Below are 52,606 nucleotides of genomic sequence, written 5' to 3'. Positions count from 1 at the left end.
GGTCTTGGCGGCTTGGCGGTGATCTTTTGGGGCGCCGGCGCGCGGGGTCAGGGTTTGGGCCGGAACCGCTTCGTCGCGGGGAAGCCCTTGGGGGCGAGTTTGCCGGCGCCGGCTCTCCGGCCCAGCCAGTCCTTCCAGTCCGGCCAGGCGCGGGTGCGGCCGCTGGGATCGACGGTGGTCAGGCCTTCGGGTTCGCTGAAGGCCGTGGCGTCGCGCAGGCCGCCTTCGCGGTAGCTTTGCAGCTTCACGCCCTTGCCCCGGGGCATCTCGGGCAGTTCGGCGGTGGGGAAGACCAGCAGCTTGCCGTTGTCGCCGATGACGGCGAGGTGGTCGGCGTTTCCGAGCGGGAGGCAGACGGCGGCGCCCTCTCCCTTCTTACTGGGATCGCCGGCGTTCAGCACCTGCTTGCCGGCGCGGCGGAAGGCGATGGCCTCTTCCTCCGGCAGGATGAAGCCGTAGCCCTGCTTGGAGGCCAGGATGCGCTTCGTGCCCGGCTTGTGCGGGAAGACGTCAACGAGGCCGACCTTGTCGTCGAGGTCGATCATCAGGCGCAGGGGCTCGCCGTGGCCGCGGGCGCCGGGGAGCTTGTCGCAGCCTAAGGTGAAGAAGCGGCCGTCGCTGGCGAAGATCAGCAGCTTGTCGGTGGTCTCGGCGGGGACAAGGAACTGGAGCTTGTCGCCCTCCTTGAACTTGAGCTCCGAGGGGTCCTCGACCCGGCCTTTGGCGGCGCGGATCCAGCCGCGTTCGGAGAGGATGATGGTGATCGGCTCGCGCACGATCATGGCTTCCAGGGCCGCCTCGGTGTCGATCTGGGGCGCCTCGGCGAAGGTGGAGCGGCGGGCGTTGAGGTCGGCCAGCTGGGCCTTGGTGTCCTTGAGCCCCTGCCCCACCAGCTTCCACTGGGCCTTGTCGGAGGCCAGCATGGCCTGGATGCCGTCGCGCTCCTCGGCCAGTTCGGCGTGCTCCCGGCGGATCTCCATCTCCTCCAGCCGGGCCAGCTGGCGCAGGCGGGTGTTGAGGATGGCGTCGGCCTGGATCTCGCTGAGCGAGAAGGTCTCGATCAGCTTTTCCTTGGGCTTGTCCTCGTAGCGGACGATCCGGATCACCTCGTCGAGGTTGAGGTAGGCGATCATCAGGCCGTCGAGGATGTGCAGCCGCGCCTCGATCTTGGCCAGGCGGTGGCGGGCCCGGCGGACCAGCACCTCGCGCCGGTGGTCGAGGAAGGCGGTCAGCGCCTGCTTCAGGCTCATAACGCCCGGCGTGCCGCGGGCGTCCAGGACGTTGAGGTTGACGCTGAAGCGGGTCTCGAGGTCGGAGAGCTTGAACAGGCTCTCCATCAGGACCTCGGCCTCGACATTGCGGCTCTTGGGCTCGAGGACCACGCGGACGTCCTCGGCGGACTCGTCGCGCACGTCGCCCAGCAGGGGCGCCTTCTTGGCGTCGATCAGGCCGGCGAGTTGTTCGATCAGCTCGGCCTTGCGCACCTGGTAGGGGATCTCGGTGATGACGATCTGGTAGGTCCCCTTGCCCAGGTCCTCCTTGGCCCAGCGGGCGCGGACGCGGACGCCGCCGCGGCCGGTCTCGTAGACGGTCTGCAGGGCCTGGCGCGGCTCGACGATGACGCCGCCGGTGGGGAAGTCCGGACCCTGGACGTGGGTCATCAGGGCCTCGGTGGAGGCGTCCGGCTGGTCCAGCAGGAGGAGGCAGGCGTCGATCAGCTCGCCGGCGTTGTGCGGCGGGATGGACGTGGCCATGCCCACGGCGATGCCCGTGCTGCCGTTGGCGAGCAGGTTGGGGAAGCCGGCGGGCAGGACCACCGGTTCGTCGTCGGAGCCGTCGTAGGTGGGCTTGAAGTCGACGGCGTCTTCCTCGATCCCGTCCAGCAGGAGCGTGGCGGCCACCGTCAGCTTGGCCTCGGTGTAGCGCATGGCCGCGGCGTTATCGCCGTCGATGTTGCCGAAGTTGCCCTGGCCGTCGACCTGGGGATAGCGCTGGGCGAAGGACTGGGCCATGCGGACCAGGGTGTCGTAGATCGACTGGTCGCCGTGCGGGTGATAGCCGCCCATCACCTCGCCCACCACCTTGGCGCACTTGCGGGCGGCGGCGTCCGGGTTCAGCCGCATCTCGCGCATGGCGTAGAGCACGCGGCGCTGCACGGGCTTCAGGCCGTCGCGCACGTCCGGCAGGGCCCGGTCGGTGATGACGCTGAGGGCATAGGCCAGGTAGCGGCGGCTGAGGGCCTCCGAGAGCGGCTCGTCGATGATGCGGTCGCCGTCGCCGGGACCGGGAGGGGCAGTGATGACGGTCATGGGCAGTCTGGAATCGGAGTGGTGGGATTTCACTGCGGTTCTAGCGCGGCCCGCCGGGCATTTTTACCCCAATCTCCCCTTGTCATCCCGGAAAGCGCGCAGCGTTTGTCCGGACCCCGATGTGATGCGGTAGGCGGCGGGCAACGCGGCGAAGCCAGCGAGATCATTCAGGCGCAACAGATCGGGGTCCCGGTCTTCGCCTGCGGCGAAACCGGGATGACAGGTGGGTTCAGAACGGCAGGGGTTGCAGGTCTGGCTCCACCCATCTGCGCCGCGCATCCGGCGAGAACAACCGGTCCTTCGTCCAGTGGGCCAGGAGCCAGTCGGAGCGGCCGTAGGGCGAGGCCAGGAGCTCGGCGAGGGCCGAGGCGAGGCTCGCGTGGGGCCGCGCGGCCAGCCAGGCGCGGGCGGCGCGCAGGGAGGCCAGGGTGATGGTCTCGTGGTAGCCGGACGTATCGGTGTTGGGCACGCCGGTGGCTTCGTTGTAGGCGCGGATCAGGCCCGGCATCACGGCCTCGGCCTCCACGCCGGGACGGGTGAGCAGCCAGATGGCGGCAGCGAAGTGGGCGGCGTGCGTCCACTCGGCCTTGGGCAGGGTGCGGTCGGCGACGCCCAGCCCAATGCGGGCGATGTCGGTGTCGGTCAGGACGTCGGTGTCGGTCAGTGGGGGCGACATGGGAGAGCTCCTTGGGATGGGAAGCTCGGCGGGGGCGCTGGAAGCAAAAACCCCGCCGGAGCGGGGTTTGCGGGGAACGGCTGTCGGACCGGGGCGGCTCTCAAGGACAGGCGTGCGCAAACACCGCTGCTGGGCAGCGTTGCTGGCAAATGGCCTGATTGAGTTTGGTCGCGGTCATGGCGGCGCTTGTATCAGAGACGGTTCGCGTCGCGAAGCCTGTCCAGCAGCCACAGGCGCGCGGGCGGCAGCGGGCGGTTCAGGGGGCCGAAGATGAAGGCCTCCAGGAAGTGGCCGGTGAGGCCGAGGCCCGCCCCCACGTCGCCCGCCGCGAGCCCCGCCTGGGCGCCCAGCATGAAGGGCGGCAGGATGAGCAGGCGGTCCTTGTAGGGCTCGCCGGCTCCGCGGCTGACGGCCCGGCCGGTGCGGGGGCTGACATAGATGAGGTCGTCGGTGGCGCCGGTGGCGGCGCACTTGGAGAGGTCCAGGCCGAAGCCCAGGTCCTGCAGCAGGCCCGCCTCGAAGCGGACGAACACGGCGGGCCAGATGTCCGGGATGGCGAGGGCCGAGCAGAGGGCCTCGAAGGCCAGGTAGGCGCCCGGATGCGGCTCGCGCTCCGGCAGGGCGCCGGCGGCCACGGCGGCGGCGGCGGAGAGGCCCGCCAGGGCCAGGGGATCATCGAACAGGGCGCCCGGCCCCTCGCCCACCGGCTCCAGGCTGGCCGAGCCGAGCTGGTCGGACACGCGGGCGCGGTAGCGGACCAGCACCTGGGCCCCCGGCTGCAGGAACGGGCGCATGCGCCGGGAGCCGCCCCCCGCCACGTGGGCGGCGTAGCGGCCGTGCCGGGCAGTCAAGAGCTCGACGATGGCCCCGGACTCGCCGTGGGTCCGGGCCGCCAGGACGAAGGCGTCGTCCTCGAATTCCATCAGGCGGGCGGCGCCTCAGCGGCGCCCTCGATCATCGGCCGCCAGGACGGCTCGACCGCGAGGCCGAAGGTGTCGCGCAGGACCGCCTCGATGCCGTCGGCGTCGAGGATCTGCTTGGTCGGCGTCCCGTCCAGCGGGCGGGTGGTGAAGCGGTTGAACAGGAGGCCGTAGCGCGCCGTGGGGGTGGTGCGGGCGCACAGGAGGTTGTGGCGGAAGTGGCTGGTGGGATGGGTGGAGGTGAACCAGTTGGCCATCTCATAGTCCCGCGGCACGCAGGGGCTGAGCGAGACGTCATAGGCCGGGACCCAGCCCGCCTCGCGCCGGACCTCCAGCGACAGGCCGCCGGGGATGGCCAGCAGGCGGTAGTTGTCGTGGTCGGTCACCTGGATCACGTCGGATGCGAAGCGCAGCGGCGCGGTGAGGACGCAGCCGCCGAAGCCCACGTCCGCCAGCCAGTCCTGCCCTTCGGCGGCGACCTTGAGCACGTGGTGGGTGCGCGGCTGGGCGGGCGCGTCGGGCGGGGCGTTCCAGCGCACCCGGGCGGCCAGACCTTCGACCTGGAAGCCGAGCTCGGTGAGCACGCGCGTGAAGAGGCTGTTGTGCTCGAAGCAGTAGCCGCCTCGGCCGCCGTGAATCAGCTTGGCGTCCACCGCGGCCGGCGAGATGTCGACGCCGCGGTCCAGCAGGCAGTCGATAGCTTCGAAGGGAATCGCCGCCGGATGCAGGGCATGCAGCGCCCTCAAGGTGGCGATACTGGCGTCACGGGGGCCGGCGTAGCCGATGCGGGCGAAATAGGCGTCAAGGTCGACCATGGGCCCTAGTTAGGGGCTCGCCGGCGTTTCGCGAAGCGCCGACCCGCCCGCGGCGACGTCGCTGGCAGGATGCACGTCACCGGATCGCTCGCGCCCGCCGGATTTCGGCGGGCGCGAGGCTTACCTCCGTGGGCTGCTATCGCGCCGCCGGTTCGGCGACGCCGATCGGCTGCACGCTGTCGAGGTTCTGCGGCAGGTCGAACCGGTCGGCGTTCATCACCTTGGTCCAGGCCTTGACGAAGTCGCGGACGAACTTCTCCTCATTGCCGCGCTCGGCGTAGACCTCGGCCGTCGCCCGGAGCTGGCTGTTGGAGCCGAAGATCAGGTCGGTGCGCGTGGCGCGCCACTTCTCCTGACCGCCGCCGCGGTCGTAGCCGATGAACGCCTCGTCGGCGCTGGTGTCGACCACCTTCCAGAAGGTGTCGTTGTCCAGCAGGTTGACGAAGAAGTCGTTGGTCAGCTGGCCCTTCCGCGTGGTGAAGACGCCCTCCGGCGCGTCGCGGTAGTTGGCGCCCAGGACCCGCAGGCCGCCCACCAGCACCGTCATCTCCGGAACCGAAAGACCCAGCAGGGAGGCGCGGTCGAGCAGCAGCTCTTCGGTGCGGACCGAGTGCTTGGTCTTCAGGTAGTTGCGGAACCCGTCGGCCACCGGCTCCAGCACTGCGAAGCTCGCCGCGTCGGTCTGGTCCTGGGTCGCGTCGCCGCGACCGCCGGTGAAGGGGACCTCGACGGCGAAGCCGGCGTCGCGGGCGGCCTTCTCCACCGCCGCCGTCCCGGCCAGCACGATGGCGTCGGCCATGGACAGCCCGCCGCGCAGTTCGTCGATCCTGGCGAGGATGCGGGCCAGTTCCTCCGGCTCGTTCACCTGCCAGCCCGTCTGGGGCTCCAGGCGCAGGCGGGCGCCGTTGGCGCCGCCGCGGTGGTCGCTGCGGCGATAGGTGGACGCCGAGGCCCAGGCGGTCTTCACCAGCTGGCCGATGCTGAACCCCGCGTCCAGAATCTTCGACTTGAACGCGGCGACCTCGGCATCGGACGGCGCCTGGCCCTTGGGCACCGGGTCCTGCCAGATCAGATCTTCGGCGGGGACCTCGGGGCCGAGGTAGCGGACCTTGGGGCCCATGTCCCGATGGGTCAGCTTGAACCACGCCCGCGCGAAGGCGTCCTTGAAGGCGGCGTGGTCGTTGCGGAACTTCTCGGAGATCGCGCGGAACTCCGGGTCGACCTTCAGGGCCATGTCGGCCGTGGTCATCATCGTCGGCACGCGCTTGGACGGATCGTGCGCCGCCGGGGCCATGTCCTCCGGCTTCTGGTTGATCGGCTGCCACTGCTTCGCGCCGGCGGGGCTGCGGACGAGCTCGTACTCATAGTCCAGCAGCAGGCGGAAGTAGTTCTCCGACCATTCGGTGGGCGTGTTCACCCAGGCGCCTTCGATGCCGCTCGTGATGGTGTGTTCGCCGATCCCGCTCTCGTGGGCGCTGGCCCATCCCAGCCCCTGCAAGGTGATGTCGGCCGCCTCGGGCGCGACGCCGACCAGGCTCGCATCGCCCGCCCCGTGCGCCTTGCCGAAGGTGTGCCCCCCGGCCGTCAGCGCGACGGTCTCCTCGTAGTTCATCGCCATGCGCTCGAAGGTGATCTTGATGTCGCGCGCCGACTGCAGCGGGTCCGGCACGCCGCCCGGGCCCTCCGGATTGACGTAGATCAGGCCCATCTGGATGGCGGCGAGCGGGTGCTCGAGCTCCAGCTGCTCTTCCGGCAGGATGCGGGTCTTGTTGTCCGCATGGCCGACCCACTGTTCCTCCGAACCCCAGTAGATGTCGCGCTCGGGCTCGAAGACGTCCGCGCGGCCGCCGCCGAAGCCGAAGACCGGCCCGCCCATGGACTCGATGGCCACGTTGCCGGCCAGGATGAAGAGATCCGCCCAGCTGATGTTCTTCCCGTACTTGCGCTTGATGGGCCACAGCAGGCGCCGCGCCTTGTCGAGGTTGCCGTTGTCCGGCCAGCTGTTGAGCGGTGCGAACCGCTGCTGGCCGCTATTGGCGCCGCCGCGGCCGTCGGCGGTGCGGTAGGTGCCCGCCGCGTGCCAGGCCATGCGGATCATGAACGGGCCGTAGTGGCCGTAGTCCGCCGGCCACCACGGCTGGCTGTCCGTCATCAGCGCCTTCAGGTCCGCCTTCAGGGCGTCGTAGTCCAGGGCGTTGAACGCCTCGGCGTAGTTGAAATCCGCGCCCATGGGGTCGGGCGAGAGCCCGCCCTGCTTGAGGATGTCGAGCGGCAGGGACTCCGGCCACCAGTCCTGGTTCGTGCGCCCCAGCAGCGACCGCACAGTCGTAGGCTTGCCGACGGGGCAGCCCTTCGCATGGTCGACCTTCTGATCCATCTCAGTTTCCTCGCGCTTCCGACAGCAGGGACCTGCGTGTCTTGAGGAGAGGATCAACCAGGCGGGACGCCGCGTAAAATTGATTGTAAAGAAAACTTCGATAGAGACGGTCTATACGACGTCGCCACTCCTCCTCGCCTTCGGCTGGAGTCTGGGAAGGCTAGCTGTCGAAGTCGAGGCCCACGTCGCCGTAGAACTCGCGCTTGTCGGCCCATTTCTCGTCGACGGTGACGTGCAGGAAGAGGTGGACGGGGCGGTCGAACAGCTCGATGAGCTCCTCGCGGGCCTTCTGGCCTATCCACTTCAGGGTCTGGCCGCCCTTGCCCAGGATGATCGGCCGCTGGCTCTCGCGCTCGACGTAGATGGTCTGTTCGATGCGGACGCCGCCGTCCTTGCGCTCCTGGAAGGCGGTGGTCTCGACGGCGGCCGAATAGGGCAGCTCCTCGTGGACGCGCAGGTAGAGCTTCTCGCGGGTGATCTCGGCGGCGAGCAGGCGGGCCGGCAGGTCGGCGGTCTGCTCCTCGGGGTAGAGCCAGGGGCCCTCGGGCATCAGCTCGGCCAGGCGGCGCTTGAGGTCGTCCACGCCGGAGCCGTCGGCGGCGGAGATCATGAAGACCTCGGAATAGACCCCGGTCTCGAAGAGGCGCTGCGAGAGGCCCAGGAGGGTCTCGCGCTTCATGCCGTCGATCTTGTTGAGCGCCAGGATGGCTTTCTTGCCGGAGGCCTTGAGGCCTTCGACGATGGCTTCGACGTCGGCGGCGGCGCGGCGGTCGGCGGGCTTGCCCTCCTTGGTGGGGGCGGCCAGCTCGGCCACGGAGTCGACGAGGTGGACGATGGCGTCGGCGTCCTCGGCCCCGCCCCAGGCGGCGCGGACCATGGCGCGGTCCAGCTTGCGGCGCGGCTGGAAGATGCCGGGGGTGTCCACGAGGACGATCTGGGTCTCGCCTTCGATGGCGACTCCGCGCACCGGGAAGCGGGTGGTCTGGACCTTCTGGGTCACGATGGAGACCTTGGCCCCCACCAGGCGGTTGGTGAGCGTCGACTTGCCCGCATTGGGGGCGCCAATGATGGCCGCGAAGCCTGCGTGCTGGGTCATTGGCCGGCCTCGGATTCCACGCCTTCGCGCTTCAATAGCATAACCTGGGCGGCGGCCTTTTCGGCCGCCTGGCGCGAACCGCCCTCGCCGCGCTCGGGCTCGAAGCCCTTCACGCGCACCTCGACCGTGAAAACCGGCGCGTGGGCCGGGCCCTCGCGCTGGACGACCTCGTAGGCCGGCAGCGGCAGGCCGAGGCCCTGCGCCCACTCCTGGAGCTGGGTCTTGGGATCCTTGCCGCGCGGGGTGTCGAGGTGGACGAATTCCTCGGCCCAGAACTTCTCGAAGAAGGCCTTGGCCGTCTCCAGGCCGCCGTCGATGTAGAGGGCGGCGATCAGGGCCTCGCAGGCGTCGCCCAGGACCGCGTCGGACTTGCGGGCCCCGACCTTGGTGGCGCTGGCGGAGAGGCGCAGGGCCGCCGGCAGGCCGGCGCGCTCCGCCGCCCGGGCGCAGGCGTGATAGTTCACGAGGCTGGCGAGCCGGCGCGACATCTCCCCTTCCCGGCTGTCGGGGTCCAGGGCCATCAGCCGCTCGGCGGCGCAGAGGTTCAGCACCCGATCGCCTAAGAACTCCAGCCGCTCGTTGTGGCGCACCTCGCGCGCGCCGTCGCCGACGCTGGCGTGGGTCAGCGCGCGCTCGAGGAGTTCGCGGTCGGCGAAGACGTGGCCGATGCGGCTTTCGAGGTCCTCGACCGCCGCAGCCCTAGCGTTCATCGGGGGCGGGCATTCATTTGAGGACTTTGAAGAACCGGCTGGGGCGGGCGTCCAGCACCCAGGTCCAGGGCTTGAAGATCGACGCTTCCGGCTTCCAGGACAGCAGGATGATCTGCGCCTTGCCGACCAGGTTCTCGGCCGGGACGTAGCCCACGCCGCCGATCGCCGGGTTCACCCGGCTGTCCGACGAGTTGTCGCGGTTGTCGCCCATCATGAAGTAGTGGCCTTCGGGGACGACGAAGACGTCGGTGTTGTCGAGCTCGCCGTCCGTGCCGAAGTCCTGGGTCACGAAGCGCTCGCCCGAGGCGAGGCGCTCTTCGTAGCGGGGCACGTCGCGGATGTAGCCGCCGCCCACGTCCTCGCGGATCGGCGACAGGGCCTCGCGCGGGACGAGCTTGTCGTTCACGTAGAGCAGGCCGTTCTTCATCTGGATGCGGTCGCCGGCCACGCCGATGACGCGCTTGACGTAGTCGGTGCGGTTGTCGCTGGGCAGCTTGAAGACGACGATGTCGCCGCGCTCGGCCGGCTTGTCCATGATCCGGCCCTTGAACAGCGGCGGGCTGAACGGGATCGAGTGGTGCGAGTAGCCGTAGCTGAACTTGGAGACGATGATGTAATCGCCCTCGTAGAGGTTCGGCTCCATCGACGCCGACGGGATGGTGAAGGGCTGGAAGAAGACCACGCGCAGGACCAGCGCGATCAGCAGCGCCCAGAAGATGGTCTTGAAGATCTCGACCAGCTCGTGCCACGCGCCGGATTTTTCAGGCGTCTTCACGCTCTGCACGTTCTCGCTCATTCGTCGTCCCTGGCGCCTCGGCGTCCCGAAGCGGTGTGTGCCTATCCGCTCCGTAACCCATGAGCAAGTTCCGCGCCCGTGAACAATGCGACAGGCGGCGATCGGTCGCCGGGATGGAACCTCCCTCTCCTCGCGTTGTCATCCCGGTTTCGCGGCACGCGAAGACCGGGACCCCGATGTGTTGCGATGTGAAGACCGTGGAAGCGTCGCCGCCCTAGTGCTCGTCCGAACGCAACAGATCGGGGTCCCGGTCTTTGGCTGCGCCAAAACCGGGATGACAGGGGTGGAGTGAGCGCCCGATCCGATGATCAAGGGCCAGTTCGCGCGAAATGGACCGGTGACAGCCGCGCTTGCCCGCATATGTAGAGTGCGATGACTCGCGACGCCCTGCCCCCGCTGCACCTCCTGCTGGCCCTGGTGGTCATCGCGATCTGGGGGACCAACTTCGTGGTCATCAAGTGGGGGCTGGAGGACTTTCCGCCCCTGACGTTCGCGGCCCTGCGCTTCACCTTCGCGGTGCTGCCGGCGATCTTCTTCCTGAAGCGGCCGGCCGTTCCGTGGTGGAACCTGGCCCTCTACGGGGTGCTGATCGGGGTCGGCCAGTTCGGCATGCTGTACATCGCCATGACCAACATGATCTCGCCGGGGCTGGCGAGCCTGGTGGTGCAGGTGCAGGCCTTCTTCACCGTCGGCTTCGCCATGCTGCTGGCCGGCGAGCGGGTGCGGACGTTCCAGGTGGTGGCCCTGGCGATGGCGGCCTGCGGGCTGGGCTGGCTGATGATCCACACCAACGGCGAGGTCACGCCCCTGGGTCTCGGACTGGTGCTGATCGCGGCCCTGGGCTGGGCGGGCGGGAACACGGCCGCGCGGGCGGCCGGACCGGTGAACATGTTGAGCTATGTGGTCTGGGCCAGCGTCTTCTCGGCGCCGCCGCTGTTCGCCCTGGCGCTGATGTTCGAGGGCTGGCCGGCGATCTCCGGCGCCGTGCAGCATGCCGACGCCGGGGCCTGGGCGGCGCTGCTGTGGCAGTCGGTAGGCAATACGATCTTCGGCTACACCGCCTGGGCCTGGCTGCTGGCGCGCCACCCCGCCGCCACCATCGCGCCCCTCTCCCTGCTGGTGCCGGTGTTCGGCATGGGCGCCTCGGCGATCCTGCTGGGCGAGGCGCTGACGAGCTGGAAGCTGACCGCCGCCGTGCTGGTGCTGGGCGGTCTGGCCATCAACACCCTGTGGCCGCGGCTGATGCAGCGGCGCAGCGCTCCGGCCGCCTGAGGGGGAAATCGATGCCGTCGCGCCAGACTGTGGAAGCTTTCGTCGCCCAGGTGCTGAGCGGCCAGCACGTGGAGGCGATCCGCGACTGGTACGCCGAGGACGCCGCGATGCAGGAGAACCAGGACGCCCCGCGGGTCGGCCGCGACCTGCTGATGGCCGGCGAGGCGCAGATGCTGGCCCGGCAGGCCGAGGTGGTCACCGAACTGTTGGCGCCGCCGCTGGTGGACGGGGACCGCGTGGCGATCCATTGGCGCTTCACCTTCACCTCGAAGAAGGGCCACGTGAACCGCTTCGAGGAGATCGCCTGGCAGGAATGGCGCGGCGACAGGATCTGGCGCGAGACGTTCTTCTACGACCCCGGCCAGACGCGCCGGCCGGACGGCGCGTCGGGGTCCTGAGCGCGCGACTCTATTCCGGCAGCGCCTCGATGATCACGAAGGCCTGGGCGTAGGGGTGGTCGTCGGTGAGGGTCAGGTGGATGACCGCCTTCATGCCCGGCGGCGTCATCTCCTTGAGCCGCTCGGCCGCGCCGCCGGTCAGGGCCATGGTGGGCTGGCCCGAGCGCATGTTGACCACGCCCATGTCGCGCCAGAAGACCCCCCGGCGCATGCCGGTGCCCAGGGCCTTGGCGCAGGCCTCCTTGGCGGCGAAGCGCTTGGCGTAGCTGGCGGCGGCGTCGACCTTTCGGTCGGAGCGCGTGCGCTCCAGCTCGGTGAACACCCGCTGTTTGAAGCGGTCGCCGAAGCGGTCGAGGCTCTCCTGGATGCGGCGGATGTCGGAAAGGTCGGAGCCCAGGCCCAGGATCACGCCGCCACCTGCGCCCGAGCTTCGTCCATCAGGGCCCGCATCCGCTGGATGGCGGGCCCCAGGCCGATGAAGATGGCCTCGCCGATCAGGAAATGGCCGATGTTCAATTCCATCAGCTCCGGGATCGCGGCGACGGGCTTGACCGTCTCGTAGTCGATGCCGTGGCCGGCGTGGACCTCCAGGCCCAGGCGATGCGCCTCGGCGGCGGCGCCCTTGAGGTTCGCCAGCAGGGCCTCGGCCTCTTCGCGCCGGCCGCCCCGGACGGCCTCGCAATAGGCGCCGGTGTGCAGCTCGACCACCTGGGCGCCGACCGACCGGGACGCGGCGACCTGGGCGACATCCGCATCGATGAAGCAGGAGACCCGGATGCCGGCCTGGACCAGCCGCGATACGACAGGGGCGATGGTGTTGTGGCCCTTCACGACGTTGAGGCCGCCCTCGGTGGTGACCTCCTCGCGCCGCTCCGGCACCAGGCAGGCGGCGTGCGGCAGGTGGGCGAGCGCGATAGCCTCCATCTCGGGCGTCACGGCGCACTCGAAGTTGAGCGGGCGTCCGCGCCGGCGGCAGGTGACCGCCAGGGCGTCGATGTCGGCGTCCGAGATGTGGCGGCGATCCTCCCGCAGGTGGGCGGTGATGCCGTCAGCGCCGGCGGCCAGGGCCATTTCGGCGGCGCGGACGGGATCGGGATAGCCCTCGCCCCGCGCGTTCCGCACGGTGGCGACGTGGTCGATGTTGACGCCCAGGCGCAGTCTGCTCATCCGCGGAGCCTCTTGGAGCCCGGCTCCTCCGCCGGGAGGGCGGCCAGCTCGGGAGGGATCTCATCGGCGGCGTAGGACGGAACGTCCACGGTCGCCAGGGCCACCAGGGGCCAGCCCACCTCAGCCCGGCCGCCGGAGCGGTCGACGATGCAGGCGCAGCAGACCACAACGCCGCCGGCCGCCTCGATGGGCTCCACCGCCTCGCGGAACGAGCCGCCGGTGGTGATCACGTCCTCGACCACGACCACCTTGGCGCCGGGGGCGATGCTGAAGGCGCGGCGCAGCCGGAACTTGCCGTCCTCGCGCTCGACGTAGATCGACGGCACGCCCATGGCGCGGGCCACTTCGTAGCCGGGAATGATGGCGCCGACGGCCGGGGCGACGATCACGTCCGGCTTGCCGAACTGGGCCTCGATCTTGGCGGCCAGGGCCCGGCAAAGGCGCTCGGTCCGCTCAGGATATTGGAAAACCAGGTTCTTCTGCAGGAACATCGGACTGTGGCGGCCTGACGCCAGGATGAAGTGGCCCTCTCGCAGCGCCCCGGCGGCGCGAAATTCGTCCAGGACAGCTTCAGTGTTCATCGGCGTTCGCTTCTCGGCAACATGTCGGTGCAAGGATGCAGCCAATAACTCGTGATGGTGCATACCGCCAACCAAGGCGCATTAGACGACCGATGGACGCAAGAACCACGGCCACAGAGCGGTTCATCGCCGCTTTCAGCACGGCTGCGTCGCCCGCGGGCGACGGCGCGGGCGCGCGGGCGGCCGTGGCGGATGCGCACGAGCGCCGGGCGTTCCCCGCCGAGTTCCCCGAGGGCTTGAAGCCGCGGCTGCGCCTGTTCCTCAGCGTCGACCTGGTCGGATCCACGCCCTACAAGCAGAGCCGGCAGATGTGGCGGCCGGAAATCGTCAGCTTCTACCGTAACTTCGACTATATTCTTCAGACGCAGTATCGCGAATTCGCGGGCGGCCTCGACGACGGCCTGCCGGCGCCGGAATTCTGGAAGAGCAACGGCGACGAGCTGCTCTACGTCTGCGAACTGCACAGCCTGAGCCACGCGCACGCCCTGATGCATGTGTGGCTGGCGACCCTGAACGAGTATCGGGGCAGCCGCGACGAGGCGGCCAAGCACCTGGACGTGAAGTCCACGGCCTGGATCGGCCTGTTCCCCTCGCCCAACGCCGAGATCTTCTTCCGCCGCGGCGCCTCGCAGGCGGACATCAAGGACCCGATCCTGGCCCAGGCCGAGATCCGCGAGGAGTGGTACGCCAACCCGGCCAACCCGACGATCACGCGCGAGTTCGTGGGACCGTCGATCGACACCGGCTTCCGCCTGACCTCCTGGGCCAGCCCCGACCGGATGATCGTCTCGGTGGACCTGGCCTTCCTGCTGACCGGCGCCTACACGCGCAAGGTGGGGCCACTGCGCCTGCATCTGTCGGGCAAGGACAAGCTGAAGGGGGTCATCGACAACCAGCCCTACCCCACCCTCTGGATCCCGGTGGGCCGCTCGCGCATCGACCCGGAGGACCGCCGGGCCAGCGAGGTCTCCACCGACCGCTCGACGATCCGCTCCTATTGCGAGGCGATCATCGAGCAGAACTACAAGACCATCACCCCGCTCTACCTGGCGGGCGCGCATCACGAGGACTACGACTGGGTCCCGCCCTATGTGCTGACGGACATCCTGCGCCACTGGGACCAGGAGCGCCGCTACCGCGAGGAAGTCACCGGCGTCGTCCTGATCGACGACTGAGGCGCGGGCTTCGGGTTGTCATCCCGGTTTCGCGGCGCGCGAAGACGGGACCCCGATTTGTGGACATGGGTTGTAGGCGCCGCGGCGCCGCGGCGTGAAACCGTCGCCGCAGCAGATCGCGGCCCCGGTCTTTGGCCTGCGGCCAAAACCGGGATGACAGCGTGTGCTACCCCTCGCCCTTCGTGCGCTCGACCTCTTCGACGCTGGGGTTGGCGCGGAGGGCGGCGGAGATGTGGGTGAGGTGGCGGGCGTCGTTGACGTCGACGTCGATGTCCACGTCGAAGAAATCCGACTGCCGGTGGTGCATCCGCAGGTTCACGATATTGCCGCCGGCCTCGCCGATGATGGTGCAGACCTGGCCCAGGACGCCGGGGGCGTTCCGGATGGTGGCGGTCAGGCGGGCGCGGGCGATGGCGTTGCGCTCGGCCTCGGGCGTCCACTGCAGGTCGCGCCAGAGCTCCTCGCGCTCCTCGTATTCGGCCAGCTTCTCGCAATCGATGGTGTGGACGGTGAGGCCGCGGCCGTCGGGCTCCAGGATGCCGACGATCCTATCGCCGGGCACCGGCGAGCAGCACGGGCCGAAATGCAAGGTGACGCCGGGGGTCAGGCCGCCGCCGCGGACGTAGAGCCGAGCGGTCTTGCCCTCCTGGATGTGGCGCCGCGCGGTGGCGGCCTCACGCTCGGCCGCCTTGAGGCCGGGGAACACCGCCTCCAGAACCTGGGAGGGCGTGGCGCGGCCGCGGCCGACGGCGTCGAACAGGTCGTCCTCGCTGGCGACGGCGAAGCGGTCCAGCGCCGGGCGCAGGGAGACATCCTTGCGGCTCTTGCCGGCGGACTCGAAGGCCTGGTCAACGGTGGCGCGGCCCAGGCGGACGAACTCTTCGCGCTCGGTCTGACGGATGTGGCGGCGGATGGCCGAGCGGGCGCGGCCGGTGACGGTGAGCGAGCGCCAGTCCGGCGGGACCACCGGCTTGCCGCCGCGGATCACCTCGACCACGTCGCCGTTGGAGAGCGTGGTGCGCAGGGGCTTCAGCTCGCCGTTGACCTTGGCGCCCACGGTGGTGTCGCCGATGTCGGTGTGCAGGGCGTAGGCGAAGTCCAGCGGCATGGCTCCGCGCGGCAGGCTGACCAGCTGGCCCTTGGGCGTGAAGACGAACACCTGGTCGAGGTACATCTCGAGCTTTGCGTGCTCGACCAGCTCCTCGGCGTCGCCGCCGTGTTCCAGCACCTGGACGAGGTGGCGCAGGTTGACCAGCGGGTCGCGGCCGCCGGCGGCCTTCTGCGCTTCGGCGTCGAAGCCGTAGGACTCGTTCTTGTAGCGCCAGTGGGCGGCGACCCCCTCCTCGGCCACCCGGTCCATGGCCTCGGTGCGGATCTGCATCTCGATGCGCATGCCCTTGTAGCCCACCACCGTGGTGTGGATGGACCGGTAGTTGTTGCGCTTGGGGGTGGAGATGAAGTCCTTGAACCGCTCGGGCACGCTGGGCCAGGCGCGGTGGATGACGCCGAGGGCGCGGTAGCAGTCCTCCTCGGTGTCGACGATCACCCGGAAGGCGTAGATGTCGGAGAGCTGCGAGAAGCCGATCGACTTGCGCTGGAGCTTCCGCCAGATCGAATAGGCGTGCTTCTCGCGGCCGAAGACCCGGGCGGGGATGCCGGCGACCTCCAGCCGGTTGCTGATCTCCTGGCTCACGGCCGAGACCGCCCCCCCCTGCTGTTCGCGCAGAACGGCCAGGCGGCGCAGGATGGCGTTGCGGCCCACCGGGTTCAGGTGGGCGAAGGCCAGTTCCTCCAGCTCCTCGCAGATGCGGTGCACGCCGATGGAGCGGGCCAGGGGGCCGTAGATGTCGAGGGTCTCGCGGGCGATCCGCTCGCGCTTGGCGGCCTGCTTGATGAAATGCAGGGTCCGCATGTTGTGCAGCCGGTCGGCCAGCTTCACCAGGAGGACGCGGACGTCCTTGGAGATGGCCAGGATGAACTTGCGCAGGTTCTCCGCCTGGCGAAGGTGTTCCTGCGAGAGCTCCAGCTTGGAGAGCTTGGTGACGCCCTCGACAAGCTCGGCGATCTCGGCGCCGAAGAGCTGCTCGACCTTCTCGCGGGTGGCGTCGGTGTCCTCGATGACGTCGTGCAGCAGCGCCGTGACGATGGTCTCGGTGTCGAGGCGGTAGTCGGTGAGGATGCCCGCCACCTCGATGGGATGGGCGAAGTAGGGGTCGCCGGACGCCCGCTTCTGCGAACCGTGCTGGCGCATGGCGTAGACGTAGGCGCGGTTCAGGAGCGCCTCGTCGGCCGAGGGGTCGTACGAGCGGACCTTCTCGATCAGCTCGAACTGGCGAAGCATCTTGGGCCGGGTGGTCCCGGTGACCAGCGGCGCCTGCATGGGAGCGTCCATCGCCGGCGCTTCGGGCATGGAGGTGTCGGGAGGCGGGACGGCGGTTGCGGTCGCCGCCTCTCTAGTGAGGGGTTCTGCGCCTTCTGGGCTCAGTACCGCTCCTCCTGGCCGCCGTCGCGGTCGCTCTGCAGGGCGCGGACCAGTTCCAGCTCGCTCATCTGCATGTGGGTCGGATCGGCCAGCAGGGCGAGGGTCTCAGCCTCTTCCTCGGCTTCCGAACGCTCGTCGACGCGCTGCAGCGTGCCGATCAGGGTTTCCTTGAGCTCCTCGGCGTCGACGACGTCGTCGGCGATCTCGCGCAGGGCCACGACCGGGTTCTTGTCGTTGTCCCGATCCACCATGATCTGCGAGCCGGCCGAGATGGCGCGGGCGCGATGGGCGGACAGGAGCACGAGCGAGAAGCGGTTCGGGACCTTCTCGATGCAGTCTTCGACGGTGACGCGAGCCATGGAGTCTCTCAGGGAGGGAAGATAGAACCGCGCAAAATAGAGGGTCGGCCCCCATTGTGCAACGCCGCATAGGTCGCACGCGTCGATGAGGCCCGTCAGCTCTTGCCGAAGACGGCGTTCGCATGCTCCCGGAGCGTGGGTCGCGCGAAGGCGTCGCCCAGCTCCTCCAGCTCGAACACGCGGCGGATCTCCAGTTCGACGTTGGCTTCGCCGCAATCCATGGGCCAGCGCTTGGCCCATTCCAGCACCTCTTCCAGGCTGCCCGCCTCGACCATCGTGTAGCCGGCGATCAGCTCCTTGGTCTCGGCGAAGGGGCCGTCGATGACTATAGGCTTGCCGTCGGTGAACTTCACCCGGGCGCCCTTGGAACTGGGGTGCAGGCCGTCGCCGCCCAGGACCTTCAGGTGCTTGGCCATCTCGGCGTGGTAGTCGACCATGGACCGCGCCTGCGCCTCGGTGGGCATGACGCCGGCTTCGGTGTCCGCATCCGACTTGCGGATGATCATGAAACGCATCGGAACCTCGTGGGCTGGAGGGGGCGGAGGCGGACGCCTCCTCAGTCATGACGTGGGAGCCGCGTCGGTCCCGACATTCGCGCGCGCAGAAAGTTCGGCCGCCGTCGCGCCCAGGGTGGGGTGGACCCAGTCCGGGGCGATCTGCGCCAGCGGGCCCATGACGAACCGCCGCTCATGGGCGCGAGGATGCGGCAGGGTCAGGGCGGGCGTGGCCATCACCGTCCGGCCATGGGCGATGAGGTCGAGATCGAGGGTGCGCGGCGCGTTACGGGCGCCCCGCTCGCGGCCCAGCTCCGCCTCGATCGCGAGCAGCGCGGCCAGCATGGCCTGCGGCGGGCCGCTCGCCTCGACAAGGGCGACGCCGTTGCGGTACTCAGGCGCATTCGGGTCGGGCCAGGCGGCCGAGCGCCACCAGGACGACCGCTTCAGGATTTTCAAGCCGACCGCCGGGAACCTGGCCAGAGCCGCCTCCAGCAGAGCCTCGGACGAGCCGTAGCGGCCCGCCAGATTGCTGCCCAGGGCGACGACGGCCACCCCATTCAGGTCACCAAGGCTATCTGGGACATTTGAGCTGATGACGTTCTACCCCACGGACCGGCTGGCCCTGTTCATCGACGGCGCCAACCTCTACTCGGCCGCGAAGAACCTCGGCTTCGACATCGACTACCGGAAGCTGCTGGAGGAGTTCAAGAAGCGCAGCGTGCTGGTGCGCGCCTACTACTACACCGCCCTGGTGGAGAACGAGGAGTACTCGCCGATCCGGCCGCTGGTCGATTGGCTGGACTACAACGGCTACCAGCTCGTGACGAAGTCGGCGCGCGAGTACACCGACGCCAGCGGCCGCAAGCGGTTCCGCGGGGACATGGACGTCGAGATCGCCGTCGACATGATGGAGATGGCCGAGCACGCCGACCATCTGGTGCTGTTCTCCGGGGATGGCGATTTCCGCAAGCTGGTGGAGGCGGTGCAGCGCAAGGGTAGCCGGGTCACGGTGGTCTCCACCGTCAAGAGCCAGCCGCCGATGGTCAGCGACGACCTGCGCCGGCAGGCGGACAACTTCGTCGACCTGCAGGACCTGGCGGACCTGATCGGGCGGCCCGCGCGCCTGCCAAAGTTCCTGTCCGAGAACCGCGCCCAGCACGTGGAACGCGATGCCGACATCTGACTCCGCGCCGGCGGAGGCGCCGCGCGAGTGCCCGCTGTGCCCGCGACTGGTGGCCTATCGGGAAGCCAACAAGATCTCCGTGCCGGGCGGATTCAACGGGGCGGTGGCCTCGTTCGGGGACGAGCAGGCCCGGCTGTGCGTCGTCGGCCTCGCGCCGGGGCGGATGGGCGCGAACCGCACGGGCCGCCCGTTCACCGGCGATGGCGCCGGCTGGATGCTGTACGAGACCCTGCTGAAGACCGGCTTCGCCCGCGGGACCTATGAGGCGCGGCCCGACGACGGGCTGGAGCTGGTCGACTGCATGATCACCAACGCCGTCCGCTGCGCGCCGCCCGGCAACAAGCCCGAGACGCTGGAGGAGGCCACCTGCCGGCCGTTTCTCGCGAGCCGGCTTGCCGCCCTGCCCCGGCTGAAGGTGATCGTGACCCTGGGCGACGTCTCGCGGCGCAATGTGCTGCGGGCGCTGGGGCTGAAGGCGTCGGCGGGGATCGCGGGCCACGGGACGGAGTTCCCGGCCGGGCCCTACGTGGTCCTGAACAGCTATCACTGCTCGCGCCTCAACACGAACACCGGCCGGCTGACGGGCGAGATGTTCGAGGCGGTCTTCCGGCGGGCGTGGGCGCTGATCGACGGCTGAATCGACATCGTAAGCTGAGCTCTTGGAACAGGGCGCGCCCCAGCCGGTTCCCCTCCCCCGAATTCATTCAAAGGAGGCTGAGATGGCCCAAGGCAAGCTCACCGGAAAAACGATCGCCGTGCTGGCCACGGACGGCTTCGAGCAGGTGGAACTGGAAAAGCCGGTGGCGGCGCTGCGCGAAGCCGGCGCCGAGGTCCACGTCGTCGCGCCGAAGGGCGGCGAGATCCAGGGCTTCAAGCACCACGACAAGGGCGACAAGACGCGGGTGGACCGCGCCCTCTCCGACACCCAGCCGGAAACCTACGACGGTCTCGTCCTGCCGGGCGGCGTGATCAACCCGGACCAGCTGAGGCTCGAGAGCGAGGCGATCGACTTCATCCGCGCTTTCGTGCGGGCTGAAAAGCCCATCGCCGCCATCTGTCACGGCCCGTGGACGCTGATCGACGCCGGAGGGGTCGATGGGCGGCGGGTCACGTCCTGGCCGTCGCTGAAGACCGACCTGCGCAACGCCGGCGCCGAGTGGGTGGACCAGGAGGTGGTGGTCCACCAGGGCCTGGTCACGTCGCGCAACCCGGACGACCTGCCGGCCTTCTGCGCCAAGATGATCGAGGAGTTCGCCGAGGGCCGGCACGGCGGCGACCGAGCCCGATCGGCGGGCACGGAAGCCCGACCGCAGGCCTGAGGCGCGGAAGGCCGCATCCACGGGACCTATGGCGAATGGCGGACGGCGGCTGTAGCGTCGCCGTCCGCCTCAGCTTCTGTGGATTCCCGCGTGCTCAAGACCTTCACCGCCGCCCTGCTGGCCACCGCCCTCGCCGCGCCCGCCTTCGCCACACCGCCCAAGGTGGATCCGGCCCTGCAAGCCGAGGCACTGAGCATCCTGAAGACGAGCATCGGCTATCGCACGGTGATGGGCGGCGACCAGTTCCTGCCCTATGCCGAGTACCTGAAAGGCAAGCTGGTCGCGGGCGGCTATGCGCCTTCGGAGATCACCATCGAACCGATGGCCGGGACGGCGTTCCTGATCGCCCGCTATCCGGGCAAGGACCCCAAGAAAAAGCCCATCGTCATCTCCGGCCACATGGACGTCGTGGAAGCGAAGCCTGAAGATTGGACAAGGGATCCGTTCACCGCGGTGGAGGAGAACGGCTACGTCTTCGGCCGCGGCGCGGTGGACAACAAGTTCGACGTCTCGATGATCGTCGCCACCCTGGCCCACCTGCGCAAGAGCGGCTGGAAGCCGGGCCGCGACGTGGTGCTGGCGCTGTCGGGCGACGAGGAAACTACCATGAAGACCACCGCCGTCCTGGCCGAGCGGCTGAAGGGCGCGGAACTGGTCCTCAACGTGGACGGGGGCGGCGGCGCGCTGACCGAGGACGGCAAGCCGATCAGCTTCGGCATCCAGGGGGCCGAGAAGACCTATGCCGACTTCCACCTGACCGTGACCGACCCGGGCGGCCATTCCAGCCGGCCCACGCCCACCAACGCGATCTACCGGCTGGCCAGGGCGCTGGACAAGCTGGAGGCCTATGAATGGCCGACGCAGCACAACGAGATCACCCGCGCGTCCCTGGCGGCCGCCGGCGCGAACACGCCGGGGGCGGTGGGCGAGGCGCTGAAGGCGTTCGCCGCCGACCCGACGAACGCGGCGGCGATCAAGACCATCCGCGCCGACCCGGCCTGGAGCCCGGCCCTGCACACCACCTGCGTGGCGACCATGCTGGAGGGCGGCCATGCGCCCAACGCCCTGCCGCAAAAGGCGGTGGCGACCGTGAACTGCCGCATCTTCCCCGGCACCTCGTCGGCGAGCGTCAAGGAGACCATCGGCCAGATCGTGGGCGGCGACGTGAAGGTCGAGCGCCTGGAGGACGGGTCCATCGACAGCCCGGCCTCGCCGCTGAGGGCCGACGTGCTCAAGGCGGTGACCAAGGCCGTCCACGCCCGCTTCCCCGGCCTGCCCATCGTGCCGAGCCAGGCGTCGGGCGCTACCGACAGCATGTACTTCCGCGCCGCCGGGGTTCCGAGCTACGGCGTCTCGGGCCTGTTCATGAAGGACTCGGACGAGTTCAGCCACGGGCTGAATGAACGCGCGCCGATCTCGGCCATCGAGGGAGACCTGGCGCACTACGACTCGATCCTGAAGGACCTGGCGAAGTAGGCGGCGCCGAAGACGCTGGGCAGATGACCGCCAAGACGCCAAGCACGCCAAGGGGCTACAGCCGTCCGGGAGTCTTGGCATCCTTGGCGTCTTAGCGGTGAATTGGCGCTGCGCGCCTGCCCGGGCGCGGCGGCGTCAAAACCCCTTCACTTCCGCCACGGCGCCGGGTCCACCCTCCCGCAGAACATGTGATCTGGGAGGATCCGATGCACGACCTGATCATCCGCGGCGGGACCATCGTCGACGGGACGGGGGCTGAGCCCTTCGTGGGCGACGTGGCGGTGGACGGCGACCGGATCGTGGCCGTCGGCCAGGTCGAAGGGCCGGCTCGGCGCGAGATCGACGCCAGCGGCCTGATCGTCACGCCCGGCTGGGTGGACATCCACACTCACTACGACGGCCAGGCGACCTGGGACCCGGTGATGGCGCCCTCGTCCTGGCACGGGGTGACCACGGCGATCATGGGCAACTGCGGGGTCGGCTTCGCCCCCGTGCGACCCGACGCGCACGACTTCCTGATCGAACTGATGGAGGGCGTGGAGGACATTCCCGGCTCGGCCCTGGCGGAGGGGATCGACTGGAAGTGGGAGAGCTTCCCCGAGTACCTCGACGCCCTGGAGGCCAAGCCGCGGGCGATCGATGTGGGGACCCACGTGCCGCACGCCTCGGTGCGGGCCTATGTGCTGGGCGACCGCTGCAACACCGACTACCAGCCCAACGCCGAAGAGATCGCCCAGATGGCCGAGATCGTCCGCGAGGGCGTGGAGGCCGGCGCCCTGGGCTTCTCCACCTCGCGCACCCTGCTGCACAAGGACCTGAAGGGCGTCCATATGCCCGGCACCTTCGCCGGCTCGGACGAGATGCTGGCCCTGGGCCTGTCCATGAAGGGTCTGCGTCACGGCGTGTTCGAGATGGTCTCGGACCACCTGGGCGACGACGACGAGTGGATGTGGGTCAAGGGCTTCGCGGAGGAGACCCGACTGCCCGTCACCCTGGTGGCGACCTCGGCCGGCGCCTACGAGGGCGACAAGATGTACAACATCGCCGAGGAGAGCCGCCGGCACGGGATGGACATCCGCCCGCAGATCGCCGGGCGGCCGACCGGCATCCTGCACGGCCTGACCTCCAGCTTCCACGTCTTCATGGCCAGCCCCACCTGGAAGGCGAAGCTGGCGGACGCCTCCCTGGAGGAGCGGCTGGCGCTGATGAAGACGCCGGAGATCCGCGCGGCGCTGCTGAGCGAGGACAGCGGCCTGATCCGCGCGGCCATCGGCGAGGGCGAGGCCGGAGACCTGGCCGTGGCGTTCGGCGGCAGCCTCCTGTGGCGGATCTTCCCGCTGGGCGAGCGGCCGAACTACGAACCGGACCGCGAAGGCAGCGTGGCGGGCCTGGCCGAGGCGGCGGGCGTGCCGCCGCTGGCGATGATGTACGACCTCCTGCTGCGGGATGAGGGGCGCGAGTTGTTCTACCAGCCGCTGGGCGGCTACCAGACCTACAACTTCGACTTCTTCCGCAAGAACATGCAGCACCCGAATGTGCTGTTCGGCCTGTCGGACGGCGGGGCGCACTGCGGGGTGATCGCCGACGCGGGGATGCCCACCTTCATCCTCAGCTACTGGGCCCGCGACCGGGTGAAGGGCGACCGCTTTCCGCTGGAGTTCCTGGTGCGCAAGCTGACCAGCGACACGGCGAAGGCCTATGGCCTGAACGACCGGGGGCAGCTGAAGCCCGGCCTGCTGGCGGACCTCAACGTCATCGACTTCGCGGCGCTGCAGCTTCACCGGCCCGAGGCCATCCACGACCTGCCGGCGGGCGGGCGGCGTCTGGTGCAGAAGGCGGACGGGTATCGCTACACGGTGAAGTCGGGCCAGGTGACCTTCGAAGACGGCCGGCACACGGGCGCCCTGCCCGGCGGCCTGGTCCGCGGCGGCCGCGAGGCGGTGATCCTGCCCATGGCGGCGGAGTAGCGGCCTGATCGTCCCTCCCCTTCATGGGGAGGGTGGATGCGAGTGAAACGAGCAGACGGGTGGGGAGCTCGCGATCAGCCGTTGAGCCTGATCCTCTGAGCCCCACCCTGACGACTTCGTCGTCTGTCCCTCCCCATTAAGGGAGGGACTTAGCGCCAGTACTGGTAGCGCCAGGCTTCCTCGAAGCCGGCGCGCTTGTAGAGGTTCTGGGCGGGGTTGCCGCCTTCGACCTGCAGGAAGATGCGGTTGACCTGTCGCGCCTCGGCGGCGGCGCCGAACAGGGCGAGGAGGCGGCTGGCGAAGCCCGATCCGCGGCGATCGACCGCCGTGCGCATGCCGTGGACGCCCGCCCAGCCATGGCCGAAGCTGACGACGCCCACCGCCACGGTGCGCCCGCCCTCGCGGATGGCGCCGTAGAGGGCGTCGGGGGCCTCGGTGAGGCGGCGCACGCGGTGCGCGCCGTCCACCGGATCGAAGCCTTCGCCCAGGAAGACCGAGCCCCAGGCTTCGTCAGGGTGGTCCAGCAGGTCGGCGAAGGGCACGGCCACCTGGGCCACGCGCTCGGCGAGGGCCGTCATCACCAGGGTGGGCTGCTCCCCCACATAGCCGCGGCGCGAGAGCTCGGTGGCGACGGCCGCCAGACCCGGAACGTCGGCGACGCGGAAGGCGGGCTTGAGGCCCCGGGCGCGGTAGGCGGCCTCGATGTCGTCCAGGGCCGCGGCGTCGAGATCGTGGCGAAGCGGGACGGCGCTCTTGGCCCGGCCGATCGTGCCGTCGTCGAGCGGGACCAGCCAGCCGCCGATCTCCAGCACCTGCGGCGGGGCCACGGCCTCGACGGTCGCGCGCTCCAGGCTCTCGATGTCGGCAGGGTCCAAGGTCAGCCTTTTTCCCGCATCAGGCGGGCCTTGTCGCGCTGCCAGTCGCGCTCAGCGGTCGCTTCGCGCTTGTCGCGGGTGTTCTTGCCCTTGGCCAGGGACAGCTCCAGCTTCGCCAGGCCCTTGTCCGACCAGTAGAGCTTGGTGGGGATGAGCGTGCGCCCTTCCCGCTGGACGGCGCCGATCAGCTTCTCGATCTCGCGGCGCTTGAGCAGCAGTTTCCGGTGGCGGCGCGGCTCGTGGTTGAAGTGCGGGCCGGCCTGGGCGTAGGTCGGGATGTCGGCGTTCACGAGCACGATCTCGTCGCCTTCCACCGCCGCATAGCTCTCGGCGATGTTGGCCTTGCCGTTACGCAGGGACTTCACCTCGGACCCGGTCAGCGCGATGCCCGCCTCGAACGTCTGCTCGAGGAAGTAGTCGAAGCGCGCGCGCCGGTTCTCGGCGATCAGCTTGCCCGCCATCTCAGATGATCCCGGCCTCGCGCATGCCGGCCAGGACCTCCGCGCGGGCGGCCTCGGAACAAGGCACCACCGGCAGGCGGCCCGCCTCGTCGCAGAGGCCCAGGTGAGACAGGGCGAACTTGGTGGGCGACGGGCTGGCGTCGGCGAACAGCGCCTTGTGCAGGCGGATCAGGCGATCCTGCGCATAGAGCGCCTCCTGCCAGCGGCCGGCCAGGGCGTCGTTGTAGAACGCCGAGACCTGCTCCGGCGCGACGTTGCAGGTGACCGAGATGCAGCCGTGGCCGCCGTGCGCCATGTAGCCGAGGGCCGAATCATCGTTGCCCGACAGCATGACCCAGTCCTCGCCGCACTCCAGCCGCTGGAGGCTGGCGCGCGGCAGGTCGCCGGTCGCATCCTTGATCCCCACGATGTTCGGCAGCTTGGCCAGGCGCGCCAGGGTGGCGTTGGAGATGTCCACGCTGGTGCGGCCCGGCACGTTATAGACAAGGATGGGAAGCTGAACCGCGTCGTTGATCGCCTTGTAGTGGGCGTAGAGCCCCTCCTGGCTGGGCCGGTTGTAGTAGGGCGTGACCACCAGGGCGGCGTCGCAACCGATCTTCTTGGCGTAGCGCACCAATTCGATCGCTTCGTCCGTAGAATTGGAGCCGGCGCCCGGGATCACCGGCACGCGGCCCTTCGCCGTGGCGACGCAGAGATCCATCACCCGACGGTGCTCTTCGTGGCTGAGGGTGGAGGCTTCGCCGGTGGTGCCGACAGGGATGAGGCCGTGGACGCCGCCGGCGATCTGGCGCTCGACCAGGGACACGAAGGCGTCCTCGTCGACCGCGCCATTGCGGAAAGGCGTCACGAGCGCCGGCAGGACGCCGCGGAAGAGAGGTTCGGACATGTCGGATATGTAGGTGTGCAAAAGACCGTGAAGATGTCGCCTAGTGAGGCGACGTTCAGAATTGGGCGGACAATATGTTGCCGCGGGCTTAGCCCGCAATGTTGATTCCGTGCATTCCCCAAGTCGGGGGGAGACCTTTTGGATATTCGAGTTCGTAACGCCCTGCTCGTCGGCTGCGCCGCGCTTGCCGCGACGGCGGTCGCGCACGCCCAGACCCCGGACCCCATCGGCGATCTGCTGGGCAAGCCCGAGTTGCCGGCCGCGCCGCAGCCCTACGCCCCACCGCGCCAGACCGTCGCGCGGCCGCTGAGCGCCAGCGACCGGGCCCTGTTCGCCCAGGGGTTGGCGGCCGCCAAGCGCGGCGACATTTCCGCCGCCAAGTCCGCGATCGCCAGCCTTTCGGATCCCGTGGCCCGCAAGGTCGTGACCTTCGCCATGGTCGACGTGAGTTCGAACCAGCTCGGCTTCTACGACCTGGACGCCGCGCGGCGCGACCTGGCCGGCTTCCCGCGCGGCGCGCGGCGGCAGATCGCGGCCGAGAAGGCGCTGGAGACCGCGGGCAAGACGCCGCAGCAGATCGTCGACTGGTTCGCCGGCCAGGCGCCGCAGAGCGCCCCGGGGGCGATGGCCCTGGCGTCGGCGTACCGCAGCCTGGGCCGGCAGGCCGAGGCCGCCAACCTGATCCGTGGCTGGTGGCGCGACAAGAGCTTCGAGGCCGACGTCCAGCGCACCATGCTGACCCGGTTCGGCGACATCCTAACCCCCGACGACCACGTCCGCCGCGCCGACATCCTGCTGTACGGGGCGCAGGGCCCGGCGGCACGCGACATGGTCGCCATGCTGCCCGCCGAACACCAGCCGGCGGCCCTGGCCCGCATCTCGCTGCGCGGCAATGCGGACAGCAGCTACAACCAGCTCTCACCCGCCGACCAGGCCCATCCGGGCGTGGCGTTCGAGCGGGCCGCCTTCCTGCGCCGCCGAGGCCTGGAAGGCGCGGCGATCGCGGCCCTGCCCGCCGCGGCCCCGGAAGCGGCCACCGCGGAGCACGCCGAGCGGGCCTGGGACGAGCGCTACCGCCTGACCCTGTGGGCCATCCGCAGCGGCGACTGGCGCGCCGCCTACCGCGCCGCCGCCAACACGGGCCTGAACAGCGGGGCCGACGCCACCGAGGCCGAGTTCTACGCCGGCTGGATCGCGCTGAGCCGGCTGAACGACCCGGCCGCGGCCGCCCGCCACTTCGCCGCCATCGAGCGGATCGGCAGCTCGCCGATCACCCGCGGGCGGGCGCTCTACTGGATGGGCCGCGCCGCGGAGGCCGCCGGCGACCGCGTCGGCGCCGAAAACCACTATTCCCGCGCCGCCGAACATAGGACCACCTTCTACGGCCAGCTCGCCGCCGAGAAGCTGGGCCTGAAGCTGGTGCTGCCGGCCGATCCGGTGGCGACCGAGGCCGAGCGCGCCCGGTTCGAGGCCCGCGACGAGGTCCAGGCCATGCGCCTCCTGGCCGACCAGGACCAGCGCGACCTGTTCCGGGTCTTCGCCCTGCACATCGACGACATCGTGCCGAGCCGGGTCGAGGCGGCGCTGCTGATCGACGCGATCCGCGGCTATGGCGACCAGGACACCTCGATGAAGGCGGCGCGCGGCGCGGCCCAGCGGGGCCTCATCCTGGCCGACCGGGCCTATCCGTTCCGGACGCCGCCGCAGGTGGCCGGCGCGCCCGAGCCGGCGCTGGTGCTGGGGATCACCCGCCAGGAGAGCGGCTTCGATCCCGCCGTCCGCTCGCACGCCGACGCACGAGGGATGATGCAGCTGCTGCCGTCGACGGCGGCCACCGTGGCCCGGCGCATGGGCGTCAGCTATTCGGCCTCGATGCTGTACGAGCCGGACTACAACATGCGCCTGGGCTCCAGCTTCCTCGGCCAGCTCGTGAACCAGTTCTCGGGGTCCTACATCCTGGCCGCGGCGGGCTACAACGCCGGGCCCGGTCGTCCGCCACAGTGGATATCGATGTGCGGCGACCCGCGCGCGGGCGGACAGGACCCGCTGGACTTCATCGAGTGCATCCCCTTCTCCGAGACGCGCAACTACGTGATGCGGGTGATGGAGAACATGCAGGTGTACCGGGCCAAGCTGAACGGCGGGACCGCGCCGATCACGCTCTCCAACGACCTGAAGCGCGGCGGCTACAGCTATGCGGCCCAGACCTCGGCGGTGGCGAGCAACCCCTAAGCGGCGGTCGCGCGCGTTTTCACCCACGCCACGATGAACAGCGCCGCCAACAGCAGGTCGGGGCTGGCCAGGGTCGGGACGGTCACGGGGATGCGGCCCTGGGCGTAGAGGGCCCAGCAGAAGCCCGCATAGGCCAACTTGCCCCCCGCCCCGATCAGCATGAAGGGGCGGTAAGCGGCCGGATTGCGGCCGATCACCAGGTAGCCGATCTGCATGGCGAAGGTGGACACCGCGAAGCCGTAGTAGGTGTCGGGGTGGCTGATCGGGCCGGTCTGGCTGGCGATCACGGGCTCGAGGAAGAACAGCGAGCCGATGATCAGGACGCCCCAAAGGCCCCCGATGGTGAACACCCATTTTGAGAACGTCATCGCGCCCCTCCCCCGTTTGGCGGAAGCTTAGGCGCGGGCCGAGGGGTCAGTCGATGACCAGTCCGTGCAACATCCCATCCAGGGTGATCTGCATCAGCTCCTCGGCGTCGGCGAAGTCGAAGTTCGGCCGCACGATCAGCAGCGCCACGACCCCGTGGCAGGCCATCCAGAGCGCCTGGGCCGCGGAATCGGCGGCGCCCATGCGCAGCCGGCCGCTGGCGGCCACCTCGCGGACAACGCCGCTGAAGGCCTCGTAGCACTTGCCGCTGAGCTCGGTGGTCCGCTCGGGCCGCGGGTCGGTGGAGGCCGCCGACGGGGCGCAATAGACGAGCTGGTAGGCGTTGGGGTGCTCCAGGCCCCAGCGCATGTAGGCGTCCAGCATCATCCGCGTGCGCACCACCGCGTCCAGCGGCCGACCGGCGATCTCGGTGTTCCGTTCCAGGAGCTGGCTCAGGGTGCCCTCGACGATCTCGTGGAGGATGCAGGCCTTGTCCTGGAAGTGCATGTAGAGCGCGGTGGAGGACACCCCCACCTCGTCGGCGATCTTGCGGATCGTGGCGCCCTCGTAGCCCTCGGCCACGAAGATGCGCTCGGCGGCCTCAAGGATCTCCTGGCGGCGGAGATGGCCGTCGCCCTTGGCCTTGCGCGCCGTCTTCCGCGTCGCGGTCGCGACTGAACTCATAACGCTCCCCATACCGTCCCCCTGCCTAGCGGACCCCAAATCGCCAGATGTGACAAGTCTTTGTCGGTGGGCTGGACGGGCGGCGCCCTCTGCGCGTAAGGGGCCGGCCATGAGCCCGCCCCAAATCGCCGCGGCGTCCGAGGTGATGCGCACTACCGGCTGGGCCGACTACGCCCTGCTGGATTCGGGGCATGGCCGCAAACTGGAGCGCTACGGCCCCTACACGGTGGTCCGGCCCGAGCCGCAGTGCCTGTGGACGCCCCGCCAGCCCGCGAGCGTGTGGGAGGCGGCGGACGCGGTGTTCGACCCCACCGATGAGGAGGACGCCGGGCGCTGGCGCTTCAAGGGCCAGCCGGTGGAGCGCTGGCCGCTGTCCTGGGGCGAGGTGAAGTTCCACGGCCGGTTCACCGCCTTCCGGCACCTGGCCTTCTTTCCCGAGCAGGCGGCGAACTGGGCCTGGCTGGACGAAAAGGTGCGCACCGCGGTCGCCGAGGGCGGCGATGCCCCGCCGCGGGTGCTGAACCTGTTCGGCTACACCGGCGTGGCTAGCCTGGTGATGGCGGCGGCCGGGGCGGCGGTGACCCATGTGGACGCTTCCAAGAAGGCCGTGGCCTGGGCGCGGGAGAACGCCGAGCTGTCGGGCCTGACCGACCGCCCGGTGCGGTGGATCGTCGAGGACGCCAAGAAGTACGTGGCCCGCGAGGTGCGCCGTGGCTCGACCTACGAAGGGATCATCCTGGACCCGCCGAAGTATGGCCGCGGGCCGGACGGCCAGGTCTGGCGCCTGTTCGAGGATCTGCCTGAACTTGCCGGGCTATGCGCCCAACTTCTTTCGGAAAAGGCCAGGTTCCTGGTGCTGAACGCCTATGCCGAGCGGATCTCCGGCGCGGCGCTGGCCGGGCTGCTGGCCGAGAAGCTGGACGGGCGCGGCGGCCGCATCGAATGGGGCGAGCTGGCGCTGGAGGAACAGCGCGGCGACCGGGCCATCGGCATGAGCTTCTTCGCGCGGTGGTCGGCGTGAGTTCGCGGGTCATCACCTCGCTGTCCAACGACACGGTGAAGGCCGTCCGCGCCCTGCACATGCGCAAGGAACGCGACGAGACGGGCCTGTTCGTCGCCGAGGGGCTGAAGAACGTCATCGAGGGGATCGACACCGGCCACGCGCCGAAGATCCTGATGCATGGACCGGATGCGGCCGCCCATCCGATGATGCGGAAGGCGGTGCAGGCGACGCTCGCGGCGCGGGGCCAGGTCATCGAGGTCACGCATGACATCCTCGCCAAGGTCTCCCGGCGCGAGAACCCCCAGGCTGTGGTGGGCGTCTTCCCGCAGGCGTTCGTGGCGTTAGCCGAGGTGACGCCGGGCGTCGCCCAGTGCGTGGTGGCGCTGCACCGGGTGCGAGATCCCGGCAACCTCGGGACCATCGTGCGCACCGCCGATTCCGCCGGCTGCGGGGCCGTCGTGCTGGTGGGCGAGTGCTGCGACCCCTATTCGGTGGAGGCGGTGCGGGCGACCATGGGCTCGATCTTCGCCGTGCCGCTGGCGAAGGCGACCGAGGCCGAATTCGCCGCCTGGCGGGCGGGCTGGACGGGCTCGGTCGTGGGCACCCTGCTCTCGGCCACCGTGACCCACAGCGAGGCGGCCTACGCCAAGCCGGCCCTCGTGCTGATGGGCAACGAGCAGCAGGGGCTGACGCCCGACCTGGCCGCCCTGTGCGACGTCAACGTGAAGATCCCCATGCGCGGCCGGGCCGACAGCCTGAACCTGTCGGTGGCGACTGGGATCATGATCTACGCCGCCACCGCCTGACGGCGTGTCACAGCCGGGCCTCCTCCTCCGTCCTAGGGGCAGAGAACGAGGAGATTTCCCATGTCCAAGCGCCTGAACCCCCATATCGTCGCCCCGCAGGCCATGAAGCCGATGGTCGACCTTGAGACCTATCTGGCCGGTTGTGGGCTGGAGCACAGTCTGATCGAGCTGGTGAAGATGCGGGCTTCGCAGATCAACGGCTGCGCCTTCTGCCTGCACATGCATTCGAAAGACGCCCGCGCCGCCGGCGAGACCGAGGAGCGGCTGTACCTGCTGAACGCCTGGCGGGAATCCAGTCTCTACACCCCGCGCGAACGGGCGGCCCTGGCATGGACCGAGGCCCTGACCCTGTTGGCGCAGACCGGCGCGCCGGACGCCGATTACGAAGGGTTGGCCCCGCACTTCGACGAGACCGAGACAGTGAACCTGACCCTGCTCATCACCACCATCAACGCCTGGAACCGCATCGCGGTCGGCTTCCGCAGCCAGCACCCGCGGGCATGGTCCGCGAAGGCGGCGGCTTAGTCCTCGTCAGGGCCCGCCTTCTCGTCGCGCTGCGCCTGCAACGCGTCGCTGAAGGCGGCCGCCAGGATGCCGGTGGGTGCGGCGATGAGGCCGATGCCGAACACGGCGGTCATCGCCGCGAACACCCGCCCGAGGAGCGTCTCGGGATAGACGTCGCCGTAGCCGATGGTGGTCAGGGTCACCACCGACCACCAGAGGGCCCGGGGAATGCTGCCGAACTTTTCCGGCTGGACCGGCCCCTCGGCCAGGTAGAGCAGCGTGGCCGAGACGATCATGATCACGACGGCGCCGTAGAAGGTCAGCAGCAATTCGTAACGCCGTGAGGCGATGGCCCGGGCGACCAGGCTCCACGCCTTCGAGAAGCGGCCCAGCTTGGCCAGGCGGAGGATCCTCAGCAGGCGAGCGAGGCGCAGAAGGTACGACGGGGCCGCGACGGCCGCGAAGATCGCCGGAAGTATCGCCAGCAAATCGATGATGGCGGCCGGCGAGACGATCCACCGCAGCCGTGCGCGCCAGCCGCCGTCCTCCGCCGCGGTCCAGAACCGGACGGCGTATTCAACCGCGAAGATCGCGGCGAAACCCAGTTCGGCGGCGCGGAAAAGGTTCTCGCGGCCGCTGATCACCGTCGGTTCGGTCTCCAGAAGCGCGACCGCCACGGATGCGAGAATCGCGGCGATCAGGAAACGGTTGAGCCATGACACGCCGTCGGAACGCCAAGCCGGTTCGAGCTGGTCGTGGACCCGACGCCGCAAAGGGCCACCGGTCTCATTGGCTTGGGTCATGCGGTCCTCCCCGCCGCCCAACCTAGACAAAGAGGCCCGAAGCGTCAGGTCCCGCGCGGCTTGGCTCTTGCCGTCGGGGCGGCCGAGGCGGGGTCTTCGGGCCAGACGTGCTTGGGGTAGCGGCCGCGCATGTCGGAGCGGACGTCCTTCCACGAGCCCGTCCAGAAGCCCGGCAGGTCCTTGGTGGTCTGGATCGGGCGGTGGCCGGGGGAGAGCAGCGACATAGTGATGGGGACCCCCGCGACGATGGGATGCTGGGCGATGCCGAACACCTCCTGCACCCGCACGTCGACGCGCGGGCCGCCCTCGGCGGCATAGTCGATGGCGAAGCTGTTGCCGGTGGGCGCGGTCCAGCGGGCCGGGGCCTCGGCGTCGAGGCGACGTTGCAGGTCCCAGGGCACGAGGGTGCGCAGGGCGCCGTCCAGCGTGTCGGGCTTGAGGGCGGACAGGCCGCGCACGCCGCCCAGGATTGGCGTCAGCCACTCGTCGAGACGCACCAGCAGGGCCGCGTCGGAGAGATCGGGCCAGGCCGGGTCCCGGGCGTGGAGGAAGGCCAGGCGCTCGCGCAGGCTCTGGGCCGCCGCTCCCCAGGGCAGCGTCTTCACACCCTCGCGGCGCACGCGGTCGGCGAGCGCGCGGGCGATCAGGGCCGGGTCGGGGCTGTCGTCGACCTCCTCGCGGATCGTCAGGCGGCCCAGGCGGGTGAGGCGCTTGGCGCGAAGGCGGCCGCCGCCGCTTTCCTCCAGGCGCTCTTCGATCTCGAACTGGGCCTGGAAGGCGACGAGCTCGGCCGCCTCCAGGGGCGCGGCCAGCAGAATGCGGTCGCGGCGGTCGCCGCCGCCCAGCTCGGCCACCGCCAGCCACGGTTCGCGGGCCAGCGCATCGGTGGGCTCGACGAAGGCTCCCCGACCGGTGACGAGCTGGAACTCGCCCTGCCCGCCCCGCGCCTTGGCCACCCGCTCCGGGTACGCGAAAGCGAGCAGCAGGCCGTCGGAGAGCGGCTCGCCCTTCCCGGCCTTGCCGCTGAGGCCCGCCCAGCGCTCGGCCAGGGCCTTGGCGTCCCGCGCCCTCGGGCTGCGGTCGCGATCGAGCGCGTCCAGGCGGTGACGCAGGTCCGCGTCGCGTCCGCCGAGGCCCCGCTCGGTGATGAGGGCGGCGATCCGGGCCGCCCGCAGCGCCTGGTCGGTCTCGGCCGCCTTCAGCACCATGTGGGCCAGGCGCGGCGCCAGGGGAAACTCGGCCAGGGCGCCGCCGTGGGCGGTAAGCACGCCGCCTTCGTCCAGCGCTTCCAGCCGATGCAGCAGGGCGCGGGCCTCGGCGAAAGCCGCGGCGGGCGGCGGATCGAGGAAGGCCAGGTCGGCGGCGTCCTTGGCGCCCCAGCGGGCGAGGTCGAGGGCCAGGCCCGACAGGTCGGCGTCCAGGATTTCCGGGTCGGCGTAGGCCGGCAGCGCCCGCGTCTCGGCCTCGTCCCACAGGCGGTAGCAGGCGCCCGGCTCGGTGCGCCCCGCCCGGCCGCGGCGCTGGTCGGCGGCGGCGCGGGAGACGCGGACGGTGGCCAGGCGCATCAGTCCGCTCGCCGGATCGTAGCGCGGCGTGCGGGCCAGGCCGCAGTCGACCACGACGCGGACGCCCTGGATGGTCAGGCTGGTCTCGGCGATGGAGGTGGCCAGCACCACCTTGCGGACGCCCGGCGGCGCGGGCTCGATGGCGCGGTCCTGGTCGCGCGGGTCGAGGGCGCCGTAGAGCGGGGCGATCTCGACGTTCGGACGGGCGCGCTCGCGCAGGCGCTCGGCGGTGCGCAGGATCTCGCCCTGGCCCGGCAGGAAGACCAGCAGGCTGCCCGTCTCCTCCGCCAGGGCGCGTTCGACGGCGCGGACGGCCTGGTCCTCGATGCGCAGCCGGTCGTCGCGGCCCAGATAGCGCGTCTCCACCGGGAACATGCGGCCCAGGCTCTCGACCACCGGCGCCGCGTCCAGCAGCCGGGCGACCGCCGCGCCGTCCAGGGTCGCCGACATGACCAGCAGGCGCAGGTCGTCCCGCAACAGCCGTTGTGCGTCGCGCGCAAGGGCCAGGCCCAGATCGGCGTCCAGGCTGCGTTCGTGGAACTCGTCGAAGATCACGCAGGCGACGCCCGCCAGCTCCGGGTCGGCCAGGACCATGCGGGTGAAGACGCCCTCGGTGACCACCTCGATCCGGGTGGCGGCCGAGACGCGGCTCTGCATCCGCACCCGGTAGCCGACCGTCCGGCCCACCGGCTCGCCGAGCGACTTCGCCATCCGTTCGGCGGCCGCACGGGCGGCGAGGCGGCGGGGCTCCAGGACGATGATCTTTCCGCCGGCCCAGGCCTCCTTCAGGAGCTCGAGCGGCACGACCGTGGTCTTGCCCGCCCCCGGCGGGGCGACCAGCACGGCGGCGTTCCCCGCGGCGAGCGCGGCCCTGAGATCGGGCAAGGCCTCATGGATGGGCAGCATTCGCCCGGCTCTAGCCTGCCGGGCGGGCATATGAAAACGCCTTCGGGCGTTGGCGCTTGACCGCAAGGGCACAAGCACGCCACGGTCGCGCCAAATTTTACCTGGGCGGCTCGGGGGCCGCCGTTCGGAGGAATATATGTGGCGCGTTAAGCCGCTCGACGCGATCCTGGCTACGGCCGAAAAGAAGTCGCTCCACCGCTCGCTCGGGCCGTTCCAGCTGACCATGCTGGGCATCGGGGCCATCATCGGCACCGGGATCTTCGTCCTGACGGCGGAAGCCGCGCAGAAGGCGGGCCCGGGCATGATCCTGGCCTTCATCATCGCCGGTTTCGTCTGCGCCGTGGCGGCGCTGTGCTACGCGGAAATGGCGGCCATGGTGCCGGTTTCCGGCTCGGCCTACACTTACAGCTACGCCGTGATGGGCGAACTGCTGGCCTGGATGGTCGGCTGGGCGCTGATTCTGGAGTACGCCGTCGCCGCCGGCGCCGTTTCGGTGGGCTGGTCGGGCTACGTGGTCGGCCTGATCGAGAACGCCTTCGCCATCGACATACCCGACCTGCTGGTCCGGGGACCGTTCGACGGCGGCATGGTCAACCTGCCGGCCATGGCCATCGCTCTGGTGGTTACCGCCCTGCTGGTGATCGGCACGCGGGAATCCGCCACGGTCAACGCCTTCCTGGTGGCGATCAAGGTGGCCGCCCTCAGTCTGTTCGTCGTGCTGGCGGTGCCGGTCATGAACATGGAGAACTTCAACCCGTTCATGCCGCTGGGCTTCGCCGGCGTCTCGGCGGCGGCGGCGTCGATCTTCTTCGCCTATGTGGGCTTCGACGCGGTCTCGACCGCCGCCGAGGAGACCAAGAACCCGCAGCGGAACATGCCCATCGGCCTGATCGGCTCGCTGGGGATCTGCACGATCTTCTACATCCTGGTGGCCTCGGGTGTCATCGGCACGGTGGGCGCACAGCCGGTCACCGACGCCGCCGGCGCGGGCCTGCGGCCCGGCAGCCCGGAACTCAGCGCTGCCTGCGCGGCCCTGGGCGACACCAAGGTGGTCTGCTCGAAGGAAGCGCTGGCCTGGACCCTGCGCGAGATCGGCTGGCCGCAGATCGGCAACCTGATCGGCCTCGCCGCCGGTCTGGCCCTGCCTTCGGTCATCCTGATGATGATGTTCGGCCAGACCCGCATCTTCTTCGTGATGAGCCGCGACGGCCTTCTGCCGCCGGTGCTGTCCAAGGTGCACCCGAAGTTCAAGACGCCGCACGTGATCACGATCATCACCGGGATCTTCGTGGCCCTGTTCGCCGCTTTCTTCCCGGTGGGGATCCTGGCGGACATCTCGAACTCGGGGACGCTGTTCGCCTTCGCCATGGTGGCCATCGCCGTCCTGGTGCTGCGCCGCACCGATCCCGACCGCAAGCGCCCGTTCCGGACGCCGGCCGTCGTCGTCGTCGCGCCGCTGGCCGCGCTGGGGTGCATCTACCTCTTCGTGAGCCTGCCGCACGAGACGCAACTGATGTTCGTCGGCTGGGCGATCGTCGGCCTGGTGGTCTACTTCGCCTACGGCTACCGCAAGAGCCACGTGGCGCACGGTTCGCCCGAGACCCACGAGCTGGACGCCGACGCACCGCCGAACCCGGTGCCGCCGTTGCCCGGCGCCGAGTAAACCGCGACGGAAAGGCCCGGGATCGCTCCCGGGCCTTTTCTTATGGGCCGCGAGCCACGATCATGGGGCGGACATGAACGCCCCTGCTCCGCCCCTGCCGATCCGCGCGATGATCGCGCCGGTCACGCCGCTCCAGCAGAACTGCACCATCGTGTGGTGCTCCAGGACCAACAAGGCCGCGATCATCGATCCCGGCGGCGAGGTCCCCAAGCTCATGGAGGCCCTCGAAAAGCACGGCCTGACGCTGGAGAAGATCTGGATCACCCACGGCCACCTGGACCATGCGGGCGGCACGGCGGCGCTCAAGGCGCTGACCGGCGTCCCTATCGAGGGGCCGCACCCCGACGACCAGTTCTGGATCGACGACATCGGCGCCAGCGGCGCCAAGTGGGGCATGCCGGAGGCCCAGAGCTTCACCCCCGACCGCTGGCTGAAGGACGGCGACACAGTGTCGCTGGGCGAGACCGAGTTCGAGGTCATCCACTGCCCCGGCCACACCCCCGGCCATGTGGTCTTCTTCCACCGCCAGGCCCGCTTCGCCCAGGTGGGCGACGTGCTGTTCCAGGGCTCCATAGGGCGGACCGATTTCCCGAGGGGGAATTACAAGGACCTGATCGACGCCATCACCGGCAAGCTGTGGCCGCTGGGCGACGACGTGCAGTTCGTTCCCGGCCACGGACCGATGTCGACCTTCGGCCAGGAGCGGAAGACCAATCCGTTCGTCGCCGACGACGTCCTGGCCGATCCATGACCCCGCCCGTCACGGTCCGGACACCTCGGTTTCAGTTGAGACATTCGTACGTTACGGCCGGCGGACAAGCTGGCGCCCATGGAGCTTGCGACTGACATGGCCGGGGCCGGCGCCCGAATCCTCATGGTGGACGACGATCCGGGCATCCGCGACGTCGTTTCCGACTTCCTGGGCAAGCATGGGTACAAGGTGGACACCGCCGGCGACGCGACCGAGATGGAGCGCGTTCTGGAGCGCGGGCCCGTCGACCTGATCGTGCTGGACATCATGATGCCGGGCGAGGACGGGCTGGCCGTCTGCCGCCGCCTGACCACCACCGAGAACGCGCCGCCGATCATCATGCTCTCGGCCATGGGCGAGGACACCGACCGCATCGTGGGCCTGGAGCTGGGCGCCGACGACTACCTGGCCAAGCCGTGCAATCCGCGCGAGCTGCTGGCGCGGGTGCGGGCGGTGCTGCGACGGGCCGAGCAGCGGACCACCAGCGGGGCCCTGGGCGCCGGCTGCGAGTTCGCCGGCTGGCGGCTGGACCTGGTGCGGCGCGAGCTGCGCTCGCCGGCCGGGGTGGTGGTGAACCTGAGCTCGGGCGAGTTCTCGCTGCTCCGCGCCTTCGTGGAGCGGCCGCAGCGGGTGCTGACCCGCGACCAGCTGCTGGAATTCGCCCGCGGCCCCGACAGCGACGCCTTCGATCGGGCCATCGACGTGCAGATCAGCCGCCTGCGGCGTAAGCTGGACGACGGCGGCGGCGGACACGACCTGATCCGCACGATCCGCAACGAGGGCTATATGTTCACGGCGAAGGTGAAGCGGGCGTGAAGTCCTTCGGCCGGCCGACGGCGCCGCTGCTGGTCCAGTTGCTGACGCTGACGGGCCTGACGCTGGTGGCCGCCTGGCTGATGAGCACGCTGCTGCTCTTCTTCCTGCCCCCGCCGGCGCCGGATTTCTACCGCATCTCCGAGATCGAGCAGACCTTCCACGGCGCAGCGCCCGTCTTCACCGAGCGGCGCCCGCTGATCCTCACCGAACAGGACCGGCCGCCCGCGCCGGTGCTGGAGGGCAAGAGCATCCCCGCCATCCGCGACAAGATCGCCGAGAACCTGGGCGTGCCCACATCCCAGGTGGTGATCGCCGGCGAGCGCGGCCCGCTCTCCGACCGGCGGGTCGGCCGGATCATTCGCGACCGCGTGGCGCGCGCGGGCATGAGCGAGGAGGAGCATTTCCTGATCTCCCCGTTCAACGTGGGCGTCCGCCAGGCCGACGGGCGGTGGAAGGTGGTCCATCCCGAGGTCCCGTTCGGCCTCAGCGACTGGCAGCAGAGGGTGGCCCTGTGGTTCGCCCTGTCGGCCCTGGCCATGTCGCCGGTGGCCTGGATCTACGCCCGGCGGCTGTCGCTGCCGATCCAGGTGTTCGCGGACGCCGCCGAGCGCCTGGGCCGCGATCCCCGCGCCCCGCCGCTGGAGGTCAAGGGCCCGGCCGAGGTGGCGACCGCCGCCCGGGCCTTCAACGAGATGCAGGGGCGCCTGCGCCGCTATGTCGAGGACCGCACGGCGATGATGGGCGCCATCGCCCACGACCTGCGCACGCCCCTGACGCGGCTGCGCTTCCGGATCGAGAGCCTGCCGGAGGACCAGCGGGCGAAGTACGCCTCGGACCTGGACCAGATGGAGGAGATGATCACCGCCACGCTGGCTTTCGTGCGCGACGCCACCAAGGCCGGCGAGCGCACGCCGCTTGAGCTGTCGTCCCTGGTGGAAAGCCTGTGCGACGAGATGGCCGAGACGGGCGCCAAGGCCGAGGCGGAGCCGAGCGAGAAGGTTGTGCTGGAGGGCGACCCGATGGCCCTGCGCCGTCTGGTGGCCAACCTGCTGGAGAACGCCGTGAAGTTCGGCGGCCAGGCGCGGGCGCGGGTCTTCCAGCGCGACGGCCACGCCGTGCTGGAGATCGACGACGACGGTCCCGGCATTCCCGAGAAGGACGCGGAGAAGGTGTTCGAGCCCTTCTACCGGCGCGAGCCGTCGCGCAGCCGCCAGACCGGCGGGATCGGCCTGGGCCTGGCCGTGGTGCGCTCGATCGCCCGCGGCCACGGCGGCGACGTCAGCCTGGTCAATCGCACCGGCGGCGGCCTCACCGCCCGGGTCGAACTGCCCCTGTAACCCGTCCATGTTCCGGCCACGGGCCGAAACGAAAGTGAAATCGACCCGCAAAGGAGCTCTGGCCTAGTCACGGCGGGTTCATCCGGGCCCGCCGATACTTGGGACGACATGAGCCTGAACCAGACCCCTCGTCGCCGCGCCTTCCGCATACCCCGCGCGGCCTGGATCACCGTGGCCGTCATCGGCCTGATCATTGCGGCGCTGGTCGGCTGGCAGATGCGGCCGAAGCCGGAGAAGGACCCGTACCGCTTCGGCGCGATCGAGCGCGGCGACATCACCCGCTCGGTCTCCGCCTCCGGCAGCCTGCAGGCGCTGGTCACCGTGGACGTGGGTTCGCAGATCTCCGGTCAGGTGACCACGGTGCTGGCGGACTTCAACGACGAGGTGAAGGCGGGACAGACCCTGGCGATTCTGGATCCGCAGACCTACCAGTCGCGCGTGGCGCAGGGCCAGGCCGACATCCAGGCCGGTCAGGCGGCGGTCCGACAGGCGCAGGCGACGCTGGAGAACGCCCAGGCCGACTACAATCGCAAGAGGACCCTGGTGGACCAGGGCTGGTACGCCGCCAGCACCCTGGACCAGGCCACGGCCGCGCTTAAGACCGCCCGGGCCAATGTGGCCGCCGCCCAGGCGCGCGTGACCCAGAGCCGCGCTTCGCTGCGCAGCCAGCAGGTGGACCTGGGCCGCACCACCATCGTCTCGCCCATCGACGGCATCGTGGTGGACCGCAAGGTGGAGCCCGGCAACACCGTGGCCGCCAGCCTGCAGGCCCCGGTGCTGTTCACGATCGCCCAGGACCTGTCGAAGGTGGAGGTCAAGATCTCGGTGGACGAGGCCGACGTCGGCCAGCTGCAGGAGGGCCAGATGGTGCGCTTCACCGTCGACGCCTTCCCGGAGGACACGTTCGAGGGGATCGTCACCCAGGTGCGCAAGCAGCCGACCACGGACCAGAACGTGGTCAGCTACACGGTCATCGCCGAGGCCGACAATCCGCAGCGCAAGCTGCTGCCGGGCATGACCGCCAACGCCGACATCATCATCGACACCAAGCGCAACGTCCTGAAGGTCCCCGCCCAGGCGCTGCGCTGGAGCCCGCCGTCGGAGGGCCGCGGCGCCAATCGCAGCGCCGGGAACGTGATGATGGCCGGGCCCGGTTCGGGCGGCGGCGGGGCCCGCCCGGGCGGCGGAGGCATGGGCGCCCGCATCGTCGAGCAACTCGATCTCGACGCGAAGCAGCAGAAGGCTTGGGCGCCGATCCAGGCCGACCTCCGAACCCGCCTGCAGGCGGCGCGCGCCTCAGCGGCCGGCAACCCCGCGGCCATGCGCGAGGCCGTGGCCAAGACCATGAACGAGGCGCTGGGCAAGCTGGAGCCGCTGCTGCGCCCCGACCAGAAGGCCAAGCTGGCGGCGCTGCGCGCCACCATGGCCCAGGGCCGCGGCCGGGCCGGCGGCCTGCGCGGCGGGACGGTCTATGTGCTGCGCGACAGGAAGCCGGTCCCGATCCCCGTCCGCGTGGGCGCCACGGACGGCTCCTACACCGAGATCGTCAGCCGCGAACTGAAGCCGGGCGACCAGGTGATCGTCGGCGGCGGGCCGCGGCCCAAGGCTCAGGTCGGCGCTCCCATGGGCGGCCCGCCCGGCGCGGGCGGCGGCGTCCGGGTGCGGATGTAGGCGCAGGGTCGATGATCGACATCCAGGACCTGCGCAAGGTCTACATCATGGGCGAGGAAGAGGTTCAGGCGCTGGGCGGCGTCAGCCTGACGATCGAGCGCGGCGAGTACGTGGCGATCATCGGGCCCTCCGGCTCGGGCAAGTCGACGCTGATGAACATCCTTGGCGGCCTGGACCGTCCGACCAGCGGCGCCTACCGCTTCGAGGGCGAGGACGTGAGCGGGTTCTCGGACGACGAGCTGGCCGACTTCCGGCGCCGGCGGATCGGGTTCGTGTTCCAGTCCTTCCAGCTGCTGCCGCGGCTGAGCGCGCTGCAGAACGTCGAGCTGCCGATGATCTACGCCGGCATGGCTCCGAAGGAACGGCGCGCGCGGGCGGCGGAGCTGCTGGAGCGCGTGGGCCTGGGCGCGCGCATGGGGCATCGGCCGACGCAGCTGTCGGGCGGCCAGCAGCAGCGGGTGGCCATCGCCCGCAGCCTCGCCAACCGCCCCGACCTGCTGCTGGCCGACGAGCCCACCGGCGCCCTGGACACCAGCACCGGCGAGGAGGTGCTGGCCCTGTTCGAGGAGCTGAACGCCGGCGGCCTGACCCTGGCGGTGGTTACCCACGACCCGGAGGTGGCGGACCTGGCCCACCGGCGGGTGGCGTTCCGCGACGGGCTGATCGTGTCGGACGAGTGGGGACGCAAGGCATGAGCTCCGACGGCATGAAGGCCTTCGAACTCGTCCGCTTCGCCCTGGGCGCCATCCTCGCCCACCCGATGCGCAGCGTGCTGACCTCGCTGGGTGTGGTGATCGGTGTGGCGGCCGTGGTGATGATGACCTCGATCGGCATGGGCGCGCAGCAGCGGGTCACCCAGGCGATCTCCGGCCTGGGCTCCAACCTCATCATCGTGACGCCGAACTTCCAGCGCGGCCCGGTTTCCCAGGCGGCGGGCGGCGGCTTCTCGCTGCGCGACGGCGACGCCGAGGCTATCGCCAGGCAGGTGGAAGACGTGGAGGCCGTGGCGCCCCTGGTCCGCGGCCAGGCTCAGCTGGCGTCGGACGGCGCCAACTGGAACACCCAGATCCAGGGGGTGACGCCCGCCTACCTCGTGGCCCGCGACCTGAAGATCGCCTCGGGCCGGATGTTCGACGAGAACGAGGCCCGCCAGGGCCGCAAGGTCGCCGTCGTGGGCCCGACCGTGGCACGCGAGCTCTGGGGCGACAGCGACCCCGTCGGCCGGCGCGTGCGGGTTCGGACCGTGCCCTTCGAAGTCATCGGCGTGCTGGAATCCAAGGGCCAGGCGGGCTTTGGGCAGGACCAGGACGACGTGGTGCTGGCGCCGCTGTCCGCCGTGCGCTCGCGGATCGCCGGCCGGCGCAGCCGGGGCGACAGCGTCCAGACCATCTATGTGAAGGCCGTCGACGAGGACAGCCTGGACCGGGTGCAGGAGGACGTCACCAACCTGCTGCGCGACCAGCACAAGATCCGCGAGGGCGAGGAGGACGATTTCCAGACCCAGAACATGGCGTCCATCCTGGAGGCCAGCCAGGCGGCGGTGGGCACGTTCACGGTGCTGCTGGCCGCGGTCGCCGGGGTCTCCCTTGTGGTTGGAGGCGTCGGGATCATGAACATCATGCTGGTGGCGGTGACCGAGCGGACGCGCGAGATCGGCCTGCGCATGGCCCTGGGCGCCAAGCGATCCCACGTCCTGATCCAGTTCGCCCTGGAGTCGATCTCGCTGTCGCTGGTGGGCGGGTTGATCGGGCTGACCATCGGCGTCCTGGGCGCGTTCGCCATCGCCAGACTGGGCGACTGGCCGGCCGCGGTTCCGGCCTGGGCGGGGCCGCTGGCGCTGGGATTTTCGGTGGTCGTGGGGCTGGTCTTCGGGGCCTATCCGTCGTGGCGCGCGGCCCGGCTGGACCCCATCGAAGCCCTTCGCCGCGAATAAGTCTCAAGTCCTAACGCAACCATGGCGCCGCCTTGGGGGTTAGCCTCACCGCAAGCCCTACCCGAGGAGACCCTCTCGATGCCCACGGTCGACACAGGCAAGCCACGCGCACGGCGCGGCTTTGCCGCCATGAACCCCGAACGCCGCCGCGAAATCGCCCGCAAGGGCGGGGCGAGCGTGCCCAGCGAGAAGCGCAGCTTCGCCAAGGACCGCGACCTCGCGGCCCAGGCCGGTCGCAAGGGCGGCGAAGCCTCCCGCGGCGGCGGACGCACGCGCGGCCGCGAAAGCTAGGATTTCCCGTCGCTCCCGACGCCGGAGATCAGCGGACGCCTCACGGCGTCCGCTTTCGGCTACCTGACGCGCGGCTGTAGAGCGCGCCAGGGTTAGGTGGAAGCCGGTTGACCCGCCCGACGCGCTCTAAGCCCTTGATGTAGAGCCTTTTGATCCGGTTCAGGCGATTCCATCTGAACCCCAAAGGCTCTAGGCGCGCAGCAGCACCATCCCGAAGGCGGGATCTTCGCTGACCCAGCGCCGCTCCAGCTTCCAGCCCGCCGCGCCCGCCAGGGCCGCCATCCGCTCGATCGTGAACTTGTAGGAGTTCTCGGTGTGGATCGTTTCGCCCTCGGCGAAGCGGAAGGTCCGGCCCGCCGCGCGGACGGTCTGATCCTTCAGGCTCACCAGATGCATCTCGATGCGGCTCTCGGCGGCGTTCCAGACCGCGCGGTGGGCGAAGGCGTCGAGGTCGAAGTCCCCATCCAGCTCACGGTTGATGCGTTTGAGCAGGTTCTTGTTGAAGGCGGCCGTGACGCCCTGGGCGTCATCGTAGGCGGCCACCAGGGTGCGCTCGTCCTTCACAAGGTCGATCCCGACCAGGAACGCCGCCCCCTCCCCCAGCAGCCGTCGCGCGCCGACCAGGAAGGCCCGCGCCTCGTCCGGCGTGAAGTTACCGATGGTCGAGCCCGGGAAGAAGCCGACCACCGGCCGGCCCTCGGTCTCCGGCGGCAGGCGCAGAGCGTTGGTGAAGTCGTCGCGCAGAGGCGCGACGGTCAGCTTCGGGTAGTCGGCCCGGATCGCCTGGGCGGCGCCCTCCAGGGCCGAGGCGCTGATATCGATGGGCGCATAGACCGCCACCTTGGGGGCGGCGTCGAGCAGGATGCGGGTCTTGGTGCTGGCGCCCGAGCCGAACTCCACAAGGGCGGCGCCCTCGGGAATGTGGCGCGCGATCTCGCCCGAGGCCGCCTTCAGAAGCTCGACCTCGGTGCGCGTGGGGTAGTATTCGGGCAGCTCGGTGATCACCTCGAACAGGTCCGAACCATCGGCGTCGTAGAAGTGTTTGGGCGGCATCGACTTGTGCGGCTTCGACAGGCCGGCGACGACATCCGCCTCGAGGTCCGACGACTTGGTATCCTCGCCGGCGCCGTCCAGGGCGAGACGCAGGCCCGAGAACATCCAGCGCTGATGCGGATAGAAGAAGTTCCTGTAGGTCGCGCGCGCGTGGCCGGCGGGCGTGACGCAGGCTCCGCCGCGCAGGACGAACTGGCCGGACATGAACTTGCCGTTGTACTCGCCGACGGCTCCCCGGGCGGCCTTGAAGCCGGGGTAAGGCAGGTAGGCGCTGCGGGTCCATTCCCAGAGGTCGCCGAACATCTGCCGAAGGCCGGGGCCCTCGGTGGCCGCCTGGGGGCCGAGATGGCCGGAATTCACGAACTCGCCCTCGACGGGCAGGCCGGCGGCGGCGTGCTCCCACTCCGCCTCGGTCGGCAGGCGCGCGCCGGCCCAGGCGGCGTAGGCGTCGGCCTCGTAGTAGCTGAGGTGGCTGACCGGCTGGGCCGGGTCCAGCGTACGCAGGCCGTTCAGGCCCATGATCCGCCAGCCGTCCGGCATCTCGCGCCAGTAGATCGGCGCCCGCCAGTCCTCCGCCCGGACCAGGGCCCAGCCTTCCGAGAGCCAGAGCTCGGGGCGCGCGTAGCCGCCGTCCGCCATGAAGGCCAGCCACTCGCCGTTGGTCACCAGCCGGTCGGCCAGGCGGAACGGCTCCAGCCACACCCGGTGGCGCGGGCCTTCGTTGTCGAAGGCGAAGCCTGGGCCGTCGTGGCCGATCTCCACGAGGCCGCCCTTGAAGCCGACATAGCCCAGCGGCCGAGCCGCGCGGGCCGGCGCGGCCCGCGGCGGCGCGAAGGCGGGCGCCAGTGGCGACTGGGCGAACAGATGCAGGATGTCCATCAGGATCAGTTCCTGATGCTGCTCCTCATGAGCCAGGCCCAGGTCCAGCAGATCTCCGAAGCCGCCGAGCCCACTGTTCAACAGCGAGGTCATGCCGGCGTCCACATGGGCGCGGTAGGCCAGGACGTCTGCGACCGAGGGGCGCGTGATGAGCCCACGGGCCGGGCGCGGCTGCCGCGGGCCGACGGCCTCGTAGTAGGAATTGAAGAGGTAGCCGAATTTCGGGTCGAAGACCCGGTAGCCCGGCAGGTGCGGCGCCAGCAGGAACGTCTCGAAGAACCACGTCGTGTGCGCCAGATGCCACTTTGTTGGGCTGGCGTCGGGCATGGACTGGGCGCCCATGTCCTCGGGCGTGAGCGACCGGATCAGCGCCTCTGACGCGCGGCGCACCCTGATGTATCGTGAGAGCGCGTCGGACGGGGGCGCCTGTTCACGAGCGCGGGCGCGCTCTTCGGGACGGTCGGTATTGCTCATGGAACTTTCCTCGTCCGGCTTGAAGCTTCGCCTCGGCTCCCACCGGGGAATGTGGGCACGAAACCGGAACACCACAATGGGTACGCCGATGCAGGAACTGCAACGGACGCTTCCCGCCAACGCATTGGCCCGTCACAGGTTCCGCAAATCAACGTACGTAAGCGGAACGAACCCCCGAAGGCGGCGTTCAAGCCCTGCTGGTGGCAGGCGCTTGTTCCGGTTGGGGGCCGGATCGTGACTTTGAGGGGATGGGATGGACTCCACCGCGAGCTGGCGTGACGAGGTCGTGGGCCTCATTCCCGCGTTGCGGGCGTTTGCCTGGTCGCTGAGCCACAATGGGTCCGACGCGGACGACCTGGTGCAGGACACCCTCATCAAGGCCTGGTCGAACCGCGACAAGTTCGAGGTAGGCACGAACCTGCGCGCCTGGCTCTTCACGATCCTGCGGAACACCTACTACACGAACGTCCTGCGACGCCGGCGTGAGGTGCGCGACGAGCAGGGCGAATACGCCAGCACGCTGCACTCGCCGCCGACCCAGGACTGGAGCGTGGCCATGCGTGCGCTGCAGACGGCGCTGCTGCAGCTTCCCGACGAGCATCGGGAGGCCCTGATCCTGGTGGGCGCCGCCGGCCTCTCCTACGAGGAGGCGGCCGAGATCTGCGGCTGTGCGCTGGGCACGATCAAGAGCCGGGTGAACCGGGCGCGGGCGCGGCTGCTGAAGATCATGGACGCCGACGACGCGTCCGACGTCATGGCTCTGGAGACGATGACGATCGCCGGATCGGCCTAGGCGCCGCCTCGACGGCCGAAGCCTCCAACTGGTCCACCACCCGCAGGATGTGCTCGGGCAAGGGCCGAGTTTCCAGCGCGCGGAACATCCCCGTCAACGCCGCCGCAAGCGCGGCAACGTCCTCTTCCTGATTTGCCACGATCAGTTCCCTGTTCCCCACGCCATACTAGCGCGGGAACGGCGCAGGCGCACGCCCGTTGATCGGCTCATGGTGACGCACGACCCCAGGAACCCGCCCGGCGGCCACGGCGAGGGCGAGCGCGACGCCTGGGACCGCGACCGCTACGGCTCGCGCCAGGACGAGGACCGCGAGGACTACGGCTCGGGCTGGGACCGCGAGGGCCGGGAATACGGCGAGGGCCAGGACGACGAGCCCGGCGCCTCCGATACGGGAAAGCCGGGCGAGCCGCGCGAACCGGCTATTTGAGGTCGTCCGGATAGACGACCGGCAGCACCAGCGCCGTCGGGTGCGCCTCGTCCATGTAGATCGTGTTCGTCGCGACGCGCGGCTTCAGCTTGCCGAGGACCGGCGGCTCGCCCGTGTTCGGATTGACCTCGAACCGAGGCGCGTTCGACGAGGTGATGTGCAGGGCGATCCGGTGACCCTTCTCGAAGGTGATCGCCGTCGGCCACAGGTCGATGACGAGCTTCTCCGGCGCGCCCGGCGTCATCATGCGGATGTCCTGCGGCAGACGGCCGTTGCGGAACTTGGTCCGGATCGGCGCATCCAGCACCAGGGCCTCGTAGCCGTCGGGATAGACGTCCACCAGCTTGGCGACGAAGTCGGTGTCAGGACCGTCGGTGGCGGCGTAAAGCTCCACCTTCACGGGCCCGGCGATGGCCACGTCCTTGTCCAACACCGGGGTCTGGAAGCGCAGGTAGTCCTGGCGCTGGCCCACCTGGCGCTGGTCATCGGGCCCCCTCTCGAAGGTCAGGTTGGCGCCGCCGTAGGTCTTCACCGGGTCGGTCGGATCGAACCGATAGCTGAGCTTGCGCGCCGCCGAGGTCGGCGCCTTGGTGCTGAGCGCGTCGCCATCGCCGGGATAGTAGCGGACCTCGCGATAGGCGGGCGGCCAGTTGGCCGAGGCGATCATGCGGTTCTTCGGCGAAAGGGCGTCCTTCCGCGCGCCGGCCATCATGAAGTACTGCACCGGCGGCTCGTCCATGATGCCGTTGTCCTGGCCCTTCAGCCAGTAGTCGAACCAGCGGATCTCCTGGTCGCCCGCCAGCCCCATCCGGTCGAACCCGGGATAGGCGAGGTCGCCGGACAGCTGCCCATGCCCGAATGGGCCCATCAGCAGCTTCTGGTTACCGCGAGCGCCCTTGGCCCCCTCGTTCTGCAGGTACTCGAAGTTCTCGACCGTGCCGCCGTTGAAGATGTCGTACCAGCCGCCGACGTTGTAGATCGGGATCTGGATGTACTTGCGGTTCGTGGTCATCGCGACGCGGTTCCAGCCCACATCGTCCAGCGATCGGCCCCTGGTCTGGTCCAGGGTCGATTGGGGCACGCCCTGCTGGCTCAGCCAGCCGATGGTGTCCTTCTCCTTCAGCACGCCGCCCGGATAGCTGTACGAGAGCCGGTCGGCCGGCGCGACGATCACATAGGCCGCCTTCAGGTGCGGCGGGGCGGCCAGGGCGGCGGAGTTGGCGGTGATGCCAAGGGCCGAACCGCCCGTCATCCCGACCTTGCCGTTGCTCCACGGCTGGGCGGCGGCCCACTCCACGGCGTCGTAGCCGTCCTCGATGTCGTTCTCGAAGGCCGAATAGAAGCCCTGCGATCGGCCTTTTCCGCGCACGTCCTGCAGGACGTAGACGTAGCCCGCGTCAGTGTAGCGCTTGGCCTGCTTCGCCAGGTTTTCGCGGTTCTTGACGCCCTTGGGATCTTTCTCCGGGTCGATGCGGCCGTCCTTGATGTACGGGGTGCGCGACAGCACCACCGGCCAGGGCCCCTTGCCCTCCGGCCTGAAGACGTTCGCCGCCAGCCGCACCCCGTCGCGCAGGGTCATGTATTCTTCGGACGCACCCGGCGGGAGGCCCGGCCAGGGCGCCGGCTTCTGGGCCTGGGCGGCCGCGGGAGGCCGGCGCTGGGCCGCGGCCGGATCGGCCCCGCCCGCTACGATGAGCGCCGCCGCCGAGGCGAGCGCAAGCTTGCGCCAATGGTTCATGGAAGCTCCCTCTCCGCGGGTCTTCACGCCCGCCGTTCCGCTTGTCCGTGGGCATCTAAGCATGGCCCTGGCCCCCTCGTCCTTTCCGCTTCGCAACGCGGCGGCTAGAACCCGCGGCATGGACCGCCGAGACGCCGAAGCCCTGGACGCCGCAGACCCTTTGGCCGGATTCCGTGACGCTTTCGATCTGCCCCCCGGCGTCATCTACCTGGACGGCAACTCCCTGGGCCCCCTGCCCCGCGCGGCGGCGGCGCGGGTCGAGCGAGCCGTGCGCCAGGAGTGGGGCCAGGGCCTGATCGCCAGCTGGAACGCCGCCGGCTGGATCGAAGCGCCGCAGCGGCTCGGCGCCAAGGTGGCCCGCCTCATCGGCGCGGCGCCGTCCGAGGTGGCGGTGGCCGATTCCACCTCGATCAACCTCTTCAAGCTGGCCGCTGGCGCCCTGTCGCTGCGGCCGGGCCGTCGGACCATCATCACCGAACAGGGCAACTTCCCCACCGACGTCTATGTGCTGGAAGGGCTGTGCGCGCAGGCCGGGGCGACGCTGAAGGTGCTGCCGCCTGAGGCGGTGCTGGCCGCCGTGGACACCGACACCGCCGCCGTGGTCCTGACGCACGTCCACTACAAGACCGCCCGGCGCTGGGACATGGCCGCCGTCACGCAGGCGGTCCAGGCCAAGGGCGCCCTGATGCTGTGGGATCTGGCCCACACCGCCGGGGCGCTCGCCTGCGACCTCAACGGCGCCGGCGCGGACCTGGCCGTGGGCTGCGGCTACAAGTACCTGAATGGCGGCCCGGGCGCCCCGGCGTTCCTGTTTGTCGCCGAGCGGCATCAAGCGGCGATCCGCTCGCCGCTGTCCGGCTGGATGGGCCACGCCGCGCCGTTCGCCTTCGAGGATCGCTACCGACCCGCGGCCGACATCCGCACCATGCTCTGCGGCACGCCGCCCATCCTTGGCCTGGCGGCGCTGGAGGCCGGTCTGGACCTGCAGCTCGAGGCCGACCCCAAGGCGGCGGAGGCCAAGGGCCTGTCGCTCTGCCGGCTCTTCATCGATCTCGTGGAGACCCGCTGCGCCGGTCATGGCCTCGCCCTGACCGGTCCGCGCGAGATGGACGCCCGCGGCCTGCACGTCTCGTTCGCGCATCCCGACGGCTACGCCCTGGTCCAGGCCCTGATCGCCCGCGGCGTGGTCGGCGACTTCCGCGATCCCGACATCGCCCGCTTCGGCTTCTCGCCCCTCTACCTCAGCCATGCGGACGTCTGGGATGCGGTGGAGATCCTGCGCGAGGTGCTGGAGAGCCGGGCGTTCGAGGCGCCGCAGTTCCGGACCCGCGCGGCGGTCACCTGACGTCAGGTTTGTTGACGGACCCGGGATCGGCTAGCAATCGATCCGAAACAGGCGGCACAGCCTGCGGGAGCGAAACGACCGGGCATGACCGACGATCCTATCAAGCTGCTGACCGACATCCCTGCCGTCCACGGCCGCGAGCGCGGCGACAAGGTGGCCGTCCACTTCGAGGGCCGCGACCTCACCTACGCCGAACTGGACCGGCGCTCGTCGCAGGTGGGGGGCTTCCTGCAGGCCGCGGGCGTGAAGCCTGGCGACCGCGTGGCCTGGCTGGGGCGGCCGTCCGAGGCCTGGTACGAGATCTTCTTCGGCGTCGCCAAGGCGCGGGCCTGTTTCGCGCCGATCAACTCGCGCCTCGCCGTGCCCGAGATCGCCTTCATCCTGAAGGACTCCAGCGCCAGCGTCTTCTTCGTGACGCCGGAATTCTTCGAGTGCGCCGTCACCGTGGCCGAGCATGCGGGCCGGCCGGTGAAGGTGATCGCCGTGGGCGGCGAGCACCCGGCTTTCGAGGCCTATGCCGCCCTGCGCGACGCCGCCCCGGCGCCGAGGCTGGAAACGCCTCAGGCGAGCGACGACGTCCTCCAGCTCTACACTTCCGGAACCACCGGCCTGCCCAAGGGCGTGCGGCTGTCCAACGCCAACTATTCCGCCTTCCTGGCCCTGCGGCATCTGGTGGACGGCTTCTCCTACGCGGCCGACGACACGGTGCTGATCCTGATGCCGATGTTCCACGTGGCGGGGACCAACATCAGCTTCTCGGGCCTCGCCGCGGGCGGGCGGATCGTGCTGCAGGCCGAGTTCGCCCCGACCGCCGTGCTGAAGGCCTTCGGCGAGCAGAAGGTGGCGCACGTGTTCCTGGCGCCGGTGATGATCAACGCGCTTCTCCAGACGCCCGGCGTGGAGGAGGCCGACTATTCCAGCCTGAAGACCGTCTCATACGGCGCCTCGCCGATCTCGGAGGCGGTGCTGGCCCGCGCCACCAAGACCTTCGGCTGCGGCTTCATCCAGTTCTACGGCATGACCGAGACCACCGGCGCCGGCACGACCCTGGCGCCGTCCGAGCACACCGGCGAGCTTCTGCGCTCGTGCGGGCGCCCCTGGGCTACGCTGGAAACCCGGATCGCCGACGAGGCCGGCAGGACCCTGGGGCCGGGCGAGATCGGCGAGATCGAGATCCGCGGGCCGATCATCATGGCCGGCTACTGGAACCGCCCGGAGGCCACCGCCGAGACCATCCGCCCGGACGGCTGGCTGCGCACGGGCGACGCGGGCTTCGTGGACGAGAAGGGCTTCTTCTTCGTCCATGATCGGGTGAAGGACATGATCGTCTCGGGCGGCGAGAACGTCTATCCGGCCGAGGTGGAGAACGCGATCCTGGGCTGTCCCGGCGTCGCCGACGCGGCGGTGATCGGCGTGCCGGACGAGCGTTGGGGCGAGGCGGTGAAGGCCATCGTGGTCGCCGCGCCGGGCGAGCGGCCCGATCCGGCGGCGGTGATCGCCTGGGCCCGCCAGCGGATCGCGGCCTACAAGGCGCCCAAGTCCGTGGACTTCATCGACGCCCTGCCCCGCAACCCGTCCGGCAAGGTCCTGCGGCGCGAGCTGCGCAAGCCCTACTGGGAAGGCCGCGACCGCAAGGTCGGCTAAGCGCTAGGCGCTGGCGGCGGCGCTGGGGCGGGCCTTCACCCGGGCGAACCAGTCGGTGACCTTGGCGTACTTGGGGTCCAGCGGCTGGCCGACGACGGCTCCGAAGTCGAGGAAGCTGAACAGCAGGATGTCGGCCAGGGTGAACCGGCCCCCGGTGATCCAGGGCCCCTGGAAATTCGCCTCCAGCCAGGCGAGCCCGTCCTGGGCCACGGCCTTCAGACCGGGCGCGGCCTCGGGCAGGCACCGCATCCGGCTCTCGAACATCGCCAGCCCCTCGGCAAAGCGGAAGCCGTTGGTCATGGGCTCGCAGATCTTCAGGTCCACGCGGCGCGTCCACATGCGGGTCAGCGCCCGCTCTTCGGCGTTGGTCCCGATCAGCGGCGGGTGCGGGGTGATCTCCTCCAGGTATTCGCAGATGGCGGTGATCTCGGTGAGCTTGGCCCCGCTCTCCAGCACCAGGGCCGGCGTCTGGCCCGCGGGATTGACGGCCAGGTAGGGCTCCCGGCGGTTCTCGCCGCTACGCAGGTCGACCTCGATCCGCTCCACGTCCAGGCCCTTCTCGGCCAGGAACATCTTCACGACGCGGGGGTTCGGTCCGATCGAGGTGTAGAGCTTCACGTTGGTTTCCTTCCCTGTTCTCGAATTCGTGAGCAGCCTAGCCGCCGCTTCGCCTGCCTGGGGTGGAATCACTCGCCCGACAGGCGTATAACCCCGGCCCATGCAAGAGCGCAGTTTCCGCCAGGATCTGACGGGCTCGGACGAGAGCCTAGACGATCTCCTGTCGCGCCTGAAGGCTCAGCTTTCGCGGCCCAAGGCGTGGACCAGCCGCAATCCCCCCTCGGATTTCGGCCACTTCGTCACCTCCCGCCGGCCGCTGGGCGGCTCCGGCGGCGCCGAGGCCCCCGTGCCCAAGCCGGACCGCGGCCTCGCCGACTGCCACGCGCATTAGGGCCGGCCGTTCGGCCGTGTGACGCTCCACTGCGATGACCTTGATACGCCGTATCGGTCGCGTCAGCGTCACTGCGGCACGCAAACGTTCGCAATGTCGGCGGGGCCCAGTTGGCGCGTCGTCACCTCCCCCGCGAAGCGGCGGGAGGGGGACCGCGGGCCGAGGGCGGCGTAGCC

The 52,606-nt window shown here is 70.0% G+C and carries 50 protein-coding genes; 25 read left to right on the top strand and 25 right to left on the bottom strand.

Annotated features, from left to right (window positions below; all coding sequences use genetic code 11):
- Positions 1-47: 47 nt before the first annotated feature.
- The 8 genes from parC to lepB form a co-directional block, all read right to left on the bottom strand.
- Positions 48-2,309, bottom strand: a complete 2,262-nt coding sequence (gene parC / locus AX721_RS14955; protein ID WP_068876785.1) for a DNA topoisomerase IV subunit A — start codon at positions 2,307-2,309, stop codon at positions 48-50.
- Between the two features lie 229 nt (positions 2,310-2,538).
- Positions 2,539-2,985, bottom strand: coding sequence for a hypothetical protein (locus AX721_RS14950; protein ID WP_197422591.1), 447 nt, complete (start codon positions 2,983-2,985; stop codon positions 2,539-2,541).
- A 191-nt stretch (positions 2,986-3,176) separates the two neighbouring features.
- Positions 3,177-3,908, bottom strand: a complete 732-nt coding sequence (recO, locus tag AX721_RS14945) for a DNA repair protein RecO (protein ID WP_068876784.1) — start codon at positions 3,906-3,908, stop codon at positions 3,177-3,179.
- Positions 3,908-4,720 carry an arylamine N-acetyltransferase gene (locus AX721_RS14940; RefSeq protein WP_068876783.1) on the bottom strand — a complete coding sequence of 271 codons (813 nt, stop codon included), beginning with the start codon at positions 4,718-4,720 and terminating at the stop codon, positions 3,908-3,910. The genes recO and AX721_RS14940 overlap by 1 nt, the downstream gene beginning before the upstream one ends.
- Before the next feature lie 136 nt (positions 4,721-4,856).
- Complete coding sequence (gene katG / locus AX721_RS14935; protein ID WP_068876782.1) at positions 4,857-7,097, bottom strand: catalase/peroxidase HPI; 2,241 nt, start codon at positions 7,095-7,097, stop codon at positions 4,857-4,859.
- A 160-nt stretch (positions 7,098-7,257) separates the two neighbouring features.
- A complete protein-coding gene (gene era, locus AX721_RS14930; protein WP_068876781.1) occupies positions 7,258-8,193 on the bottom strand; it encodes a GTPase Era in 936 nt (311 codons plus the stop codon).
- On the bottom strand, positions 8,190-8,903 hold the full coding sequence (gene rnc, locus AX721_RS14925; RefSeq protein WP_068876780.1) for a ribonuclease III: 714 nt from the start codon (positions 8,901-8,903) through the stop codon (positions 8,190-8,192). Before rnc ends, era begins: the two co-directional genes overlap by 4 nt.
- Before the next feature lie 13 nt (positions 8,904-8,916).
- Complete coding sequence (lepB, locus tag AX721_RS14920) at positions 8,917-9,699, bottom strand: signal peptidase I (RefSeq protein WP_068876779.1); 783 nt, start codon at positions 9,697-9,699, stop codon at positions 8,917-8,919.
- Between the two features lie 372 nt (positions 9,700-10,071).
- Between lepB and AX721_RS14915 the strand changes: the two genes are divergently transcribed.
- Both AX721_RS14915 and AX721_RS14910 read left to right on the top strand, forming a co-directional pair.
- Positions 10,072-10,971: an EamA family transporter gene (locus tag AX721_RS14915; protein ID WP_068876778.1), complete on the top strand. Its 900-nt coding sequence runs from the start codon at positions 10,072-10,074 to the stop codon at positions 10,969-10,971.
- Positions 10,972-10,982: 11 nt separating this feature from the next.
- Positions 10,983-11,369 (top strand): nuclear transport factor 2 family protein, encoded by a 387-nt coding sequence (locus AX721_RS14910; RefSeq protein ID WP_068876777.1) that lies wholly within the window; start codon positions 10,983-10,985, stop codon positions 11,367-11,369.
- Positions 11,370-11,379: 10 nt separating this feature from the next.
- Here the strand turns inward: AX721_RS14910 and acpS are convergent, their stop codons facing one another.
- From acpS to pyrE, 3 genes are read right to left on the bottom strand one after another with little or no spacing between them, the layout of a single operon-like run.
- The gene (gene acpS, locus AX721_RS14905; protein WP_068876776.1) at positions 11,380-11,778 is read right to left on the bottom strand and encodes a holo-ACP synthase; all 399 of its coding nucleotides are present in this window, start codon (positions 11,776-11,778) and stop codon (positions 11,380-11,382) included.
- Positions 11,775-12,536, bottom strand: a complete 762-nt coding sequence (locus AX721_RS14900; protein ID WP_068876775.1) for a pyridoxine 5'-phosphate synthase — start codon at positions 12,534-12,536, stop codon at positions 11,775-11,777. The genes acpS and AX721_RS14900 overlap by 4 nt, the downstream gene beginning before the upstream one ends.
- Entirely contained in the window at positions 12,533-13,117 is a 585-nt protein-coding gene (gene pyrE / locus AX721_RS14895; RefSeq protein ID WP_068876774.1) for an orotate phosphoribosyltransferase, read from the bottom strand. Before pyrE ends, AX721_RS14900 begins: the two co-directional genes overlap by 4 nt.
- Before the next feature lie 92 nt (positions 13,118-13,209).
- Here pyrE and AX721_RS14890 point away from each other — a divergent pair, with 92 nt between their 5' ends.
- Complete coding sequence (locus tag AX721_RS14890; protein WP_068876773.1) at positions 13,210-14,292, top strand: hypothetical protein; 1,083 nt, start codon at positions 13,210-13,212, stop codon at positions 14,290-14,292.
- A 166-nt stretch (positions 14,293-14,458) separates the two neighbouring features.
- On the opposite strand, the gene AX721_RS14885 is transcribed toward AX721_RS14890, so the two are convergent.
- The 4 genes from AX721_RS14885 to folK form a co-directional block, all read right to left on the bottom strand.
- Positions 14,459-16,684 (bottom strand): bifunctional (p)ppGpp synthetase/guanosine-3',5'-bis(diphosphate) 3'-pyrophosphohydrolase, encoded by a 2,226-nt coding sequence (locus tag AX721_RS14885; RefSeq protein WP_068876772.1) that lies wholly within the window; start codon positions 16,682-16,684, stop codon positions 14,459-14,461.
- An 89-nt stretch (positions 16,685-16,773) separates the two neighbouring features.
- Positions 16,774-17,133: a DNA-directed RNA polymerase subunit omega gene (gene rpoZ, locus AX721_RS14880; protein WP_068876771.1), complete on the bottom strand. Its 360-nt coding sequence runs from the start codon at positions 17,131-17,133 to the stop codon at positions 16,774-16,776.
- Positions 17,134-17,228: 95 nt separating this feature from the next.
- Positions 17,229-17,648, bottom strand: a complete 420-nt coding sequence (locus AX721_RS14875; RefSeq protein ID WP_068876770.1) for a YciI family protein — start codon at positions 17,646-17,648, stop codon at positions 17,229-17,231.
- Between the two features lie 45 nt (positions 17,649-17,693).
- On the bottom strand, positions 17,694-18,182 hold the full coding sequence (gene folK / locus AX721_RS14870; RefSeq protein WP_231733160.1) for a 2-amino-4-hydroxy-6-hydroxymethyldihydropteridine diphosphokinase: 489 nt from the start codon (positions 18,180-18,182) through the stop codon (positions 17,694-17,696).
- A 40-nt stretch (positions 18,183-18,222) separates the two neighbouring features.
- Here folK and AX721_RS14865 point away from each other — a divergent pair, with 40 nt between their 5' ends.
- From AX721_RS14865 to AX721_RS14845, 5 genes are all read left to right on the top strand, one after another.
- Positions 18,223-18,813 carry an NYN domain-containing protein gene (locus tag AX721_RS14865; RefSeq protein WP_068876768.1) on the top strand — a complete coding sequence of 197 codons (591 nt, stop codon included), beginning with the start codon at positions 18,223-18,225 and terminating at the stop codon, positions 18,811-18,813.
- The gene (locus AX721_RS14860) at positions 18,800-19,450 is read left to right on the top strand and encodes a uracil-DNA glycosylase (protein ID WP_068876767.1); all 651 of its coding nucleotides are present in this window, start codon (positions 18,800-18,802) and stop codon (positions 19,448-19,450) included. The genes AX721_RS14865 and AX721_RS14860 overlap by 14 nt, the downstream gene beginning before the upstream one ends.
- 82 nt (positions 19,451-19,532) lie before the next feature.
- Positions 19,533-20,132 (top strand): type 1 glutamine amidotransferase domain-containing protein, encoded by a 600-nt coding sequence (locus AX721_RS14855; RefSeq protein ID WP_068876766.1) that lies wholly within the window; start codon positions 19,533-19,535, stop codon positions 20,130-20,132.
- A 90-nt stretch (positions 20,133-20,222) separates the two neighbouring features.
- Positions 20,223-21,608, top strand: a complete 1,386-nt coding sequence (locus AX721_RS14850) for a M20/M25/M40 family metallo-hydrolase (protein WP_068876765.1) — start codon at positions 20,223-20,225, stop codon at positions 21,606-21,608.
- Between the two features lie 206 nt (positions 21,609-21,814).
- The gene (locus tag AX721_RS14845; RefSeq protein WP_068876764.1) at positions 21,815-23,575 is read left to right on the top strand and encodes an amidohydrolase family protein; all 1,761 of its coding nucleotides are present in this window, start codon (positions 21,815-21,817) and stop codon (positions 23,573-23,575) included.
- Between the two features lie 149 nt (positions 23,576-23,724).
- Here the strand turns inward: AX721_RS14845 and AX721_RS14840 are convergent, their stop codons facing one another.
- From AX721_RS14840 to dapA, 3 genes are read right to left on the bottom strand one after another with little or no spacing between them, the layout of a single operon-like run.
- Positions 23,725-24,450 carry a GNAT family N-acetyltransferase gene (locus AX721_RS14840; RefSeq protein WP_068876763.1) on the bottom strand — a complete coding sequence of 242 codons (726 nt, stop codon included), beginning with the start codon at positions 24,448-24,450 and terminating at the stop codon, positions 23,725-23,727.
- A gap of 2 nt (positions 24,451-24,452) precedes the next feature.
- Positions 24,453-24,911, bottom strand: coding sequence for an SsrA-binding protein SmpB (gene smpB / locus AX721_RS14835; RefSeq protein ID WP_068876762.1), 459 nt, complete (start codon positions 24,909-24,911; stop codon positions 24,453-24,455).
- A gap of 1 nt (position 24,912) precedes the next feature.
- On the bottom strand, positions 24,913-25,797 hold the full coding sequence (dapA, locus tag AX721_RS14830) for a 4-hydroxy-tetrahydrodipicolinate synthase (RefSeq protein ID WP_068876788.1): 885 nt from the start codon (positions 25,795-25,797) through the stop codon (positions 24,913-24,915).
- 138 nt (positions 25,798-25,935) lie between these two features.
- Between dapA and AX721_RS14825 the strand changes: the two genes are divergently transcribed.
- On the top strand, positions 25,936-28,029 hold the full coding sequence (locus AX721_RS14825; RefSeq protein ID WP_068876761.1) for a lytic transglycosylase domain-containing protein: 2,094 nt from the start codon (positions 25,936-25,938) through the stop codon (positions 28,027-28,029).
- Here the strand turns inward: AX721_RS14825 and AX721_RS14820 are convergent.
- Both AX721_RS14820 and AX721_RS14815 read right to left on the bottom strand, forming a co-directional pair.
- A complete protein-coding gene (locus tag AX721_RS14820) occupies positions 28,026-28,397 on the bottom strand; it encodes a hypothetical protein (protein WP_068876760.1) in 372 nt (123 codons plus the stop codon). The two genes, AX721_RS14825 and AX721_RS14820, sit on opposite strands and share 4 nt — an antisense overlap.
- Positions 28,398-28,443: 46 nt before the next feature.
- The gene (locus tag AX721_RS14815; RefSeq protein WP_068876759.1) at positions 28,444-29,079 is read right to left on the bottom strand and encodes a TetR/AcrR family transcriptional regulator; all 636 of its coding nucleotides are present in this window, start codon (positions 29,077-29,079) and stop codon (positions 28,444-28,446) included.
- Between the two features lie 109 nt (positions 29,080-29,188).
- Between AX721_RS14815 and AX721_RS14810 the strand changes: the two genes are divergently transcribed.
- The 3 genes from AX721_RS14810 to AX721_RS14800 are packed head-to-tail and all read left to right on the top strand — an operon-like array spanning position 29,189 to position 31,413.
- Entirely contained in the window at positions 29,189-30,100 is a 912-nt protein-coding gene (locus AX721_RS14810) for a class I SAM-dependent methyltransferase (RefSeq protein WP_068876758.1), read from the top strand.
- A gap of 59 nt (positions 30,101-30,159) precedes the next feature.
- Positions 30,160-30,888 (top strand): TrmH family RNA methyltransferase, encoded by a 729-nt coding sequence (locus AX721_RS14805; protein ID WP_369796608.1) that lies wholly within the window; start codon positions 30,160-30,162, stop codon positions 30,886-30,888.
- 60 nt (positions 30,889-30,948) lie between these two features.
- Positions 30,949-31,413, top strand: a complete 465-nt coding sequence (locus AX721_RS14800; RefSeq protein ID WP_068876757.1) for a carboxymuconolactone decarboxylase family protein — start codon at positions 30,949-30,951, stop codon at positions 31,411-31,413.
- Here the strand turns inward: AX721_RS14800 and AX721_RS14795 are convergent.
- The gene (locus AX721_RS14795) at positions 31,410-32,195 is read right to left on the bottom strand and encodes an ion transporter (protein ID WP_068876756.1); all 786 of its coding nucleotides are present in this window, start codon (positions 32,193-32,195) and stop codon (positions 31,410-31,412) included. The genes AX721_RS14800 and AX721_RS14795 overlap by 4 nt on opposite strands.
- 44 nt (positions 32,196-32,239) lie before the next feature.
- Positions 32,240-34,666, bottom strand: a complete 2,427-nt coding sequence (gene hrpB, locus AX721_RS14790) for an ATP-dependent helicase HrpB (RefSeq protein WP_068876755.1) — start codon at positions 34,664-34,666, stop codon at positions 32,240-32,242.
- 136 nt (positions 34,667-34,802) lie between these two features.
- Between hrpB and AX721_RS14785 the strand changes: the two genes are divergently transcribed.
- From AX721_RS14785 to AX721_RS14750, 8 genes are all read left to right on the top strand, one after another.
- Positions 34,803-36,329, top strand: a complete 1,527-nt coding sequence (locus tag AX721_RS14785; RefSeq protein ID WP_068876754.1) for an amino acid permease — start codon at positions 34,803-34,805, stop codon at positions 36,327-36,329.
- Between the two features lie 73 nt (positions 36,330-36,402).
- Positions 36,403-37,080 (top strand): MBL fold metallo-hydrolase, encoded by a 678-nt coding sequence (locus AX721_RS14780; RefSeq protein WP_068876753.1) that lies wholly within the window; start codon positions 36,403-36,405, stop codon positions 37,078-37,080.
- Between the two features lie 78 nt (positions 37,081-37,158).
- A complete protein-coding gene (locus AX721_RS14775; protein ID WP_068876752.1) occupies positions 37,159-37,896 on the top strand; it encodes a response regulator in 738 nt (245 codons plus the stop codon).
- Positions 37,893-39,233 carry a cell wall metabolism sensor histidine kinase WalK gene (locus AX721_RS14770; RefSeq protein ID WP_068876751.1) on the top strand — a complete coding sequence of 447 codons (1,341 nt, stop codon included), beginning with the start codon at positions 37,893-37,895 and terminating at the stop codon, positions 39,231-39,233. The genes AX721_RS14775 and AX721_RS14770 overlap by 4 nt, the downstream gene beginning before the upstream one ends.
- Positions 39,234-39,341: 108 nt before the next feature.
- Positions 39,342-40,904, top strand: coding sequence for an efflux RND transporter periplasmic adaptor subunit (locus AX721_RS14765; RefSeq protein ID WP_068876750.1), 1,563 nt, complete (start codon positions 39,342-39,344; stop codon positions 40,902-40,904).
- An 11-nt stretch (positions 40,905-40,915) separates the two neighbouring features.
- A complete protein-coding gene (locus AX721_RS14760; protein WP_068876749.1) occupies positions 40,916-41,599 on the top strand; it encodes an ABC transporter ATP-binding protein in 684 nt (227 codons plus the stop codon).
- Entirely contained in the window at positions 41,596-42,837 is a 1,242-nt protein-coding gene (locus AX721_RS14755; protein WP_197422589.1) for an ABC transporter permease, read from the top strand. Before AX721_RS14760 ends, AX721_RS14755 begins: the two co-directional genes overlap by 4 nt.
- Before the next feature lie 78 nt (positions 42,838-42,915).
- Complete coding sequence (locus AX721_RS14750; protein ID WP_068876748.1) at positions 42,916-43,128, top strand: general stress protein; 213 nt, start codon at positions 42,916-42,918, stop codon at positions 43,126-43,128.
- A 189-nt stretch (positions 43,129-43,317) separates the two neighbouring features.
- Here AX721_RS14750 and egtB read toward each other — a convergent pair whose 3' ends face one another.
- Positions 43,318-45,534 carry an ergothioneine biosynthesis protein EgtB gene (gene egtB, locus AX721_RS14745; protein ID WP_068876747.1) on the bottom strand — a complete coding sequence of 739 codons (2,217 nt, stop codon included), beginning with the start codon at positions 45,532-45,534 and terminating at the stop codon, positions 43,318-43,320.
- Between the two features lie 253 nt (positions 45,535-45,787).
- Between egtB and AX721_RS14740 the strand changes: the two genes are divergently transcribed.
- Both AX721_RS14740 and AX721_RS14735 read left to right on the top strand, forming a co-directional pair.
- Positions 45,788-46,327 carry a sigma-70 family RNA polymerase sigma factor gene (locus AX721_RS14740; protein ID WP_068876746.1) on the top strand — a complete coding sequence of 180 codons (540 nt, stop codon included), beginning with the start codon at positions 45,788-45,790 and terminating at the stop codon, positions 46,325-46,327.
- Positions 46,328-46,535: 208 nt separating this feature from the next.
- The gene (locus AX721_RS14735; RefSeq protein ID WP_068876745.1) at positions 46,536-46,754 is read left to right on the top strand and encodes a hypothetical protein; all 219 of its coding nucleotides are present in this window, start codon (positions 46,536-46,538) and stop codon (positions 46,752-46,754) included.
- Here the strand turns inward: AX721_RS14735 and AX721_RS14730 are convergent.
- Positions 46,747-48,492 carry a CocE/NonD family hydrolase gene (locus tag AX721_RS14730; protein WP_068876744.1) on the bottom strand — a complete coding sequence of 582 codons (1,746 nt, stop codon included), beginning with the start codon at positions 48,490-48,492 and terminating at the stop codon, positions 46,747-46,749. The genes AX721_RS14735 and AX721_RS14730 overlap by 8 nt on opposite strands.
- 118 nt (positions 48,493-48,610) lie before the next feature.
- Here AX721_RS14730 and kynU point away from each other — a divergent pair, with 118 nt between their 5' ends.
- Positions 48,611-49,837: a kynureninase gene (gene kynU / locus AX721_RS14725; protein ID WP_068876743.1), complete on the top strand. Its 1,227-nt coding sequence runs from the start codon at positions 48,611-48,613 to the stop codon at positions 49,835-49,837.
- An 84-nt stretch (positions 49,838-49,921) separates the two neighbouring features.
- Positions 49,922-51,481 (top strand): long-chain-fatty-acid--CoA ligase, encoded by a 1,560-nt coding sequence (locus AX721_RS14720; RefSeq protein WP_068876742.1) that lies wholly within the window; start codon positions 49,922-49,924, stop codon positions 51,479-51,481.
- 3 nt (positions 51,482-51,484) lie between these two features.
- Here AX721_RS14720 and AX721_RS14715 read toward each other — a convergent pair whose 3' ends face one another.
- A complete protein-coding gene (locus AX721_RS14715) occupies positions 51,485-52,099 on the bottom strand; it encodes a glutathione S-transferase family protein (RefSeq protein WP_068876741.1) in 615 nt (204 codons plus the stop codon).
- Between the two features lie 100 nt (positions 52,100-52,199).
- On the opposite strand from AX721_RS14715, the gene AX721_RS14710 reads away from it, so the two are divergent.
- Entirely contained in the window at positions 52,200-52,430 is a 231-nt protein-coding gene (locus AX721_RS14710) for a hypothetical protein (RefSeq protein WP_068876740.1), read from the top strand.
- Positions 52,431-52,606 lie beyond the last annotated feature (176 nt).

Origin of the sequence: Phenylobacterium sp. CCH9-H3 (genome assembly GCF_001557235.1) — a bacterium.
Taxonomy (GTDB): domain Bacteria; phylum Pseudomonadota; class Alphaproteobacteria; order Caulobacterales; family Caulobacteraceae; genus Phenylobacterium.
The sequence above is the reverse complement of the archived record's forward strand: the minus strand, read 5'-3'. Positions and strand labels throughout refer to the sequence as shown.

What these genes read in the sequence shown, in the direction of transcription:
- AX721_RS14755 (WP_197422589.1), top strand. Translation starts at nt 41,596, where the DNA reads ATGAGCTCCGACGGCATGAAGGCCTTCGAACTCGTCCGCTTCGCCCTG.
- katG (WP_068876782.1), bottom strand. Translation starts at nt 7,097, where the DNA reads ATGGATCAGAAGGTCGACCATGCGAAGGGCTGCCCCGTCGGCAAGCCT.
- AX721_RS14815 (WP_068876759.1), bottom strand. Translation starts at nt 29,079, where the DNA reads ATGAGTTCAGTCGCGACCGCGACGCGGAAGACGGCGCGCAAGGCCAAG.
- AX721_RS14730 (WP_068876744.1), bottom strand. Translation starts at nt 48,492, where the DNA reads ATGAACCATTGGCGCAAGCTTGCGCTCGCCTCGGCGGCGGCGCTCATC.
- AX721_RS14845 (WP_068876764.1), top strand. Translation starts at nt 21,815, where the DNA reads ATGCACGACCTGATCATCCGCGGCGGGACCATCGTCGACGGGACGGGG.
- AX721_RS14910 (WP_068876777.1), top strand. Translation starts at nt 10,983, where the DNA reads ATGCCGTCGCGCCAGACTGTGGAAGCTTTCGTCGCCCAGGTGCTGAGC.
- AX721_RS14865 (WP_068876768.1), top strand. Translation starts at nt 18,223, where the DNA reads ATGACGTTCTACCCCACGGACCGGCTGGCCCTGTTCATCGACGGCGCC.
- era (WP_068876781.1), bottom strand. Translation starts at nt 8,193, where the DNA reads ATGACCCAGCACGCAGGCTTCGCGGCCATCATTGGCGCCCCCAATGCG.
- egtB (WP_068876747.1), bottom strand. Translation starts at nt 45,534, where the DNA reads ATGAGCAATACCGACCGTCCCGAAGAGCGCGCCCGCGCTCGTGAACAG.
- hrpB (WP_068876755.1), bottom strand. Translation starts at nt 34,666, where the DNA reads ATGCTGCCCATCCATGAGGCCTTGCCCGATCTCAGGGCCGCGCTCGCC.
- AX721_RS14765 (WP_068876750.1), top strand. Translation starts at nt 39,342, where the DNA reads ATGAGCCTGAACCAGACCCCTCGTCGCCGCGCCTTCCGCATACCCCGC.
- rpoZ (WP_068876771.1), bottom strand. Translation starts at nt 17,133, where the DNA reads ATGGCTCGCGTCACCGTCGAAGACTGCATCGAGAAGGTCCCGAACCGC.
- AX721_RS14950 (WP_197422591.1), bottom strand. Translation starts at nt 2,985, where the DNA reads ATGTCGCCCCCACTGACCGACACCGACGTCCTGACCGACACCGACATC.
- rnc (WP_068876780.1), bottom strand. Translation starts at nt 8,903, where the DNA reads ATGAACGCTAGGGCTGCGGCGGTCGAGGACCTCGAAAGCCGCATCGGC.
- AX721_RS14720 (WP_068876742.1), top strand. Translation starts at nt 49,922, where the DNA reads ATGACCGACGATCCTATCAAGCTGCTGACCGACATCCCTGCCGTCCAC.
- AX721_RS14775 (WP_068876752.1), top strand. Translation starts at nt 37,159, where the DNA reads ATGGAGCTTGCGACTGACATGGCCGGGGCCGGCGCCCGAATCCTCATG.
- AX721_RS14900 (WP_068876775.1), bottom strand. Translation starts at nt 12,536, where the DNA reads ATGAGCAGACTGCGCCTGGGCGTCAACATCGACCACGTCGCCACCGTG.
- AX721_RS14710 (WP_068876740.1), top strand. Translation starts at nt 52,200, where the DNA reads ATGCAAGAGCGCAGTTTCCGCCAGGATCTGACGGGCTCGGACGAGAGC.
- AX721_RS14890 (WP_068876773.1), top strand. Translation starts at nt 13,210, where the DNA reads ATGGACGCAAGAACCACGGCCACAGAGCGGTTCATCGCCGCTTTCAGC.
- AX721_RS14805 (WP_369796608.1), top strand. Translation starts at nt 30,160, where the DNA reads ATGCGCAAGGAACGCGACGAGACGGGCCTGTTCGTCGCCGAGGGGCTG.
- AX721_RS14785 (WP_068876754.1), top strand. Translation starts at nt 34,803, where the DNA reads ATGTGGCGCGTTAAGCCGCTCGACGCGATCCTGGCTACGGCCGAAAAG.
- AX721_RS14735 (WP_068876745.1), top strand. Translation starts at nt 46,536, where the DNA reads ATGGTGACGCACGACCCCAGGAACCCGCCCGGCGGCCACGGCGAGGGC.
- AX721_RS14750 (WP_068876748.1), top strand. Translation starts at nt 42,916, where the DNA reads ATGCCCACGGTCGACACAGGCAAGCCACGCGCACGGCGCGGCTTTGCC.
- kynU (WP_068876743.1), top strand. Translation starts at nt 48,611, where the DNA reads ATGGACCGCCGAGACGCCGAAGCCCTGGACGCCGCAGACCCTTTGGCC.
- AX721_RS14860 (WP_068876767.1), top strand. Translation starts at nt 18,800, where the DNA reads ATGCCGACATCTGACTCCGCGCCGGCGGAGGCGCCGCGCGAGTGCCCG.
- recO (WP_068876784.1), bottom strand. Translation starts at nt 3,908, where the DNA reads ATGGAATTCGAGGACGACGCCTTCGTCCTGGCGGCCCGGACCCACGGC.
- AX721_RS14800 (WP_068876757.1), top strand. Translation starts at nt 30,949, where the DNA reads ATGTCCAAGCGCCTGAACCCCCATATCGTCGCCCCGCAGGCCATGAAG.
- AX721_RS14760 (WP_068876749.1), top strand. Translation starts at nt 40,916, where the DNA reads ATGATCGACATCCAGGACCTGCGCAAGGTCTACATCATGGGCGAGGAA.
- AX721_RS14855 (WP_068876766.1), top strand. Translation starts at nt 19,533, where the DNA reads ATGGCCCAAGGCAAGCTCACCGGAAAAACGATCGCCGTGCTGGCCACG.
- smpB (WP_068876762.1), bottom strand. Translation starts at nt 24,911, where the DNA reads ATGGCGGGCAAGCTGATCGCCGAGAACCGGCGCGCGCGCTTCGACTAC.
- parC (WP_068876785.1), bottom strand. Translation starts at nt 2,309, where the DNA reads ATGACCGTCATCACTGCCCCTCCCGGTCCCGGCGACGGCGACCGCATC.
- AX721_RS14940 (WP_068876783.1), bottom strand. Translation starts at nt 4,720, where the DNA reads ATGGTCGACCTTGACGCCTATTTCGCCCGCATCGGCTACGCCGGCCCC.
- AX721_RS14885 (WP_068876772.1), bottom strand. Translation starts at nt 16,684, where the DNA reads ATGGACGCTCCCATGCAGGCGCCGCTGGTCACCGGGACCACCCGGCCC.
- AX721_RS14915 (WP_068876778.1), top strand. Translation starts at nt 10,072, where the DNA reads ATGACTCGCGACGCCCTGCCCCCGCTGCACCTCCTGCTGGCCCTGGTG.
- AX721_RS14780 (WP_068876753.1), top strand. Translation starts at nt 36,403, where the DNA reads ATGAACGCCCCTGCTCCGCCCCTGCCGATCCGCGCGATGATCGCGCCG.
- AX721_RS14820 (WP_068876760.1), bottom strand. Translation starts at nt 28,397, where the DNA reads ATGACGTTCTCAAAATGGGTGTTCACCATCGGGGGCCTTTGGGGCGTC.
- pyrE (WP_068876774.1), bottom strand. Translation starts at nt 13,117, where the DNA reads ATGAACACTGAAGCTGTCCTGGACGAATTTCGCGCCGCCGGGGCGCTG.
- AX721_RS14810 (WP_068876758.1), top strand. Translation starts at nt 29,189, where the DNA reads ATGAGCCCGCCCCAAATCGCCGCGGCGTCCGAGGTGATGCGCACTACC.
- AX721_RS14740 (WP_068876746.1), top strand. Translation starts at nt 45,788, where the DNA reads ATGGACTCCACCGCGAGCTGGCGTGACGAGGTCGTGGGCCTCATTCCC.
- dapA (WP_068876788.1), bottom strand. Translation starts at nt 25,797, where the DNA reads ATGTCCGAACCTCTCTTCCGCGGCGTCCTGCCGGCGCTCGTGACGCCT.
- AX721_RS14795 (WP_068876756.1), bottom strand. Translation starts at nt 32,195, where the DNA reads ATGACCCAAGCCAATGAGACCGGTGGCCCTTTGCGGCGTCGGGTCCAC.
- AX721_RS14875 (WP_068876770.1), bottom strand. Translation starts at nt 17,648, where the DNA reads ATGCGTTTCATGATCATCCGCAAGTCGGATGCGGACACCGAAGCCGGC.
- lepB (WP_068876779.1), bottom strand. Translation starts at nt 9,699, where the DNA reads ATGAGCGAGAACGTGCAGAGCGTGAAGACGCCTGAAAAATCCGGCGCG.